This window comes from Mycobacterium intermedium (assembly GCF_002086275.1).
In the GTDB taxonomy this organism is placed as follows: domain Bacteria; phylum Actinomycetota; class Actinomycetes; order Mycobacteriales; family Mycobacteriaceae; genus Mycobacterium; species Mycobacterium intermedium.
In genome coordinates, this window is record NZ_MVHT01000036.1 from 1 (window position 1) to 56631 (window position 56631).

Consider the following 56631-nt stretch of genomic DNA (forward strand, 5'->3'; position numbering starts at 1 on the left):
GTTGGCCGGCCGCGCCGGAGCCGCCGGCACCGCCGTTGCCCCACAAGATCCCGCCCGCCCCGCCGTTTTGACCCGTTCCGGGTGCGCCGTTGGTGCCGTCGCCGATCAGCGGTCGCCCCAACAGCAGGTTGGTGGGCGCGTTGATCACGCCCAGCACCGCATCGACCAGGGCCTGCAGCGGGTTGGCCGCAGCCGCTTCGGCGGTGACGTATGCGGCCCCGCCGGCGCTGAGCGCTCGCGCAAACTCGGCTTGAAACGTCGCCGCCTGTGCACTCAACGCCTGAAACTGCTGACCGTGGCTGGAGAACAGTGCCGCAATCGCCGCCGACACCTCATCCCCGGCCGCGACTGCCACGGCGCTGGTGGAGCTTGCGGCCGCGGAGTTGGCCGCGCTCAACGACCTGCCGATGCTTGCCACATCCGCGGCTGCCGCCGACAACAGATCCGGTGCTGCGATGACGTAGGACATGGCTGTCCTCCCAGGTGGGCTCCCGATGGCCCTTCGGAGGGATGATGGAGCACCCAGCGTATGCACACTTCGCGCATAAAAGAGACGAATTAAAAACCTTTACGGCAACGGTAATTTGTGCCGCTGACGTGCGCAAACAGTAAATGAGCAAATCCATGGCGCGAATTACCGATGCGCAAATTTATTACCTGGCATTATCGTCGGTGAACCCGCCGACACCGCCCGGCAGTCGACCCCTAATCGCCAGACAGGTACCGCTCGACGGACGCGACCTTCTGGGTCATCGCGTCCGTGACCCCCGTTCGCCAGTCCGCCTTGATGACGGTGCTCACCCGCGGAGCCCGCGCGGCAACGGCTTCCACCGCGCGCTGCACCACGGCCATCACTTCCTCCCACGTCTCACCTTCGATCGTGGTGAACATCGAGTCCGTCTTGTTGGGTAGTCCGGATTCGCGAACCACCCGGACGGCCTCGGCGACGATTTCGCCGACACCCTCCCCCACCCCCAGCGGAGTCACCGAAAACGCAACCAGCACCGACATGCATCTACTGTGGCATGGCAGCATCGGGGGCCATGCGGGTTCTGGTGCAACGTGTCTCATCAGCGGCGGTGACCGTGGACGGTCAGGTGGTAGGCAGCATTCGGCCCGACGGGCAGGGTTTGCTCGCGTTCGTCGGCGTAACCCACAGTGACGGGACCGAAAAGGCGCAGCGGCTGGCCGAAAAGCTATGGAACTTGCGGATTCTCACCGACGAGAAATCCGCTGCCGACGTGGACGCGCCCATCCTGGTGGTCAGCCAGTTCACCCTGTACGCCGACACCGTCAAGGGCCGTCGTCCGTCCTGGAACGCCGCGGCACCGGCCGCGGTTGCCGAGCCGTTGGTGACGGCGTTCGCGGAGGCGCTCCGCGGACTGGGCGCACATGTGCACACCGGCGTCTTCGGCGCGCACATGCATGTCGAACTGGTCAACGACGGCCCGGTGACCATCATGCTGGAACTCTGAGCCGCGCCGACAAGCGAAACCGCGACGGGTATTTTCGCCGCTATGACGGCATCGGAATTCGGTTCACTGCGTTCGGACGACGACCAGTGGGACATTGTCAGCAGCGTGGGCTACACCGCACTGCTGGTGGCGGGTTGGCGCGCGGTGCATGCCTTGAGCCCGCAACCGCTGGTCGTCGATGACTACGCGGAGTCCTTCATCCGGGCATCCGGGGACCCCTATCTCACGGGGTTGCTGGACAAGCCCGAGCAGTCTGAGGACGAGACCACCTTCCCCAAGCTGTACGGGGTGCAAACCCGCTTCTTCGACGACTTCTTCATCTCGGCGGGTCAAGCCGGCATCCGGCAAGCCGTGATCGTCGCGGCCGGTCTGGACTCTCGGGCCTATCGACTTGATTGGCCTTCGGGCACAGTGGTTTTCGAAGTTGACCTACCGAAAGTCCTGGAATTCAAGACGCGGGTACTTGACGGGCGCGGCGCCCGTCCGAAGGCCCGCCGCGGCGAGGTGGCGGCGGATCTACGCACCGACTGGCCAACGCCGTTGCAACAGGCCGGGTTCGATCCGCATACACCGAGCGCCTGGTCGGTCGAGGGGATCCTGCCCTACCTGAATGACGAGGCCCAGACCGCCCTTTTCACCCGAATCGGTGATCTGTCGGCGCCGGGTAGCCGACTTGCCATTGGTGCGTTGGGGTCGCGCCTGGACCACGCGCAGTTATCGGCTCTCGAAGCCAGCCATCCCGGTGTGGACATGTCCGGCGACGTGGACTTCTCGGCTTTGACCTATGAGACCAAGACTGACCCGGCCCAGTGGCTGGCCGCGCACGATTGGACGGTCGATCCGGTCCGCACCAATCCGGAGCTGCAGATCGGCTATGGGTTGACCCCGACCGATGTCGACCGCAAGCTCGACGAATTCATGCGCTCGAAGTACATCAACGCATCTCGGTGAACGCCGGGTTCACGTGTCGGCGGTAGTAGCGGCGCCCGTGCAATCGCTGGTAGTGCCACACCGCAGCGGGCAGTGCACCGCGCGGATGTAACCAGAAACCCTTGGGCGCGGCGGCTGTTGGCGTTCGGCGCCCGGTCTCCACATCGGCGACGACGACACCTTCCCCTGCGGTGTGATCGCGGGAGGCCAGCACGGTACCGTCGGCGGCGACGATCATCGCCCCGCCCTCGAACCAGCCGTCGTAACCCAGAGGCAGCCACGGCATGCGACATCGCAACGGTCCCGAGTGCGCAGCGTGCAGGACCGGGGCCCCAACGTAGGTGGCGAAGGATGCGGCGGCCCGCCAGGCGGTTGCCGCATTGCGCTTTTCCAGCAGCTCAAAGACAGGGTTAGGCCACCACCGCGGAATAGACCACCAGCCTGAACCGGTCATTGCGAGGTCGATACGTCCACGCAGGCGGCGCACCGTTTGGGTGCGCATCAATTCCCAGCACACCGCGGCACCCACGGTCAGTCCGCCGGCGTCAATCACCCCGTCGTCGTGTCCGCCCACGTAGAACGCGTTTTCCCACATGGTGGGGAGGTCTTTGTCGTGACGACCGACGACGCCGTCCGCAGTGACGAGCAGGTAGGCGTTGCGGACGTCGCAATCGCTGTCCCGGATCAGCAACGAGCCGCCGATCATGACGCCGTGGCGCTGTGCCAGATTCTGCAACAGCTCGGTGGCCTTACCGTCCGGCGGCAATGCGGCATGGGCGAGCTCGGGCCAGAAGCCGACACCGGTGGTGAAGAACTCCGGCAGTGCGATCGTCTGCGCACCTTCGGCTACGGCTTGCTCAACCAACCGTTCGGCAATGGCCAGGTTGGCGTCCACGTCCGCGGGCACGGCTTCGAGTTGAATCGCGGCACAGCGCATGGAAACCATGCTGCCACGCTCAGGGTGTCAGCAGTACCTTAACGTCGTCACCGGACCGCGCGTCGGCGGTGGCGTAGCCGGTGGGCGCTTCATCCAAAGGCATTGTCGTGGTGAAGATTCCGTCGACATTGAGCCGGCCCGACTGCAGCAGCGGGATCAACTCCGGCCAGGTGCGCTGTACGGGCGCGGTTGTCATGCGCAGCGTGATGCTGCGCATCAGGCACGACAGGGCGGGCAGTGGAAACGGCTGCAAGTCGTGGACACCGACAACCGAGACCGTGCCGCCGGGACGTACCGCGTTGAGGGCGTCGTTCAGCGAGGCGTCCGTGGCAACGGCATCGATCACCGAGTCGGCGCCTCGGCCGCCGGTGGCTGCCAGGATGGCCTCGGCCGCCGGCGCCTTGATCGGGGTGGCACCCCAGTCGGCCGCACGCCGCAAGCGCCCCTCCACCCGGTCCACCGCGAAAACCGTTGCGGCGCCCTGCATGAAAGCACTCCGCAGCGAGCACAGGCCGACTGCTCCCAAGCCCACCACCGCCACCGTGCCGCCGTACGGGATATCGGCACGTTGAGCGGCGGCCCACCCGGTGGCGAGGTTGTCGGTCAAGAGCAGCGCCTGCTCGGTGTTGATGCCCTCGGGGATCTTACGGAGCAGGAAGTCGGCGGCCGGTACGGCAAGCAGATCGGCCTGAGCCCCGCCGAGCGCGCCGGAGCCGAAAATCTGCAGACCCGAATAGCACATGACCGGGTCGTTGGTGGCGCAGCCCGGACAGGATCCGCAGCCGGCCACCGACGAGACCAGGACAGAGTCGCCCACCGCGACGCTTTGCACCTGCGCCCCGACCTCGACCACCCTGCCGACGGCCTCGTGACCGAGGGCCACCGACTCGGCGAACGGATACTCGCCTTCGTAGAAGTGGAGGTCGGAGCCGCAGATACCGGCCGCGGTCACCTCGATGATCGCTGCATCGGGGCCCGGCAGCACCGGATCCGGGCGTGTTTCAACCGCTATGTTGCCGGGTCCGTTGATGACTACCGCTCGCATGTCGGCAAGCTCACTTTCGTTGTCGCAGAATGAAGTTGGGCCAATCGGGGGCACGCACCGCGGCCCAGTAGTCGGGCAGGCGCCAAGGGCTGACGGTATGAATCTCGCCGTCGGGGTTCTTGAAGTAGGAATGTTTGACGGCGGGATGCGACCACACCATCTGCTTGATCTCGGCCTGCGTCCGTCGATGCCACTCGATGGCGGCAGCAGAAGTCGGCTCTATTGAATGCATGCCCTCCCCCGCCAAGCGTTCCAAACACAGATTTATATAACGCATTTGCAGCTCGGACTGGAAGATCAGGCTGCCGCCGTGGGCAAGGTGAGTTCCGGGCCCGTAGAGCAGGAAGAGGTTGGGGAACTCGGGAACCGTGATCCCCAGGTAGGCATATGGACGACGTCCCCATTTGTCACGCAGATCAATTCCGTTGCGGCCGGTGATCTTCAGCGGCCACAAGACATCGGTGTGGCGAAAGCCGGTGGCGTAGACGATTACATCGATGTCGTGCGCCGAGCCGTCCTCGGTGACGACGCCGTGCGGGGTGATCCGCTGGATCGGGGTGCGCACCAACTCGACGTTGTCGCGTTGCAGCGTTTGCAACCAGCTGCCGTTGTCCTGCAGAGTGCGTTTGCCCGTAGCCGGGTAGTCCGGCAGGACCTTGGCCAGCAATTCATCGTCGTCGACCTGACTGGTGATCCACTGGCTGAACATCATGCGGGCGACGGCGTTGATATCGCTGACGGCGTATTCCTGGTCAGCGTAATTCGGGTCGGCCCGCGCGGCGTCCAACCCTTTGTCGGCGCCCGGCCACAGCAGCAGGAACCGGTACCACCGCCCGTAGAACGGCAGGTGCCGCATCGCCCAGCGCACGCCGTCTCCCACCCGGTCGTGGTACATCGGATTCGGGAACATCCACTGTGCGGTGCGCTGGAACACGGTGAGGTGCTCCACGCGCGACGCGATCGCGGGTGCGATCTGAAAGCCGCTGGCGCCTGCCCCGATCAGTGCTACGCGCTTGCCGGTCAGGTCGACGCTGTGATCCCAGGCCGCAGAGTGAAATGCGGGCCCGGAAAAGCTGTCCGCGCCGTCAAATTGGGGGATGTACGGCCGATTCAACTGACCGACCGCGGTGATGACGGCGCGCGCATTCACGGTGCTCAGCCGGCCGTCGGCCGAGCGCAGCGAAACCCGCCAGACGCCGTCGTCGTCATCCCAATCCGCTGCCAGGACCTCGGTGTTCCACCGCACCCGCTCGGCCAGGCCGTGCTTGTCCATAACCCGGGCGAAGTAGTCCTGCAGCTCTGGTTGCTCGGCGAAGAAGTGCGTCCAGTCGTCGTTGGGTTCGAAACTGTAGCAATAGAAATGATTGGCCACATCGACGCGAGCGCCGGGATAGCTGTTCTCCCACCAGGTTCCGCCAGGACCGGCGTTCTTTTCGACGATGGTGAAGGGAATGTTGGCTTGTTTCAACCGGATTCCGGCCAGAATACCGGACTCTCCACATCCGATCACGAGGACGGGGAGCTCGGACGTCTTGTCGGCGGGCAGTGCTGCGGGACGCCGCGGGTCGGCCCCCTCGAGATCCATCTCTTCCAAGAGCAACGGCAGGTATTCGTCGGGCACATGCTCGCAGGCGGCCCAATCCATCATTTGCCGGATGGTCTCGATGCTCAGCGGCGCAGGCTCGGGGCACCCCCGGTCCCGATACTCGGCGATAACGGTGAGCGCCGCGGCGCGGGCGCGCGCCTTGTCCTCCTCCGACATGAAGCCTTGGACTTCGTTGAGAAACAGCCCCATCGGTTTGAAGTCTTGGATGAATCGGCGGTCTCCGGTGATATGTACCAGTGACAACAGCAGCGTCGGGATGCTGACGTCCTCCAGAGCTGCGGCGATCTCGGAATCGGAAGTGGTGAACGGCAGGCCGGAGTAGGGGCTGCGCATCGGGTCGATCCTTTCCACCCACTCTGCAATTACGCTACGAATGGTTCGGTAATTGACCGCGGCGCTCACGCTACCCCTGGCGACGTCGCGGCGTCTAGTCCCAGCAGTAGAACCTGTTCTAACTTCAAGCAGATCGGCCCTTTTCGGGGGAGACATGGCCAAAAATGGGCTTCGTGGCCGCACTACTCACCGCCTGCAGTGGCTTCCTGCTCGCCGTCCTCTGGATGGACCTCATGTTCGACGTCCAGGCATTGCGCCGCCGCACCGGGGCGCAGCCATTGCCCGAGCCGGTGCTGGCCTCCATCGGCGGCTATTACCACCGCGCAACGACCGCCTCGCAACCGATGGGCCGGTTGATCGCGGTGGTGATGCTGATCTTGTTGAGCGCGCTCGGGTTTGAGGCCTTTCGCGGTCACGAACCCCCGTGGGTGCTGTGGACGTCGGTCGTGCTGGCGGGTGTTCCCATCGGCTTGGCGCTGACGCGCACCGTCCCTCGTGCGGTCCGTCTCGGCCACCGCGTGGACACCGCTGCCGAACAGAGTCGCCTGGCGCGCACTGTCGGCCGCGACCACCTCGTCTGCGCCGCCTGCATGCTTGCGTTTGTGGTCGTGTGGACGGCCCGCGGCCTGTCGGGGTGATGTCTGTGATAGGTGTTAGTCCCACGACGGTCGACCTTGCTGGCCAAGTTGTCGACGGCCGTACTAAACTAGAACAGGTTTCAGTTTTCCTCGCTCGTTAAGGTTCCCCAGGAGCAGACATGCACACCGCGCTATGCGACAAACTCGGCATCGAGTTTCCCATTTTCGCTTTCACCCACTGCCGTGACGTTGTGGTGGCGGTCAGCAAAGCCGGTGGTTTCGGCGTGCTCGGCGCCGTCGGGTTCACTCCCGAGCAGCTGGAGATCGAGCTGAAGTGGATCGACGAGAACATCGGCGACCACCCCTACGGCGTCGACATCGTCATTCCCAACAAGTACGAGGGGATGGACTCGCACCTGTCGGCCGAGGAATTGGCCAACACGTTGCGGGCTATGGTTCCGCAGGAACACCTCGACTTCGCCAAGAAGATCCTCGCCGACCACGGCGTTCCGGTCGAGGACAGTGACGCCGACAGCCTGCAATTGCTGGGCTGGACCGAGGCGACAGCCACCCCGCAGGTGGAGGTGGCGCTCAAGCACCCGAAGGTGACGATGATCGCCAACGCGCTGGGCACTCCCCCGGCGGACATGATCAAGCACATTCACGACGAGGGTCGCGTCGTGGCCGCGTTGTGCGGTTCTCCCCGCCAGGCACGCAAGCACGCCGATGCCGGCGTCGACATCATCATCGCCCAGGGCGGCGAGGCCGGCGGCCACTGCGGCGAGGTGGGCTCGATCGTGTTGTGGCCCCAGGTTGTCAAGGAGGTTGCCCCCATTCCCGTCCTCGGTGCCGGCGGGATTGGCAGCGGCCAGCAGATCGCCGCTGCGCTGGCGCTCGGCTGCCAAGGCGCATGGACCGGCTCGCAGTGGCTGATGGTCGAGGAGTCCTCCAACACCCCTGTTCAGCAGGCCGCGTACATCAAGGCCGACAGCCGCGACACCGTCCGCAGCCGCTCGTTCACCGGCAAGCCGGCCCGGATGCTGCGCAATGACTGGACCGAGGCGTGGGAGCAGCCAGACAACCCGAAGCCGCTCGGCATGCCGCTGCAGTACATGGTTTCCGGCATGGCGGTGCGGGCCACCAACCGGTACCCAAACGAGTCGGTCGATGTGGCGTTCAACCCGGTGGGTCAGGTTGTCGGCCAGTTCCGCAAGGTGGAAAAGTCCGCCGCCGTGATCGAGCGTTGGGTGCAGGAGTACCTCGAGGCGACCGGCAAGTTGAACGAACTGAACGAGGCCGCGGGCGTCTAGCGGCCGCGTTCAGCTAGTCTTCGCCGTCTAGGTCGTCGTCGGCGTCGTCGCGGCCGGTAACGACTTCTTTGACTCTCTCGACGGCGTACGTGCCGATCTCGATGGAGTTCTGGACGATTCCGCTGGCGCCTCCGGCGATGTCGCCGCGGATGATGTGGCTGGCGTTTTCGACGATGTCGGAAGCCTTTTCGACGGCGTTGGTGGCGATGTCGCGGAGCGCGTCGACGGCGTCTTTGGGCTCAAAAGCCATGAGGTTCTCCTGTTCCTTTGCGAATTCTGAATAAGACTCTAGACGCAACGAACGCGCTGGACAGGGGTCAAAATCAGTAGTTGACCAGGGTTCGCCAGTAGTCTTCCGGGATTTCGCTGCCAGACCGCAATACCCGCGCCAGACCGGCCGCCATTGCGATTCCGAGCAGGCCGAGCCAAAGGCCCGCCAGGCCGATGAGCCACCACAGCACTGCGGTGACGGCGGGCCACGGCGAAAGCACGGCAAGGACCGGGGCGAAGAAGAACCCGAGCCCGATATACCAGGCCGAGCCGGCCCGGTCAGACACCAGCACGAAGCGCAGCCACCGCGGGATCGGTGATTCGAGCGACTGGCTTTCGCGCTTCATCCGATACTGCTCCTAGGGTTCAGGCGGGAAGAACCCTGCACCGGTGAACCACCCTTCCTGCCAGCCCTGAGCTCCCAGGCAGAGCATGGGCAGGCCGGCCGGTGATTGCGCCGCAGTCTGCGGCCCCGGGCAGGGCGCGCCGATCTGCTGGACGCCGTACAGCGGGTAGGAAATCACCCAGTAGCCGGTTGTGGCGGGCGGGAACTGGTTCGGTGGCGGGAAGTGGCACGCTTCGGCTTGGCCGCTGGGGCCGCGGCCGAAAATGAACCGCTCGTAGTTGTCGCATGGGGCGCCCAGCGAGGCGTCGTAGTTCATCCCCGGCACGTCGCCGGGCCAGCGCCCGTTGTCGGCTCCGGCGACCGGCGCTACACCGAGCGCCGCGCCCGTGAGCGCAGCGGCTGCGAGCAATTCGCGGATCATGCACCACCCCTTCATCACCGGTCAGTTTCAGTAGAAGCATATCCATTGTGATCGGGCCCACAACACCGGTAGCAAAATGCCCGACCGGGCCTAAAAGTGCTGCTGACGACGCATGCTTCCCGACCGGATAGCCGCGATCCGCGCCTGGCCGATGCGGCGCGTCCGCCGGACGTCGCGGTTGAACACGGGGCAGTCCAGGTAGCGCGATCTTGGTGGGAACCTTCCCAACCGTGGTGTAGCAATGGTTTATTGGCTCTAGATCCCCACTAGCAGAATTCGCATCGAGGAGGGGCCGTGTCGATTGTGAACTCAGGTGCCGAGCAGGCGACCAAGCCAGGCCCGAACCTGCCTCCCGGCTTTGACTTCACCGACCCGGACATCCACGCCGAGCGCCTGCCGGTCGAGGAGCTTGCCGAGTTGCGCCGAACGGCTCCCATCTGGTGGAACGAGCAGCCAATCGGGGTCGGCGGTTTTGACGACGGCGGGTTCTGGGTGGTCACCAAGCACAAGGACGTCAAAGAGATCTCCCGGCGCAGCGACGTCTTCTCCAGCCTGGAGAAGACCGCCTTGCCGCGCTACAAGGACGGCACGGTCGGCGAGCAGATCGAGCGGGGCAAGTTCGTTCTGCTCAACCAGGACGCGCCACACCACACCCGACTGCGCAAGATCATTTCCCGCGGTTTCACACCGCGAGCCGTCGAGCGCCTGCGCGAAGACCTGGCTCAGCGGGCTCGCCGCATCGTCGAGGGCGCCGCGGCACAAGGGTCCGGCGACTTCGTCGAGCAGGTGTCCTGCGAACTTCCCCTGCAGGCCATCGCCGGGTTGCTGGGCGTCCCGCAGGAAGACCGGATGAAGCTGTTCCACTGGTCCAACCAGATGGTGGGCGACCAGGATCCGGAATTCGCCAGCAACGACGCCATCACCGCTTCGGTCGAACTCATCATGTACGCCATGCAGATGGCCGCCGATCGGGCGCAGAACCCGGGCGAAGACATCGTCACCAAACTGGTCCAAGCCGACGTCGACGGCCACAAACTCTCCGACGACGAGTTCGGCTTCTTCGTCATTTTGCTGGCGGTCGCCGGCAACGAGACCACCCGCAACTCCATCACGCAAGGCATGATGGCCTTCACCGACTTCCCCGACCAGTGGGAGCTGTACAAGAAGGAGCGGCCCGCCACCACCGCCGACGAGATCGTGCGATGGGCGACGCCGGTTACGTCGTTCCAACGCACCGCCCTCGAGGACTACGAACTGTCAGGGGTGCGAATCAAGAAGGGCCAGCGCGTCGTGATGGTCTACCGCTCGGCCAACTTCGACGAAGAGGTGTTCGAGGATCCCTTCCGCTTCAACATCCTGCGGGATCCCAACCCGCACGTCGGATTTGGCGGTACGGGTGCGCACTACTGCATTGGCGCCAATCTGGCCCGGATGACGATCGACCTGATGTTCAACGCCATCGCCGACGTCATGCCGGACCTGGAATCGATCGGTAAACCCGAGCGCCTGCGGTCGGGCTGGCTCAACGGGATCAAGCACTGGCAGGTCGATTACCGCACTGACCGGGCCAAATGCCCTGTCGCCCATTAGAGTTACCGGGGTGGCCACTCACCGAGCATTTCACGTACCGTCCGCAGGCGCGTCGTTAGAGCCCGCCGAGGTCGAGACACCGTCACCGGGTCGCGGCGAGGTACGTATCGCCGTGTCCGCCTGCGGCGTCTGCGGCACCGACAATCACCTTGCCAACGGCGGGTTTCCGAACATGTCGTGGCCGGTGACCCTGGGGCACGAGATCGCCGGAACCATCGCCGAACTCGGCGAGGGGGTGGAGGATTTCGCGGTCGGTGACCGCGTCGCCGTCGGGTGGTTCGGCGGGCACTGCAACAACTGCGACCAGTGCCGCAAGGGAATCTTCATCCACTGCGCCAACATGAAGGTGCCGAGCTGGCAGTACCCGGGCGGCTACGCCGAATCCGTTGTCGCACCGGCCAATGCGCTGGCGCGGATTCCCGCTGAGCTCTCTGACGTAGAAGCGGCTCCGATGGGGTGTGCGGGCGTCACCACGTACAACGCGTTGCGTCACACCCGGGCGCTGCCGGGCGACCGAGTCGCGATTCTGGGCGTCGGCGGTCTGGGTCACCTCGGGGTGCAGTTCTCCCGGGCGATGGGCTTCGAAACCATCGCGATCGCGCGCGGTGCCGCCAAGGCCGAAGATGCCCGCAAGCTGGGCGCCCACCATTACATCGACTCGACCAGTGGCGACGTCTCCGCGGCGCTGAGTGCCCTGGGCGGTGTCAGTGTCGTGCTGGCCACCGCCGGAAACTCGGTGGCCATGGGCGACACGGTGGGAGGCATACTGCCGCAAGGCGAACTCGTCGTCATCGGTGTCAGCCCAGACCCGCTTCCGATCAGTCCTGCCCAGCTGATCATGGGTGGCCTGACGGTCACCGGACATCCCTCCGGTACGGCGAAAGATGTTGAAGACACAATGCAATTCGCCGTCTTGTCTGGCGTGCGGGCGTGGATCGAAGAGCTGCCGCTGTCGCAGGCGCCCGACGGTTTTGCGGCGATGCAGGAGGGGCGGGCACACTACCGGACTGTCCTCACCGTCTGACGTAGCGTCGACGCGTGGCTGAACTGTGGACCTTGGACGCCTCCGATGGCGAGTTGATAGTTCGGACGGGAGTCACCGGACCGGCCGCACGAATGGGCCATCGGCTCACCATCGTGATGAGCCGCTGGCAGGCGACGGCGACATGGGTGGACGGCGATCCCACCGCTGCCGAGCTTGCGGTCGAAGTGGATTCGATGGAGGTTCAGAGCGGCGAGGGTGGCGTCAAGCCGCTGTCCGGACCCGAGAAGTCAATCGTGCGCACCAACGCGCTGCGGTCGCTGAGCGCCGGCCGGTTTCCCACGATCCGCTTTGTCGCGGACGCCGTCGACGAGACGGAGAGCGGGTACCGCTTGACCGGCGTCCTGAGCATCCGGGGAAAGTCGCGCGAACACGTAATCGACTTGCGCACAGAGGATTTGGGTGAAGCATGGCGCATGTCGGCGGATTCCACCGTCCGCCAGTCTGACTACGGCATCAAGCCGTATTCGATGCTGATGGGAGCCATGCAGGTGGCCGACGAGGTGACCGTGTCCTTTGCAGCGGTGCGGGCCAAGACGGCCGACTACTCGGGAGGGCTCTCGGTCAAATCGCCCTGAGTTCCCGGGATGTGGTCGAGCACCCTGGTCAACTGGAGCGGGTTGTTCGGGTCCGTTTGCGACAAGACGCCGCTCGGCGGCTCGTCCGCAGCGGCCTCCTCGGCCTGCTCGTCGGCGGCGAGGCGGATCGGCTCCTGCGTTACCGGGGGTGGGGACACAGCCACTGGAACCGACGGCGGCCCGGCATGTTGGGGCGCCGGAGGCGGCGTGGGCGCCACGGCCTCCGCGACGGGCGGCTTGGGCTCGTGCGCCCGGTGGTCGGCGGGTCCGCGATCTTTCTCGGGGAACACCTGCAAGCCGATCGCCAGCGACACCGACGCCACAAAGGTCACCGCGGCGGCGGCCAACGTCGTCGCGGCGCCGGCGTAGGACAACGACCGGGACCGAGTCGGCTCGACCGCGGGTTCGACGGCGGTGGCCACCAGTCCCTCGTCGGTGAACTCGGTGCTCTGAGCCGCAGCCAACGCCGCGCCCCGGGCAATCGTCACTTGGGCCATGGTTTGCGCAAAGACGGGGACCGGAAGCGCCTTTTCCAATTGCCAGGAGAATTCTGCGACGTCGTTATCGGAACCCACCACCACGACGCCCGCCGGACGCCATGCGCTTCGGTCGAACATCCCAGTGAGCCAGGAGCTCAAACCGTCGAATCCGCCGCGCACATGCTTCACGGCCGTTTGGACTTCGCCGTCATGGGTGTCGACCATCGCCACGGTCGCCCAATCCTGTTCAAGAATGCAAACTGCGGTGCGCTCGTAACCAATGACGGGAGCTATCGCCTTGGCCAGGGTCTCGACGGCATTGAGCATCCGAACCGGCACGACATTGTCGAAACCGGCGTCGGTCAGTGCCTCCAGCAACAGTGCGGCCTGGGCTGATGCCTCGTCGTTCCACGTCACGCCGATGACACGGAGGCGGTGGTCGGACTCGGCGGCCACCGAGCTGGCCCGCAAGACCTCCGCCGCGACTTGTTCTGCGGTACTGACGGCGCGCACGCCGCCGCCCGCGTCGAGTGCTATCTCTTGATGGTCAACGATGGTGCCGTCTGCGCCATGTCCTTCAGCGAGAACCCACCCGAGGGCCGTCGGCGTTACTGATAGCCCTAGTACCGTATCCAAATTTCGCACCTCTGTCGGTCCCAGACCCCCGACGCCCTCCTGCTAGCGCCAACGCACACCAGAGATCCTGGGTGCGGTGGTGCATGCGCGCGGGAACGGCTCAGATCGTCCTGGATGGTCCGGGATAAGTTTCGTGTCCACCGGCTTGCTTCGTGCAGAGCCTACGCGTCAGCGCGAGCTCAAACTAGACCGGTGTACAAAATCACAGGGTGCCGATTTCCCGTGACTGCCCCAGCGTCTTCCGGCTGTCTTCCCGTGGACGCCCCGGGTGAACTTCCGGACGGGGCGGGCGTAAAGACGCGACCGAATGGGCGGCGTTGGTTGAGAAATGTTGCTGTCAGAACGACAAATTTGATTAGTTGCACTTACAAATTGGCAGTCGTGCGCTTGGCCGCAATCTGCTTTCAGGTACATAACGCGTGCATAACACCGGCGTGTGTGTCGTTTCTCGGCTGACGCGGGGGGATATAACCGAATCCGGTATTACCGGCACGGGCCGCATAGCATAGTTGCGGTACCCCTGGCGGTGACCGATACAAAACCGAAATGGGTTTGCGTCCAGATCGACATTTGGCCTACTCACACGGTAAGTTCTGCCGAGAGCACGACCACTTAAGGATAAAAGGGGCACTTGTATGACAGACGTGAGCGGGAAGATACGGGCTTGGGGACGCCGGCTCCTAGTCGGCGCGGCTGCGGCTGCAACCCTTCCTGGCCTGGTCGGACTCGCCGGCGGAACGGCGACCTCGGGAGCATTTTCCCGGCCAGGATTGCCGGTTGAGTACCTGCAGGTGCCGTCGGCGTCAATGGGCCGCAGTATTAAGGTCCAATTCCAGAGCGGTGGAGACAATTCACCGGCCGTTTACCTTCTCGACGGATTGCGCGCCCAGGACGACTACAACGGCTGGGACATTAATACCCCCGCGTTCGAGTGGTACTACCAGTCCGGACTGTCGGTCGTCATGCCTGTCGGTGGGCAATCCAGCTTCTACAGCGACTGGTACGCCCCGGCTTGCGGTAAGGCGGGTTGCAGCACGTACAAGTGGGAGACCTTCCTGACCAGCGAGCTGCCCGCCTACCTTGCGAGCAATAGGAGCGTCAAGCCGACCGGCAGCGCTGCGGTGGGTATTTCGATGGCCGGTTCGTCCGCGCTGATCCTGGCCATCTACCACCCCGGTCAGTTCATCTACGCCGGGTCGCTGTCGGCCCTGCTGGACCCGTCGCAGGGCATGGGCCCGTCGTTGATCGGTCTGGCCATGGGTGACGCCGGTGGTTACAAGGCCTCCGACATGTGGGGACCGTCGAGTGACCCCGCGTGGCAGCGCAACGACCCGTCGCTGCACATTCCGGAGCTGGTCGCCAACAACACCCGCCTGTGGGTGTACTGCGGCAACGGCAAGCCCTCGGAGCTGGGTGGCGCCAACTTGCCCGCCGAGTTCCTGGAGAACTTCGTGCGTAGCAGCAACATCAAGTTCCAGGACGCTTACAACGCGGCCGGCGGCCACAACGCGGTGTTCAACTTCCAGAACGACGGCACGCACAGCTGGGAGTACTGGGGCGCACAGCTCAATGCAATGAAGGGTGACCTGCAGGGCGCGCTCGGAGCTCGCGCTTAACGACACCTCTACCACTACCGCTACTGCGCTTGACGGCCCCCGCCGTCAAGCGCAGTAGTTTTTTTGGGTCCCTTTCGCGTTGAGGCTGCGCTTTGGGCGGTGTCTGGGGCCGCTTCGTGTTGAGTCTGCGTTGTGGGCGGTGTCTGGGGGCGCTTCGTGTTGAGTCTGCGGTTTGGGCGGTGTCTTCTCGTACTTTGTCGCCCTGGGCGCAGAGTCAACGCGGTGGTGGGGCCGCCTCAACCCAGCTGGCCGGTGATGTTGATCCAGGTGGTGGCGTCCATGCGGTGATCGTTGACATTGCGGCACTGACCGTACAGTCGCAGCACGCCCATACTTGTGTCGTCACGATCGGGTTGGAGGATCGCCGTGACGGAGTCCCTGGTCAGCTTCGCCAGTCGGTCATCGTCGGCCGCCATGCCTTCGGTCCAGCCGTGGGCGACCAGCGCCGTCTTGACCTTCGGCAAGTACTCCTCGGCCCGTACACCGGTCGGCAGCGCGAAGGTCAGATAGATCGCCCCTTGGTACGGCGGTTCGTCACGGTTCTTGCATGACATCAGCTGATAGCCGGCGTTCGTCGTCCGCAGGCCCGCTGCTCCGACGATCTGTCTGCCGGCTTCGACGACTTCGGTCCGGCTCTGCTCATCGGAGACGGGGTTGGCGGGATGGTCAAGCCGGTCATCCTGCGTACGGAGTTCGCCTGCCCACAGAAAAGCCCCGCCGAACACCAGCGAGACGCCAAGGGCAGTGGCGATCAACGGCCGGGTAAACGGCGATCGCAGCCAGTCTCCCCATTGACGGTCGGTCGCCGATCCCTCGGGCAGCGCCGAACTCATTGGGGACCAACGGCTTTCGTTACGCCGTCCGGATGGCGATTGACTTTCATGCACAGTGCACGTAACTTTCGTACTGAGTGTTTGTAAGTTCTAGTCGAAGGATACTGACATGCCGCAGGTCGCCTTGCAGCAAGCAACCATCGCCTACCGGGAGGTCGGACCTGCGGATTCAGCGTACCCGCCGGTGGTGTTCGTCCACGGCATTCTCGTCGACGAACGCTTGTGGACTGAAGTTGCGGAACAGCTTGGCCGACAAGGATTTCGCTGCATCTTGCCGACCTGGCCACTCGGCTCCCACACCATCCCCGTCGACGAAGGCGCTGACCTGTCTCCGCGTGGCGTTGCCGACATGATCAATGACTTCATGGTCGCCCTCGACCTTCTTGATGTGACATTGGTGGGCAACGACACCGGCGGGGGTCTGTGCCAGTTGGTCATCGACGCCCACCCCGAACGCGTTGGCCGGTTGGTGCTGACGAACTGCGACGCCTTCGACAAGTTTCCCCCGTTCCCCTTCACGGTCGTCTTCGCGACACTTCGTGGGGCCAGATCCATCGGCGCGTTGTTCACGCTCATGCGGTCGCAGGCGTTGCGCCACTCCCCTGTTGGCTTCGGTCTGTTGCTCAGCCGTCCGGATCCCGAACTCACGGCGTCGTGGATCGAACCCTGCGCCAAAGACGTTCGCATCAGGCGCAATCTCGCCACGCTGCTAAAGCATGTGGCGGCCACCGACCTGACCGATGTGTCGACGCGCTTCCCGCAGTTCGACAAGCCGGTCACCCTGGTGTGGGGCATGCGCGACCGCTGCTTCAAGCCTGCTCTGGCCAAGCGGATGGCCGCGCTTTTCCCGAACGCTGCGCTGATCGAAGTTCCGTCCGCGAAGACGTTCGTTGCTCTGGACGAGCCGTCAGCGGTCGTCGACGCCATCGCGAGGGTCGGCGCGAGCCGCCGTTGACCCACTACCATTGCCGCCATCTGCAGCCCACGCTCTGTTTTCGTCGCCGGCGCAGTGCTGGCATCGCTGGTGGTCGCCGGCACGGTCGCGACGCCCGCGCGAGCTGACAGCCCGCTACTGGGGTTGGTCGACGCCGCCGCGGAACGGCTCGAGATTGCGGACCCGGTAGCCGCCTTCAAGTGGAGCACGCAGGGTGCCATCGAAGACCCGGCCCGCGTCGAGCAAGAACTCAGTGAACTGGCCGAGCGCGCGGCGGCCGAGCAGATCGACCCGGACTACGTCACCAGAGTGTTCCGCGACCAGATCAGCGCCACCGAGGCGATCGAGTACAGCCGGTTCGCCGACTGGAAGCTCGACGGGGGCACAACCGCGCCCACGGCGCCCCCGGATCTGACGGCTTCCCGGGCCGTGATCGACACCCTGAACACTAAGATTTTGTCTCAGATTGCGGCCAACTGGAGTTTGCTGGACTCGCCGTCCTGCGCCGCAGAGTTGCAGCGCGCCGGTGCTGAGACCATCCGGGCCCGTCACTTCGACAACCTCTATCAACGGGCTCTGACCACGGCGACAAGGTCGTACTGCACCAACCTGCCGGGTGCCTGATCCGCCCGACTTACCCCGGTTTGCGCCAATCTCGACACGGTAGATAATCAATTTCATAATTTTCTCTAGCGGGTAACGCTTTGGCTACAGCCGGCGAAATGTCCGGCATGACACACATCGCAAAGCCCCTCATCAAGATCGCTACGGCCGCCGGTTTCGTCGCCGCCGGATTGACCCTCTCCACCGGCGTCTCGCACGCCCACGGAGGCATGAACTGGGACGCCGTCGCGCAGTGCGAGTCAGGCGGTAACTGGCAAGCCAACACCGGCAACGGGCACTACGGCGGCTTGCAGTTCAAACAGTCGACGTGGGAAGCGCACGGCGGCGTCGGAAACCCCGCGCACGCCTCTAAGCAGCAACAAATCGCCATCGCCAACCGAGTGCTGGCCACTCAGGGGCCGGGCGCGTGGCCGAAATGCGGCAAGGCCGGCGGCCTGGCACCGACGGCCGGGCAACCGCAAAAACCGCTCGTTCAGCTCGAGCAGGCCGTCGTCGGCATCATCAACTTATTCACGCCCAAACAGTAAATATCGTTCCAGAGGCTGGTTTCGTTACAGTGGACATGTTTGGATCCTCTTATGGAGGGTTCAGCAACAGTTCACATGGCGGCACCAGCGGACAAGATCTGGGAATTAATCGCCGATATTCGGAATACCGGAAAGTTCTCACCGGAGACATTCGAGGCCGAGTGGCTCGGTGCAGCGACCGGTCCCGAACTGGGTGCCCGCTTCCGCGGACACGTGCGTCGCAACGAGATCGGGCCGGTCTACTGGACCACTTGCGAGGTGACGGCTTGCGAACCGGGACGTGAATTCGGGTTTGCTGTGCTGCTCGGCGACCGGACGGTCAACAACTGGCATTACCGATTGGAGCCGTCCGGTGACGGCACCGATGTGACCGAGTCATTTCGGCTCACACCGTCGCCGTTGAACAACGTCTACTACGTGCTGGGAGGTTTCCTCAGAAAGCGACGCAACATACGTGACATGACGAAGACGCTGCACCGCATCAAAGCCGTGGTCGAAGCAGGCTGAGGGGCGGCTCGGTCACGCAGATGAAAACGATATTCATCACAGGTGCGGGCAGCGGGATGGGCCGTGAGGGCGCCAGGCTCTTTCACGGCAAGGGTTGGCGAGTCGGCGCCGTCGACCGCAATGAGGCCAGTCTGGAGTCGCTGAGAACCGAACTCGGCGTCCGGCTGTGGACCCAGGCGGTCGACGTCACGGACAAGGTGGCGCTGGACGCCGCGCTCGCCGACTTCTGCGCCGACAACCTCGGCGGCGGGCTCGACATGATGTGGAACAACGCCGGCATTGGTCAAGGCGGCTGGTTCGAAGACGTTCCGTACGAGGACGCCATGCGTGTGGTCGACGTGAACTTCAAGGCGGTACTGAACGGTGCTTACGCCGCGCTGCCCTACCTCAAGAAGTCACCCGGCAGCTTGATGTTCTCGACGTCCTCGTCTTCGGGCACCTATGGCATGCCGCGGATTGCCGTCTACTCGGCGACCAAGCATGCCGTCAAGGGGCTGACCGAAGCGCTCAGCGTGGAATGGGACCGACACGGGGTGCGCGTTGCCGACGTGCTGCCCGGCCTGATCGACACCGCGATCCTGACGTCTACGCCGCAGCACTCCGCGGACGGTGTCGCGAAGCTGACCGCCGAGCAGTTGCGCGCTACCGCACCCAAAAAGGGGATGTTCCGGCTGATGCCCGCAAGCAGCGTCGCCGAGGCCGCCTGGCAGGCCTACCTGCATCCGAAGCGGTTGCACTGGTACGTGCCCAAGAGCATTCGGTGGATCGACAGGCTCAAGGGCATCAGTCCGGAGTTCGTCCGCAGCCGAATTCTCAAATCAATTCCCAACATCGATGCCAAACGGCAGTAATGTTTTCGTGCACGACACGCACGACACGCACGACACTCGGACACTCACGCCGGTAATGGAGGTGGCTGGTGCGGAACCGGTTGGTCACGGTTGCAGGGACCGCTCTGTTGGTGGTCGTGGGAGTTTCGGCCTGCGGGTCCGCGATGACGGTGCCTCGAAAGGCCGCACGGGTAACCGTCGACGGTGTCACTCACACCGCGCGTCCGCCCGCATGCAGTCAAATTACGTCCTATCGGACTATCGACATCCGCGACCACGACGGCGACATCCAAGCGGTGGTTCTGATCAGCGGCGACCGGGTCATCCCGCAATTCGTGAAGCTGCGCAACGTCGACGGGTTCGAGGGTAGCGCCTGGGAGGGTGGCGTAGGCAGCATGGAAGCCAACTACGACAACGGCGAGTACACCATCAGCGGACATGCCTACGGCATCAACAGCAAGAGCAACCCGAACAAAGTCGTAAATACTGACTTCAAGATCGTCGCTGAGTGCTGAACCGGCGTCCTCGCCGCACCGTGCCTACTCTGGTTGGCGGAGCCCTCTGGAGTATGTCTTCGGGCCGTTGGGAGGCTAGGTGAAAGAACGTTTGCATTGGTTCGCCAGTCACGGGGTGATCCGCGGCATGGCGGCGATCGGCCGGCGCCGCGGCGACCTGCAAGCGCGGCTGATCACCGATCCGCGGATCGCCGCCGACCCGGTCCCGTTCTACGACGAGGTACGTCGGCACGGCCCGCTGGCGCGAGGGCAGATCAACTGCCTGACCGCCGATCACCGAGTGGCCCACGAGGTGCTGCGATCGGACGACTTCCGGGTCGTCTGCCTGGGCGAAAATCTGCCGGCTCCGGTGCGTTGGTTGGAACGGGTCACCCGCGACGACCAACTGCACCCGCTTCGTGCGCCGTCGCTGCTGGCCGTCGAACCGCCCGACCACACGCGATATCGCAAGACGGTGTCGGCCGTCTTCACCACGCGGGCGGTGGCGGCGCTGCGCGAGCGCGTCGAGGAAACAGCCAACAGTCTGCTGGATCGGCTCACCGACCAGTCTGGGGTCGTCGACATCGTCGGACGCTACTGTTCCCAGCTGCCCGTCACCGTGATCAGCGACATCCTCGGCGTACCGGAACACGACCGACGGCGCGTCCTGGAATTCGGTGAACTGGGAGCACCCAGCTTGGACATCGGGGTGCCCTACCGCCAGTACCAGCGTGTGCAACTGGGGATCCGCGGGTTCAACACCTGGCTGGTGTCGCATCTGGAACAGTTGCGGCGAAACCCCGGCGACGACCTGATGAGCCAGTTGATCCAGACGGCCCAAAGTGGCGACCCCGAAACACATCTCGATGACCGAGAACTACAGGCGATTGCCGGGCTGGTGTTGGCCGCCGGCTTCGAAACCACCGTTAACCTGCTGGGCAACGGAATTCGGATGCTGTTAGATACTCCAGAGCACCTGGACACACTTCGGCGGCGTCCAGAGCTTTGGCCCAACGCGGTCGAGGAAATCCTGCGACTGGATTCGCCGGTTCAGATCAGCGCCCGGGTTGCCCGCAGAGATGTCGAGGTCGCCGGCAAGACAGTGCCGGCAGGCGAGCTTGTCGTGGTCTATCTGGCGGCGGCCAACCGCGATCCCGCAGTGTTCTCCGATCCGCACCGCTTCGATATCGAACGACCCAATGCCGGAAAGCATTTGGCGTTCTCGACCGGTCGCCACTTCTGCCTGGGGGCAGCCCTCGCCCGTGCCGAGGGCGAGGTTGGGCTACGGACCTTCTTCGAGCGGTTCCCCGACGTGCGGTCGGCCGGCGCCGGGATCAGGCGCGACACTCGGGTGCTGCGCGGCTGGTCGTCGCTGCCGGTGGTCCTGGGCCCGGCGCGGTCGCTCGCCACCCGATAAGCGTCGCCAAGTCTGGTTGCGCGCCGGCGCTAGACCGCGATCCGCGAGCCCATGACCACCGTGCGGTCTAGCGGTAGCCGAAAGTATTCGGCGGCATCGGCAGTGATGTATGAGGTCGCAATGAACAACCGCTTGCGCCAGGCCGCCATCGTCGGCTCCGACCCGGTGGTCAGTTCGAGCTTCGACAGGTAGTAGGAGGCGCCATCGATGGCGATCTTGCCTTCTGTCTCGTCCGGATCAAGCAGACGCAGCGTCGCGGGGACGTTCGGCGTCTCCATGTAGCCGAAATACGCGGTCAGATGGACGATTCCGTCCCGGGCATAACCGAGGGCATCGACTTCGGTTCGTTCGGCGTCGGGCACCCGCGGCACCGGCAGCGTATGGATCGCCATGATGACCACGTGGTCGTGCAAGACGTGGTTGTGCTCGACGTTGGCGCGCATCGCCAATGGGGCGGTTTCCTTTCCGCGATCCAGGAAGATGGCCGTGCCGGGAACCCGCGCGTAGGGCGGGTCGTGATCCGCCAGGCTGTCGACGAATTCGCGGAGCGGGCCTTCGGCCTCTTTCCGTGCGCGGGTGACGATTTCACGTCCACGCTGCCAGGTGGTCATGACCGTGAACGCGGCGAGCCCGATGAGCAGCGGAAGCCACGCGCCGTGCACCAATTTGGTCAGGTTCGCTGCGAGAAACATCAGATCGACCGACAACAGCAGGATTGCGCCAGGCACGATCAGCCACAGCGGTGCGTGCCAGCAGGTGCGCGCATAGAAGAGGAATAGCGTCGTGGTGATGGTGATCGTCCCCGTGACCGCCATGCCGAAAGCGAATGCCAGCGCCGCGGAGCTGCGGAAGGCAAACACCAAGGTGAGTACCGCTACCGCCAACATGCCGTTGATCCACGGCACATAGATCTGGCCCATCCTCGACGCGGAGGTGTGGGTGATCCGTAGTCGGGGCAGATAGCCGAGCTGAGCCGCTTGGGACGCCACCGAGAATGCTCCGGTGATGACGGCCTGCGACGCGATGACGGTGGCGGCGGTAGCCAGCAAGACCATGGGCAGGCGCGCCCACCCAGGAGTGAGGAGGAAGAACGGCGCATTGACCGCGCTGGCGTTGCTGAGCAGCAGCGCTCCCTGGCCGAAGTAACTGAGGACACAGCCGGGCAACACCAGTGCCAGCCAACCGATGGCGATCGCGCGGTGACCGAAGTGACCCATGTCGGCATACAGCGCCTCGGCGCCGGTGATCGCGAGCACGATGGCGGCGAGGGAAGAGAACGCGTAATGGAAGTGGCCGATCAGGAATTCCCCCGCATACAGCGGCGACAGTGCCTTGAGGATGGCCGGATGGTCCACGATCGCCTTCATCCCGAGGACGCCGAGCGCGGTGAACCACACCATCATGACCGGCCCGAAGAAGCGCCCCACGGTGGCTGTGCCCCGCCGTTGCACGGAAAAGAGAGTGACGATGATGACCGCGGTGATCGGCACGATCCAGGCCTCCATATGCGGCTGGATCACTTTGACGCCCTCAACCGCCGAAAGCACCGAGATCGCCGGGGTGATCATGCTGTCGCCGAAAAACAGCGCGGCGCCGAAGATCCCCAACGCGCTGAGCGCTTTGGCGGTACGCCGTTTGGCTGCGCCGCGCTCCTTCGCCCAGCGTCCGACGAGGGTGATCAACGCCATGATGCCGCCCTCGCCGTGGTTGTCGGCGCGCATCACCAGGCTTACGTAGGTCAGAGTCACCACGATCATCACCGACCAGAAGATCAACGACACCACGCCGTAGACGTTTTCCGTGCTGATCGGAACCGGATGGGGGTCCTTGGGGTTGAACACCGTCTGGATGGTGTAGATCGGGCTGGTGCCGATGTCGCCGAACACGACACCTAGCGCCCCGACCACGATCGCGGGGCGCAATTTCTGGGGACTTGTCTGCACGGCGGCTGCCCTCGATTCGTGACGCGGCGGTTCACCGTACTGTGCCACGGGGTCGGCGGCTGGTTGACACCCGTGCCGCAACGGGGTGTCATTGCGCGGTGACACAAGATTCGACGAGCTCGGCTCGAGATGCGGTACTTGGCCTGTGGCAGGCACTTTCGCGACGGGACTGGGAGGCAGTCAAGACGTTCTTGTCCGATGACTGCCTCTACGTCGACATGCCGGTGCCGGCGGTGGCGGCACGGGGACCGGAAGACATCGTCAAGCGACTCAAGATCGGGCTCGCACCGCTGGCCGGTTACGAGAACCACAGCGGCCTGCTGATCGCCGACGGCGAAGACGTGATGTACGAGCACTCCGAGACGTGGACGTTCGAAACCGGCGAGCAGGGCGTGTTGAGGTTTGTCACGGTGCACAAGGTCATCGCCGGCAAGGTGACCTTGTGGAAAGACTATTGGGACATGAACAGTCTGGTTGCCTTCGCGCCACCGGGCCATTTCGAGGCCTTGGCCAACGCGGACACCAGCTGGATCTACGACGCGACGGGCCTGGTCTGACACTCGTGCCTGACGCCCCGCCAAGACGTCTTGATCCATAACCGCTTGGGGCTCAATCGAAATCGGTGCGGTTCATCCCTCGATCATCGCCTTGAGGCCGTTGAGGGTTTCGGACAGCGTTCGGCCCACCTGCCGCACGGCGATCCGGTCGGCGATGTACCCAAAGATCCCGCCCGGCGCCTGATACGAAAGCCGAAACGTCACTTTCGTCTGGCCTTCGGCGCCGTCACGTAGCCGGATCCGGCCCCGCAGGTTGATGCCGGTGATGCCCACCCAGGCCAGGTCGCGACGGTCGTCGAACTCGACCACTTCGATCAGACCGCCAACGGGCACCGAGCCGATCTTCCAATGGACGGTGTAGCGGCCACCGAGGCCGCGCTCCTCGTTGGCACGCTCCCAGCGCGCAAGGTTGGCCATGAACGACGGGTAATTGTCCGGATCGCCGACGATCTTCCACACCGCGTCGCGGTCCGCGTCGATGATGCACCGGCGTTCGACGCGCATCAGCCCAGCACCGGAAAACGTCGTTCGGAGGCCAGGCGGTCGACACCGTCCTGCAGGCTGGCCAGCACCTTGTCGTGCACGGCCTGATCATCGCCGTCGGGGTCGATGGGCTCCTGCACCTCGATGACGATCTTGGTCGGGAGCGGTATGTGGCCCGCCAGGTCGCTGATGTTCAGGCCCCACGGTAGCGCCAGTGATATCGGAACACTCTTGAGCCGCAACAACTTATCCGCCATCAGCAGCTTGGCCAGCCATTGTCCGCGGTTGAGGAACAATGAGCTTTCCTGACCGCCGACGGCGGCGACGGGAACGATCGGCACGCCGGCTTCGCGGGCCAGTTTCACGTAACCCATGCGCCCCCCGAAATCGACCTTGTGGCGTTCCCATGACGGCCGGAAGACCTCGTAGTCACCGCCGGGATACACCAGCAGCGCGGCCCCGGACTCCAGCGCCAACTGGGCGTTTTCGTGATTGGCCGCGACGGTGCCGAACTTGCGTAGCCAGCCCAGCGGTGGAGCCGAGACGACCAGGTTGTGTGCCAGCTGGTAGAAGGGACGCTCGACACCGAAGTACGAACAGAACGCAAGGGTGAACACGAAGGTGTCGGGGGGCACGTTTCCGCCGCTGTGGTTGCCGACGAGCAGCACGGGTCCTTCGGGCGGAATCCGGTCCAGGCCGCGCACGTCGGCCCGGAAATACAGCGAGGCGATCAGCCAGGTGAACGGCAGCTGGTCGCGGATATAGTCAGGATCCCGCTGGTCGAGGTTTGCCTTGGGCACCCGCGACACCACTTGATTGCGGGTCCAGTCCAGTACGTTCCCCAAGGCCCCCATCGTGTGTCCTGTCTCGTCCTGTCTCCCGCGACTCCCGCGGCCGTTCGCCAAGGTCGTAGACGCGGGCGGAGTTGCCGTACGCGATAAGGTCGACTACCCGGATTGCGTCGCTTTCACACCAATCGCCGTTGTCCACGAATTCGCGCAGTACTCGGTGCATTCCGTGGCGCCACAGGGCTGCCCCCAGGAAGTGCAGCTCCGCCGGCCCGAACCCGTCGGACGAGTACAGGATCTTGCGGAAGGGCGCCAGTTCCAGCAGTCGGCCGATGAAGGCCGTGGACCGCGCGCCCAGATAGTTCACGCTCAAGCCACCGTCGACGTAGACGTTATTGAAAGCCTGTGCGAGATAACCGGCTTCGCGTTCATAGGGGTAGCAGTGCAGCAACACGACGGGCGTGTCGCCGGACTGCTGAAGAAAGTCGAGCAGATACAGCGGGTTGGCCTTGCGCAAGTCGCAGTCGCGGTCGCCGAAGCCGACGTGGAACTGCAGTGGTTTGCCCAGGCGCACCGCCCGATGCAGGCCGAACCGCAGCAGTACCCGGTCGTCCAACCGTTTACCGCCGCGGTCGCGCCACCGTGCGGCGGCCTCGGCCACTTGAGTCGGTGTGGGGTCGGACAGATCGCCGTCAAAGCCGCCCCGGTAGGCCAGAATCGACTTGGTGCCGACGGCGGTCGCGGCGCGCCGGTGCAGGATCTCCTCGAACGCCGAAGCGTAGTCGCCGGGGGCATGGGCGGCCTGTTCGGCGACCTGTTCGAGCCGCACCACCTCGTGGGTCCGGTCCCCGGACAGCGCGGAGAGCTCGTCAAGGTCGGTCATGATGGTGTCGTCACCGATTCCGGTGTCCACCAGCCAGTCGCTCACCCCCGCCGCCGTCAGGAACAGCTGGGCCAGCTTGGCCTCGCTGTACTGACTGCGCCGCTCCCAATAGGCCTGCGGCTCGGCGTGCCTGGGCAGCCCGAGGATTGGCGCACAATGGGCGCGCACGGCGAAGCCGAGCTGGGAGTCGAACCCGGAATCGAAGCCGGCCAGCGGTTCGGTGTTGGCCTCGTTGAGGGCGTTCTCGAAGCGGCGCCGATCCCCCGCGGCGAGCCAGCAGCCGTGGACGTGCTGATCGATCAACGGCACACCCTGGATGTGCTGGGCCAGTGCCGCAAACTCGCCCAACGCTCAAAGGCTCCAGGCCATGCGGAACTTGTCGGCCAACTGCTGGGGCGACAGGTCGGCATAGCGGTCGTGCTCCATGCGCCGGACCGACACGACCATGTCTACCACCGCATCGCCCAAAATTCCCCGCAACAGCTTGGAATCATCCAGTGCCGCAATCACTTCGGCTTGAGTCTCCGGAAGCAGCGTGGTGCCGGCATCGGCCCGGTCCGCGTCGGACAGCTTCGCCGGATCGATCGTCGTCTCCGGCGGCAGCACCGCCCGGCGCTGGATTCCGTCCAGCGCCAACCCGAGGATCGCCGCCGATGCCAGGTACGGGTTGGCCGATGGGTCGACCACCTTGACCTCGATATTGCCCCCATACTGGCTACCGGTGCCGCCTCTGACGAAACGCACTGCGGCTTCCCGGTTTTCGGTGCCCCAGCAGACATAGGCCCCGGCCCAATTGCCCGGGAGCATGCGCAAGCCGGACACGATCGATCCGCACAGGATTCCCTGGGCCTGGTGCAGTCCACCCAGCACGCCTGCCACCGCCGCCTCCCCGACCGGCGTCATGCCGCCGGCGTCGTCGGAAAACAACTGCCCCTCCGGGGTGGTCAGCGAGAAGTGCTGGTGGGCACCGGATCCCACGCTGTCGGCGAAGGGCACCGGCGACAGGCTCACGCGCATACCGTGGCGGCGGGCGGCGCGGCTGATGATGATCTTCGCAAGGACCAGCTGGTCGGCCGCAGCTACCGGGGGTAGCGGCGCCAGGGAGATCTCGAACTGGTTGACCCCGTACTCGGGGTGGAATTGCTCGATCGTGACCCCGGCCGTCGTGGCCGTCGAGATGACGTCACGCACGAATGCCTCATGCTCGAGGACGCCGGCGAGTCCATACTGTGCCCACATCGTCGACGGCAGACGGGATCCGTCCGGCGCGACGAGGAGAAATTCAAGCTCATGGCCGATGACCGCGTCGATCCCGGCCTCGGTGAGCGCGGATTCGACGCGGCGCAGCGTGCCGCGGCTGCATACGGGCACGGGTGTGCCGTCCTGGTAGAAGAACGACGCCGGGGCCCACGCCAGCCCCTCGCCGACGATGCGCAGCGCTGAGAGGTCGATGCGCAGGCGCTGGTCGCCGACCACCCCGACGTCGTCGGTGAAAGCGATACCGCTCTGGTCGATGGCGAAGGCATGCCAAGAAGGGCTGGCCCCCAGGCCGGGATTGGCGAAGGTGTTGGTGCGCCGGATTGGCACCGTCTTGGCCTGGGTGAGTCCAGCCGGATTTACGACGGTACCGATGACGGTGTCGACGCCCTCGGCTTCCAGTTGTGCTATCGCCGCGGCCGCGAGCGGTGTGGCTGGCATGACAGCGATTCTCTCCCGGGCCTCGATCGCTGTCCCGGACGCTATGCCCGGCTGGGCAGGGTCAGCTTGCAGGCCTGGCCGATGTCCAGGGTCCGCAGGACCCGGCCCATGCCCACCCACAGCGCGCAGGACAGCGCCAGGTCGGCCAGCAACTCCTCGGAGAAGTGTTCGTTGATCCGTGTCCAGAAGGCTTCGTCGTCGCGCAGCGCCTTGTGGTCGGTGGCGAACCGGTACGCGAACTCGGCCGCCAGTCGCTCCTGGTCGCTGTAGCCGGGCCAGGTGCGCCACTCGGTCGCGTGGTTGTACAGCTCCTCGTCCACGCCCGCGGCGGGCCCGTCGGCATCGCGCGTGTTGACGCAGACGATGCATTCGTTCTCGTTGGCGATCACCGCGCGGGCGAGTTCACGGGTGCGCAGCGGCAGCCGGTTTTCGCTGTACACCACCCTGCTGAAATTGGCGAGCGCGCCGCCGAGTTGAGGGGATTTCAAGACCCAGCTGGCGACATCGTCGTCGGCAAAAGCTCCGATTCGGCTCATGGGCGAGATGCTACGCCCGCCCCGATGGCACCGACGAGCTAACTCCGCAAAGTTTCCGTCGCGGCGGCCTTCGGCAGGGCCCGCGTCGGAGCGTCGTCACCCCAATCACGTTGCGTGAGAACGCGGTAGGCAACCCGCTGCAGTGCGGCCTCGACGTCGCGGCGGTCGGGACGGCCGGCGAACTCCGGTGAGCGGGCCAGCTTGTCGATGATCCAGTTCAGCAGCAGCGAGTAGACGTAATCGACCTGCGCCTTGCCGGCGGGGGTCAGCCACATTCGGTCACCGTCGCGGCGCACGTAGCCCGACGCGACCAGCCGGGCGAAGGTGGGTTCGAGCACCTCGAACGGCACCCGCAGGTGTTCGGCGATGTCGGTGAGCCGGGCGGTCCCGAAGAACTGGCCGTAGCGATTGACGCGAAGCACTCCCCAGAGGCCGGCGACGTCGAGCCGGCAGTCGGGCCGCATGGCGATACTGCGCAAACGAACACCAGGATTACCGCGCAACATGCGGGCTATCGCGTTCTCCAACAACCGTTCCGGAGTCTCGGAGGACGGCATGCCGAATCCGTCGCCCAGATCTACTGCGCTGTTGTGGATTTCCCGCAGCGGCACCTCGCGCAGCGACAACGCCAGGACGAAACCCAGCACGGCGACCGGGGCTGCCCAGAGAAACACCTGCGAGAGGGATTGGGCGTAGGCGGTAACGATCGGGCCGGAGACCGAATCGGGTTGGCGGTGCAACGCCCCCGGAGAACTGACCGCGTCGGCCGATACACCGGAGGCCGCGAGCGCTCGGCCCAACCTACTGTCGAGGAAGTTCACGAACAGCGAGCCGAAGATGGCCGCGCCGAACGAACTGCCGATCGTGCGGAAGAAGGTCACCCCCGAGGTGGCCACCCCCAGATCTTCGAAGTTCGACGTGTTCTGCACGATCAGCACCAGCACCTGCATGGACATGCCGATCCCGGCACCCAGGATCAACAGGTAGAGCGACTGCAGCACCGCCGACGTCGACGCGTCCATCCGCGACATCAGCAGAAATGCGAACGCCATCAACGCGGTTCCGGTGACCGGAAAGATCTTGTACCGGCCGGTCCGGCCCACCAAAGTGCCGCAGCCGGTCGAGGTGATCAACATGCCGACCACCATCGGCAGGGTGCGCAACCCCGACGTCGTCGCCGAGACACCGTTCACGTACTGCATGTACGTCGGCAGGAAGGTCATGGCGCCCAGCATCGCGAAGCCCACGACGAAGGAGAGCACGCAGCACACGGTGAAAACCGGGCTGCCGAACAGCCGGGTCGGCAGGATCGGTTCGCTGACGCGCGTTTCCACCCACGCGAACAGGCCAAGCGTGACGGCCGAGCCGATGAACAGTCCGACGATCGTTGGCGAACCCCATGCGTAACGAGTGCCGCCCCAGCTGGTCGCCAAGGTCAGCGCGGAAGCGCCAAGGCCGACGAGCACGATCCCCACGTAGTCGATGGCCGGCTTCTTGGTCGCGGTCAGCGCCGGAATGGCCGTCGCGGCAACGCTAATGACGATCACCGAAACCGGGATGTTGATCCAGAAGGCCCACCGCCAGGTCAGGTAATCGGTGAAGTAGCCGCCGAGCAACGGGCCGACGACGGTGGTCACGCCGAACACGCCGCCAAGAATTCCCTGGTAGCGGCCCCGTTCGCGGAGCGGAACGACTTCACCGATGAGCGCGCTGGCTGTGACGGTGATCCCGCCCCCACCGATGCCCTGCAGAGCCCGCGACGCCACCAGCATGGTCATCGAATGCGCCAGCCCGCACAGCACCGATCCGGCAATGAAAAACAGGACCGCGGCCTGAAACACGCGCTTGCGGCCAAACGTGTCGCCGAGCTTGCCCGCAAGCGCGGTGGTGACCGTGGACGCCAGCAGGTAGCTGGTGACCACCCACGACTGGTGCCCGGCGTCGCCGAGATCGGCGACGATGGTCGGCAGTGCCGTCGCAACGATCGTCTGGTCCAACGCCGCAAGCAGCATTCCCAGCACGATCGCCAGGAAGATGAAATTCCGCCGCTGCGGGCTGATCAGCGCGCTGGGAGCGAGGTCTGCGGCTGAGGTAGCAAGGGTCACGTCGGGTTAGGGGTTCGCGCTGAGGCTGCGCTTTGGGCGGTGTCTACTCGCACTTTGTCACCCTAGGCGCAGTCTCAATGCGGCGCCGGTCGGCGGCTTGTGTTGACTCTGCGCCCAGGGCGGGGGTTACTCGCGCTTTGTCCACCAGGACGCCGAGTCAAAGTCTCGACGCGGCGCCCTAGGCGCAGTCTCAACGCGGTGGGGGCCGGCGATCAGGACGGGGGCCGCGAGACGCATTGGGCGGAGTAGAGCTCCTCGCCCAGCTTGTCCATCAGCTCCAGCTGAGTCTCCAGGTAGTCGATGTGCGACTCCTCGTCGGCCACGATCCCCTCCAGCAGGGTGGCGCTCGTGGTGTCCTGCTTTTCGCGGCACAGGATGATGCCGGGTTTCAGGCGGTCGAGTACCTCGTATTCGATCGCCAGATCCGCTTCGAACTGCTCCCGCAGCGTCTGTCCGATGCGTACCGAGAAGAGCCGCTGGTAGTTGGGCAAACCGTCGAGCAACAGAATCCGATCGGTGATTGCCTCGGCATGCCGCATCTCGTCGAAAGACTCTTCGCGGGTCTTCTTGGCCAGCTCGGTGAAGCCCCAGTTGTCCTGCATTTTCGAGTGCAGAAAATACTGGTTGATAGCGGTGAGCTCGCTGGTCAGCTGTTCGTTGAGTAGCCGCAAAACATCCGGATCACCTTGCATGATCCCTCCTACGGTGTGAAGTTGTCTGACCGCAGCAGGTGAGCCGGGCTGAAGCGCACCATGCTGGGTTACTGCGGCACTTGTTGCGTGCCGGATCTAAATTTAGTGCAGTAATGGCGAGACAGCCCAGCCTTACTTGCTGGTCGGCGCGCCATGCGGGCGCAATTCGCCGCCGCGCTGTGACGAACTTAGGTTAGCGTCCACTAACCTACTTAGGTTAGACTCCGCTAATATGCGACCTATGAGCGTGCGTCCGGTGGGGAGTCCCTGATGTACGTCTGCCTGTGCGTCGGTGCCACAAGCCAGACGGTTTGTGACGCTGTCGCTCGGGGCGCGTCGACCTCCAAAGAAATTGCCGCCGTGTGCGGCGCGGGTTCGGACTGCGGGCGTTGCCGACGGACGTTGCGGGCGATCATCGCTGCCGCCGCGAACCAACTTGATGCCGCTTCGGCGCACTAGTCCTCGGCGGCCGGCCTCGGTCTGAGAAGTTCAGCGCTGCCGGTTGCTGAACTCCGACAACGCCGCGGCGTTGGCCTGCGCGCCCATCAACTCGGCGAAGTGGGCGTTTTCCCGCTCGGTGGCGGCGGCGATGCCGGGGCGAATGGGTTCCATCATCGTGTGTTTGACGGCCATCAGGCTCGAGATGGGCTGCGCAGCAATGATTTCGGCATGGCGACGGGCCTCGGGAAGCAGCTCCTCGGGAGTGCAGACCCGCCACACCAGGCCCATGCGCAACGCCTCCTGCGCGTCGATCCACTCCGAGGACAGCAACATCCATGCGGCGTTCTGCCGGCCGATCAGCCGCGGCAGCAGATACGACGAGGCCGCTTCGGGTGCCACCCCGAGGCTGGTGAACGGGCATTTCAGCCGCGCCGTCGACGACATGAAAGCCAAGTCGGCATAGCCCAGGATGGTGGCGCCGATCCCCAGGCCGACGCCGTTGACGGCGCAGATGAACGGCTTGGGAAACCTGGCGAGCGCCTCGACGAGGCCGCGGAACCCGTATTTGCCTTCGGTGAAGTTCGGGTCCGTGATGCGGGCCTGCATCTCGGTCAGGTCGGTACCGGCGCTAAACCCGCGACCGCTACCGGTCAACAGCACCACCGCGACGTTCGGGTCGTCGGCCGCGTCCAACAGGGCCTGTGCGGTGGCGTCGTACAGGGCTTCGTTGAAGGCGTTGAGCGCTTCCGGCCGGTTCAGCGTCAGGGTGCGTACGCGGTTTTCGTCATCGATGAGCAGCGTCACAGCATGCAACCTACCGTCCGTCGCGCCTCACCCGGTCAGCCGTTGCTGTAGACGCGGGTGGGTGCGATCAACACCACGGCGCGACGCTCGGCGGCCATGACCCGGTCGTACTCGTCCCAGTCGTCATGGGTGCCGCCGGCCGCGGTGAAGACGTCGCGCAGCAGCAGGCGCAACTGGTCGGGGTCGGAAAGCCAGGGCTGGGCGTCGTCCGGACCGACCAACTCGGCGCGGCCTTCGACGGTCGCCCACTGCCAGCCCTTGCGAAACGTGACGGCAAGTTGTGGTCGCGCCCGCAGATTGGCGAGCTTGACCTTGCCGTAGGTGGTGAAGCCCAGCACCGGTTGGCCGCCGTTGGGATGCGGCAGCCGCCCGACGTTGACCAGCGACGCCTGCACGGTGCCGTCGGCGCGGACGGTGGAGACGACGGCCAGGCCGTTTTCCGCCGAGGCCAGCGCCACGGCTTCGTCGAGAGTGGTCATGAGAAGTCCTCGCTCAGCTGAATGGGTGCCTGAACACGTAGCGGCTGGTCGGCACGGTGTCGATGTTCTCGTTCGCGCCGAATGCAGTTGTGCTGGCGACCATCCGGCCTATCCGGTCCTGCAGATCGCCGTCGTCGGCGGCCCCGAAGAAGGCCTTGATGTCGGAGACCGCCTCGATGGGAAACAACTCCTCCACGATGCCGGCGATTCCCGGCGCATCCGGGGTGAGGGCCCGTACCACCCAATTCTGCGTATAGCCGAACGTCGACTGTGTATCGATGGCCACCTGGGTGTGATTGAGTTGCCACCGGTCCAGCCACGTCGCCTGATCCAGTTCGGCGGGCCGGCGCAGCAACGCGATGTTGGCTAAACCCGTTGTGCGCGAGCCTTGTTCAAGCGGTGCCGGCAGTGGTACCGATTCGGTCACCAGATACGCGGCGAACCGCTCGCATTCGTCGGCGAGCAGGCGCAGCGCGGCGGCCGTCTGCTCGGCGTAGCACTGCTGCGTCCAAAGGCTCACCACGGCCGCCACCGGCGGATCGAGCGTTGTCAGTGTCATCAGCGACTCGCGCACCGCGCTGTCGCGGACGTTCACCGTCAGCCCGGGCACCCCGGTCGCCAGCAGCGCCTCGGCGACCGGCCCTCGCTGCCGGGCACACCACTGGTCGTCGGGCTCCGCCCGCCGCAACACGGCGATCACCTTTTCCATAGCGCTGAACCTACCGCCGCTGGAAATGGCGCCGCGGCGCCGCAGCACCGCGGCGGTGCTATGTGACGAGCCGTACCTGTTGTTCGCCGCTGACCAGTTCCCCAATGATCTCGGCGAGCCGCCGGTAAGCTTCGTCGCGGCCGCTGGAAGAACGAAACACCAGGCCGATTCGCCGGCCCGGGCGAGGTGCCGCGAAATAAGCCAGCCCAACCCCGCTGCGGGCGGTTTCGACCGCCACCGCGCTCTCGGGTATCAGGGTGACGCCCAACCCGCCGCTCACGCACTGGACGGCCGTCGCCAGCGAGGCCGCACGAGTGTCGGCGAGTTCGGCCCGCACGCCGGCCTTCTGGCACACCTCCAAGGCCTGATCGCGCAGGCAGTGCCCGTCGTCGAGCAGCAGCAGTGGCAGTTCGGAAAGCGCCGTCGACGGCACGCGACGCTTCCCCGCCAACGGATGCCCGGGCGGCAGGGCCAGCACGAAATCCTCTTCGTAGATCGGAACTTCCCTGATCCCGGGGGTCTCGGCCGGCAACGCGATCAACGCCGCGTCCAGCGCCCCGTCGCGCAGGAACGCAAGCAGACGTTCGGTCTGGTCTTCGATCACGCGCACCGTCAGCTCGGGCAGTCGGCGGGGCAGGCCGGCCAACACCGTCGGCAGCACGTAGGGCGCCACGGTGGGGATGAGCCCCAGCCGGACGGTTCCCTGCAGCGGGTCGGACACCCCCGCTGCGGCGGCGGTGAACGACTCGGCGGCCTCCAGCACCGCCCGGGCGAGAGGCAGCAGTTGCGTCCCCTCGGCGGTCGGCTGGACACGGCGGGTAGATCGCTCCACGAGCTGGGTCCCGAGGCCCGACTCCAGCGTCGCCAATGCCTGCGACAGGGTCGACTGGCTCACCCCGAGACTTGTTGCCGCCCCGCCGAAATGCTGCTTCTCCGCGACTGCGACGAAGGCGCGCAGTCCGGCCAGGGTGGGATGAAAAGTCTTATCGGTCATGCCTATCAGTATAGTGCGATAAATCACCTTTACTTCTCAGCAAATAAACGGCACTATGAGTGGTACAAACCTAATCTTGATTGAATCCAGTAAAGGAGAGCCATGTCACTGTTGACCATCGGCGACCAGTTCCCCGCCTACAACCTGACCGCGCTGATCGGTGGCGATCTGTCCAAGGTCGACGCCAAGGAGCCGGGCGACTACTTCAAGACCATCTCCAGCGACGACTACGAGGGCAAGTGGCGGGTCATCTTCTTCTGGCCGAAGGACTTCACCTTCGTCTGCCCGACGGAGATTGCGGCGTTCGGCAAGCTCAATGACGAGTTCGAAGACCGCGACGCCCAGGTTCTCGGTGTCTCGATCGACAGCGAGTTCGTTCACTTCCAGTGGCGTGTGCAGCACGAGGACCTGAAAAAGCTGCCGTTCCCGATGCTCTCGGACATCAAGCGCGAGCTTGTGACCGCGACCGGCGTGCTCAACAAGGACGGCGTGGCGGACCGAGTGACGTTCATCGTCGACCCCAACAACGAGATCCAATTCGTTTCGGCCACCGCGGGTTCCGTCGGCCGCAACGTCGACGAGGTGCTGCGCGTTCTGGACGCACTGCAGTCCGACGAGCTGTGCGCGTGCAACTGGCGCAAGGGCGACCCGACGCTGAACGCCGGCGAACTGCTCAAGGCTTCGGCGTAGTAGTCCATCAGGACTGGAGCCTTCGTAAAGGACTGGAGAAGGGCATGAGTGTAGAAAACCTCAAGACAGCACTGCCGGAGTACGCCAAGGACCTCAAGCTCAACTTGGGGTCCATCACCCGCACCACTGCCCTCGACGAGGAGCAACTGTGGGGCACCCTGCTCGCCAGTGCCGCGGCGACTCGAAACGCGCAGGTGCTCAGCGAAATCGGTGCCGAAGCGGCGGACACACTGTCCGCCGAGGCGTATCAGGCGGCGCTGGCCGCCGCCTCCATCATGGCGATGAACAACGTGTTCTACCGCGGTCGCGGCTTCCTCGAGGGAAAATACGACGACCTTCGGGCCGGTTTGCGGATGAACGTCATCGCCAATCCCGGTGTGAACAAGGCCAATTTCGAGCTCTGGTCCTTCGCCGTGTCCTCGATCAACGGGTGTTCGCACTGCGTGGTGGCCCACGAGCACGCGTTGCGTGAGGCGGGCGTCGCCCGCGAGGCCGTGCTGGAAGCGTTGAAGGTCGCGGCCATCATTTCCGGCGTGGCGCAGGCGATCACTGCTGCAGAGATCCTGACGCCCGTAGGCTAACGTTCGCTTGGTGAACCGCGTCGTTGCCGGCCCATCCTGGGTGGAGCACGCGATCTGGTGGCAGGTGTATCCGCTGGGTTTCGTCGGTGCTTTCCCCTCGGATGAACCACCCGATCCCGGCCAACACCGGCTCCGTCGGCTCGTCGACTGGTTTGACCACGCGATCGAGCTGGGGGCTTCGGGTATCGCGCTCGGGCCGATCTTCGCCTCGCGCACACACGGTTACGACACCACCGATCACTACCGCATCGACCCACGCCTCGGTGATGCCGCCGACTTCGACCATCTGGTCGAGGAGGCGCATCACCGAGGCTTACGGGTATTGCTGGACGGCGTGTTCAACCACGTCGGCGTCGACTTTGAACGGCGGGCAGGCTGGCTGAGCGGGGGCACATTCGAGGGCCACGGCGAGCTCCTCACCCTCAATCACGACAATCCCGAGGTGGTCGACTACGTGGTCGGCGTGATGTCTCATTGGCTGGAGCGCGGCGCCGACGGCTGGCGTCTGGACGCGGCCTACGCTGTCCCGCAACACTTCTGGGCCGCCGTCCTACCCCAGGTTCGGCAACGCCATCCGGACGCCTGGTTTGTCGGCGAGCTGATCCACGGCGACTACGCGGCCATTGTCGAGGCCGCCCGGTTCGACTCGGCAACCCAATACGAGCTGTGGAAAGCGATCTGGAGCAGCCTCAACGACGGGAACTTCTTCGAGCTGGACTGGGCGCTACAGCGGCACAACGACTTTCTCGCCTCCTTCGCGCCGCTGACGTTCGTCGGCAACCACGACGTCACCCGGATCGCGAGCCGCCTCGACCACCCGGCGCACCTGGCCCACGCTGTGGTGTTGTTGCTGACCGTGGGCGGCGTTCCCAGCGTGTACGCGGGCGACGAGTTCGGTTTTCGCGGCGTCAAGGAAGAGCGGTACGGTGGCGACGACGCGGTGCGTCCGGAATTCAGCTCTCCCCCAACATCTTTGGATGAGCACGGCGCGGATGTCTTGGCGCTGCACCAGTACCTCATCGGCCTCCGCCGCCGGCACCCGTGGCTGCACGCCGCGTCGACCCGCGCACTCAAGTTGGAAAACCGCAGCTACGTCTACCAGGCACAGAACGGAGACGACTCGCTGATCGTGGCCCTCAACATCGACGACGGCCCTCTGCGCCTCGGGTCAAAGGATCTGGGCACGGGCCAGGTCGAAGTCGTGGCGGGCTCGACCGCGCCGCCAAACGAGGTGGTGGACGAGGTGGTCGTCGAGCCTGCGGGCTGGCGAATCCTGCGGCCCGTTTGAACGGCCTATGTGAACGCCTATTTGAACTTGAGCCGGGCCACGGTGCGCCGGTCTTCTCCCCCGCCGTAGTACTTCTTAAGCACCGCGCGAAAGTCCTCGTTGTCGTCGGTGGCCCGGGCGAACAGGGTCATCGACGACGCGAGTTTGAGGTCGTCAGGCGCACCCAAGATTTCCACGATCGAGCGGCCCTGCACCTGGTTGACCAACCGCGCGCATTCGTGCAGCCGCGGCCCGAGCACTTCGTGCTCAAGATAGGCGCGAGCCTCCTCGATCGAGGAGATGCCGTAGTGCTGCGCCATCGTGCTGCTACCCAGCCCGCGCAGTTGTGGGAAGACGAACCACATCCAGTGGGTGCGCTTCCGTCCGGCGCGCAGCTCGTCCAGAACGTGGTGGTAAACCCGCGATTGCGCGTCCACGAATCGCTTCAGGTTGAAGGGGTCTTCCGTCGATTCCATGTCGACTCCATCTCACCACAGTTGCGCACTGGTTAGATCAGGTGATGGCGGTCGAACGACGGATACCCCGGGTCCGCGACCTGGCGCCACTGCTGCGGTTCAAACGACCCGAATTCAATCGCACCCAGCGTCGGCTGGATAGTGCGCTGACCATCGAGGATCTGCGGCGGATCGCCCAACGACGCACACCCAAGGCGGCCTTCGACTACACCGACGGCGCCGCCGAGGACGAGCTGTCACTGCAACGCGCCCGACAAGCCTTCCGCGACATCGAATTTCACCCCACCATCCTGCGCGACGTCAGCAACATCACCGCGGGATGGAATGTCCTGGGCCAGCCCGCGGTGCTACCGTTCGGGATCGCGCCGACGGGATTCACCCGCTTGATGCACACCGAGGGTGAGATCGCCGGAGCGCGCGCGGCCGCGGCGGCCGGGATCCCGTTCTCGTTGTCCACCCTGGCCACCAGTTCGATCGAAGACGTCGTCGCGGCAGCTCCGCAGGGCCGCAAATGGTTCCAGCTCTACATGTGGCGCGATCGGGAACGCTCGATGGAGCTGGTGCAGCGGGCAGCTGACGCCGGTTTCGACACGATGCTGGTGACCGTCGACGTCCCCGTGGCGGGTGCGCGGTTGCGCGATGTCCGCAATGGGATGACGATTCCGCCGGCGCTCACCCTGCGAACCGTGCTCGACGCGGTGCCGCACCCGCACTGGTGGTTCGACCTGCTGACCACCGAGCCGCTGTCATTCGCCTCGCTCGACCGCTGGTCGGGCACCGTTGGCGAGTACCTGAACACGATGTTCGATCCCAGCGTCACCTTCGACGACTTGGCGTGGATCAAGTCGCGCTGGCCGGGCAAGCTCGTCGTCAAGGGAATCCAGACGCTAGAGGACGCACGCGCGGTGGTGGATCGCGGCGTCGACGGGATCGTTTTGTCCAATCACGGTGGGCGACAACTTGATCGAGCTCCGGTGCCCTTTCACCTGCTGCCCTCGGTGGCGCGCGAACTCGGCAAAGACACCGAAATCCTCATCGACACGGGCATCATGTCCGGCGCCGACATCGTCGCGGCCATCGCCTTGGGCGCCCGATGCACGCTGGTCGGGCGGGCCTACCTGTACGGGTTGATGGCCGGCGGAGAAGCCGGCGTCAGGCGCGCGATCGCGATCCTCGAAAGCGGCATCACCCGCACGATGGCGTTGCTCGGCGTCACCTGTCTGCAGGAGCTGTCACCCCAGCACGTGACGCAGTTGCGACGGCTGGGGCCGATCGAGTCCTAGCACCGGGAACAAATGGGGGCGATCCAGGGTTGAGCCGAACAGACTTAACTTTTGGAGGAACAAATGGCTGATGCCGTATCAGTGCCCGTGTTGTTCGTCAGCGACACCATCGTGCTGCCCGGAATGGTTGTGCCGATCGAGCTCGATGACGCAGCGCAGGCGGCGATCGACGCCGCTCGAGCCAGCGACTCGGGACAATTGCTGATCGCCCCCCGGCTCGAGGACCGCTACCCCACCTACGGTGTGCTGGCGAAGATTGTGCAGGTCGGCCGGATCGCCGGTGGTGGCATGGCCGCCGTCGTGCGCGGCGAGCGGCGCGCACACATCGGTGCCGGGGCCACCGGGCCGGGCGCCGCGTTGTGGGTCGAGGTGACCGAGGTCCCACAGGCCGAAACCACCGAGGACGTCAAGGCGCTGGCCGCCGAATACAAGAAGCTGCTGCTGGCCATGCTGCAGCGCCGGGAGGCGTGGCAGATCATCGACTACGTCAACAGCCTGACCGACCCGTCGGCGCTGGCCGACACGTCGGGATACGCCTCCTACCTGAGCAGCGTGCAGAAGCGGGAGCTGCTGGAAACCGCCGATGTCGCCGAACGGCTGCGCATCCTGATCAAGTGGACCGGCGATCACCTGGCCGAAGTCGAGGTCAACGACAAGATCGCCGAAGAGGTGCGCGAGGGCATGGAAAAGACGCAGAAGGAGTTCCTACTGCGCCAACAGCTGGCCGCCATCCGCAAAGAGCTGGGCGAGGGCGAGCCCGACGGGTCTGACGACTACCGGGCCCGCGTCGAGGCCGCCGACCTACCCGAAAAGGTGCGCGAGGCGGCCCTGCGTGAAGTCGGCAGGCTGGAACGGGCCAGCGAGCAAAGCCCGGAGAGCGGCTACATCCGCACCTGGCTGGACACCGTGCTCGACCTGCCGTGGAACACCAAGACCGAGGATTCGACGGACCTGGCGGCGGCGCGGGCAATCCTGGACGCCGACCACCACGGGCTGGAGGACGTCAAGGACCGCATCGTCGAGTACCTTGCCGTGCGCGCCCGTCGGGCACAACGCGGGCTGCAGATCGTCGGCGGTCGCGGGTCGGGTGCGGTGATGGTGCTGGCTGGTCCCCCAGGCGTCGGTAAGACATCGCTGGGCGAGAGTGTCGCCCGGGCACTGGGCCGCAAGTTCGTGCGCGTCGCGTTGGGCGGGGTGCGTGACGAGGCCGAGATCCGTGGGCACCGGCGCACCTACGTCGGCGCACTGCCGGGCCGCATCGTGCGCGCCATCGGCGAAGCGGAATCGATGAATCCCGTTGTGCTGCTTGATGAAATCGACAAGGTCGGTGCGGACTACCGGGGTGACCCGAGCGCCGCGCTGCTCGAGGTGCTCGACCCGGCGCAGAACCACACCTTCCGCGACCACTACCTGGACCTGGATCTGGACCTGTCCGACGTGGTGTTCCTGGCTACCGCCAACGTGGTCGAGAACATCCCGTCTGCCCTGCTGGACCGGATGGAATTGGTGGAGATCGACGGGTACACCGAAGACGACAAGGTCGCCATCGCGCGTGACTACCTGCTGCCGCGGCAGCGGGAGCGGGCGGCGTTGACCGAAGGGGACGTCACCGTCACCGAGGCGGCGCTGCGCAAGATCGCCGCCGACTACACCCGCGAGCCGGGGGTGCGCCAGTTCGAACGGTTGCTGGCCAAGGCGCTGCGCAAAGTCACCACCAAGCTCGCCGAGAACAGCGAGCCGGTGACCATCGACGAGCCCGATCTGGTCAGCTACCTGGGCCGGCCACGCTTCACGCCCGAGTCGGCCGAGCGCACCGCGGTGCCCGGCGTGGCAACGGGCCTGGCCGTCACCGGAATGGGCGGGGACGTGCTCTACATCGAGGCCAACGCCACCGACGGTGAGTCAGGGCTGCAACTAACCGGCCAGCTCGGTGACGTGATGAAGGAGTCGGCGCAGATCGCGCTGTCCTACGTGCGCTCGCACGCCGCGCAGTTGGGCGTGGATCCCGCGGCGTTGGACCGGCGGATCCACCTGCACGTGCCTGCCGGTGCGGTGCCCAAGGACGGCCCGTCCGCCGGTGTCACGATGGTGACGGCGCTGGTGTCCATGGCGACCGGACGGCGGGTGCGCGCGGACGTCGGCATGACCGGTGAGGTCACGCTGAACGGGCGGGTGCTGCCTATCGGCGGCGTCAAGCAGAAGCTGCTGGCGGCCCAACGGGCCGGATTGTCGACGGTGTTCATACCGGCGCGCAACGAACCGGACTTGGATGATGTGCCCGCCGAGGTGCTGGAAGCGTTGGACGTCAAGCCGATGACCGACGTGGCCGACATCGTCACCCAGGCATTGGAACCGGTGTCGCAGGGCGCGACGGTCGCCGCATAGCCCCTGCTCAGGACGTCGCCGTCGACGGCTCGGCGGCGCGGCGCTGGGGAACGACTCGCGGTCGTCTGTTTTTGGCTCGCGCTGACCGGGTAATCAGGGCGTGTCAGGGGGTCATCGCGCTCGACGAGAGCGTATTCGGGCAACAAGTCAAAGCGACTGGTCAACCGGTCTGTGCGACAAGGAGTTCAAGGATGACACTGAAGAAATTTGCTGCGGGAGCGGTCATGGCCGGCGGTTTCGCGCTGGGAGCGTTTGGGCTGGGTACCGGGGTGGCGCAAGCCGACCCGGATATCCCCGGCATCCCGGGCATCCCGGGGCCGGTCTGTACCGGTGGACCGGGCGTGAACTGCAACGGGCCAGGCACCCCACTTCCGCCTGGACACCACGGGTTCCCGCCTGCTGGGCACTACAACGACCCGGTCAGCTACGGGCTTCCGGCGACCTGGATTGCGCCCAACACCAACGTGGCGCTACCAGTCGTGTTCAATCCCGAGGTGGGGGCGTGGGGCGTCTTCACGGCCGACGGATTCGTCGCCATCAACACATAGTTACTAGGAAAGAACAGCCGTCTCCACACCGGAGGCGGCTGTTCTTTGATCTTCAGCTGCGGCCGTGATTCTTCGCAGGATGCTGCGGATCGGCAAGCTTCCCGCAGACCTGCGTGCCGAACTCGGGCCGGAGAGCATCATCTACCTCGCCGAGTTCGTTTGGCTCTTCTCCGTACCGCGGGAATGGGTGTTTGCGCGCCGTGGGCGTCCGGTTTCCCGCCCGCGCGTGAATTGAATCGGGATAAGGGCAAGCGGATACGGCACAATCGGGTGATGGCCGAATTCAAGGATTTGAAAAGGCGTTTCGTCCATCGCGTCCAACGCCACGTGGTCAACCCGCTCGGCCGGCGCGGACCGGGCGTCATGCTCGAAACCATCGGACGCAAGTCGGGCCTGCCTCGCCGCACCGCCGTCGGCGGCAAGGTGGCGGACGGCCAGTTCTGGATGGTCTCCGAGCACGGCGGGCACTCGGACTACGTCTACAACATCAAGGCCAACCCGAGGGTTCGGGTACGTATCGGCGGCCAATGGCGCACCGGAACCGCGCATCTGTTGCCCGACGACGACCCGTGGCAGCGCATGCGGAGCCTGCCTCGCTTCAACAACCTGGGAGTGCGGACCATGGGCACCGATCTGCTGACCATCCGAGTCGATCTGGACTGACATCGCGTCATGGCCTACGACACCGATCTCGCCAACCGCATTCGTGAACTGCTCGCTGCGGAACCGGGTGTCGACGAGAAGCAGATGTTCGGCGGCCTGGCATTTCTCGTCGGCGGACACATGGCCGTCGTCGTCAGCGGTCAGGGCGGACTGATGGTGCGCGTGCCACCGGACGACACTGACAAGCTGCTCGCCCGAGCGCATGTCAGCCCGATGGTGATGAGAGGTCGGGAGATGCGAGGCTGGCTGCGCGTCACTGCCGACGGGGTGAAGACCAAACGACAGCTGCAGAGTTGGGTTTCCCGGGGCGTCACATTCGTGCACGGCTTGCCGCCCAAGTAAGGCACCTGGTTTGCCCCGGCCGGGTGCGGGTACGCGGCGCAGTATGGACGAGCGGTGACCATCCGAATCGGCACGTCAGGTTGGTCGTACAACCACTGGACCGACGTGCTCTACCCGTCGGGCACACCGTCGTCGCGCCGACTGCTCCGCTACGCCGAGGTCTTCGACACCGTCGAACTGAACGCGAGCTTCTACCGCTGGCCCAAGGATGAAACGTTCGCTGGTTGGCGCGACAAGGTGCCGGACGGGTTCAAGTTTTCGGTCAAAGCCCACCGCGGACTGACGCACTATCGGCGATTGGCATCGCCGGAACCCTGGATCGAGCGTTTCCAACGGTGCTGGCAGGTGCTGGGCGATCGGGCCGGGGTGCTGTTGGTCCAACTCCATCCCGAACATGCCCGCGACGATGACCGGCTCGACTCCTTCCTCGCCAGCGTGCCGCCGTCGATCCGGGTGGCGGTCGAACTGCGCCACCCGTCCTGGGATGACCCTGCGGTGTACGAGGTGCTCGAAAAGCACCGGGCCGCGTACGTCGTGATGAGTGGTGCCAACCTTGCCTGCGTGCCCCGGGCCACAACGGATCTGGTGTACGTGCGCATGCACGGCCCCGAACCGGCCTCGATGTATACGGGCTCATACACCCTCGACGACTTGCGGTGCTGGGCCGAGCGCATCACCGAGTGGGACCACCAGGGCCGGGGTGTGTGGATGTATTTCAACAACGACCTGGGTGGGCATGCGGTCCGTAACGCTTTGACATTGTTGGAAATCCTGGGCATGGGTAGGCAAGCGTAGGCTCGCGAATATGACCAGTTCGACAACGTTTGTCGTAGTCGGCGGTGGTCTCGCGGGGGCGAAAGCGGTAGAAGCGCTGCGGGACAACGACTTCGACGGTCAGATCATCCTGTTCGCCGACGAGAAGCACGCGCCTTACGAACGTCCTCCGCTGTCCAAAGAGTACCTGGCCGGCAAGAAGGCGCTCAGCGATTTCACCGTGCACGAGTCGGCCTGGTACGTCGAGCACGGCGTGGATTTGCGGCTCAACGCACGAGTGACAGCGCTGGACCCGCCCGCCCACCTGGTGCGGCTTGCGGATGACACCGCCGTGCACTACGACAAGTTGCTGCTGGCGACGGGCTCGACCTCGCGCCGTCCGCCGATCCCAGGTGCCGACGCGGCCGGCGTCTACTATCTGCGCACCTATGACGACGCCGAAGCGCTCGATTCCGTTCTGCAGCCAGGATCTTCGTTAGTGGTGGTGGGTGCCGGCTGGATCGGCCTGGAGGTCACCGCCGAGGCTCGTGAAAGAGGTCTCGACGTCACCGTCGTAGAAACCGCCAGACAGCCACTGCTGGCCGCGCTGGGTGAAACCGTCGGGGCTGTGTTCGCCGACCTGCATCGTTCGCACGGTGTCGACCTACGATTGCAGGCGCAGGTCGAAGAGATCACCACCGTCGATGGCAAGGCGAGTGGGCTGCGACTGGCCGACGGGTCAACCGTGGACGCCGATGCCGTTTTGGTGGCGGTGGGCGCCAAACCTAACATCGAACTGGCCGAGCGGGCGGGGCTGTCCACCGCAGACGGTGGCGTGCTGGTCGATCCCTCGCTACGAACCAGCGACCCCGACATCTTCGCCGTCGGCGACATCGCCGCAGCCGAGCATCCGTTGTATGAAACCAGGATTCGCACCGAGCACTGGGCCAATGCGCTCAAGCAACCCGCGGTCGCGGTAGCCGGAATGCTGGGCAACCCAGGCGAATACGCAGAGCTGCCCTACTTCTTCACCGACCAGTACGACCTCGGGATGGAATACGTCGGGCACGCTCCCAGCTTCGAACGGGTCGTGTTCCGCGGCGATGTGGCGGCCCGCGAGTTCGTCGCATTCTGGCTAGACGGCGCCAACCGCGTGCTGGCCGGAATGAACGTCAATGTGTGGGATGTGCTGGACAAGATCAAGGATCTGATCCGGTCGAAGCGCCCACTCATCTAATCTGGCGAGCAGTCACAAACTCGTACAAACGAGGCAACTTTCATACGAGTTTATGTCTGCTCGCGGTGCAATTTAGTCGGGGCTCCAGCTCGCGTGAATGATGTCCGGCGGACCCTGCGCCTGGAGGCGTTCCCGCTCAGCCCGACGGCGCTTGATTCGCAGCCGGGCATCGGCCGGCATGGTCACCAACTCGTCGCAGGTCAGGTAGTACACGTCGTCGACAACATCGATCAGATCCGCCGCGACGCGGCGAGAAGCGAGCTCCCGCAAGGTGATTCGAAATTCATGGGTGAACCGCAGCGTGGTGTCGTGGGCGAGTTCGCGGGAGTTGCGAGCGCTGGCGGCCAGCCGTTGGCTCAGCGTCGCCGGGTGTGGCGGCTCGGCGGGCGTCTCGGCGGCCTCGGCGGCGGCAATCAGCATCGCCGACGGATCGTCGCCGAACGTCGGGTTGGCCAGCTCTGCTTCCCCCCGGCCCCGATGAGTCAGCGCGCCGAGAGCCGTGTCGAGAGCGGCTGCCGCGGACGTCGACAGCGCGCGGACGCTTGCCACGTTTCCCGTGGCGGCCAGCGCGCGCAGGGGCGGGTCGACCCGCAACGCCGCGGCCAGCGCAGCGATTTCGGACTCGACGCGGTGGCTGTCCACGATCATGTCGATGCCTGATACGCCGGCGGCGGCGCGGGTGTGCTCCAGCGTTGCCGCAGTGACGCCGGTGTCGATCACCCACAATCCGGTGAGCATCCAGCCTTGCTGAATTCGGTCCCGCAGCAGGCGAATTCGAACCTCTAGGCTGCTGTCCGGCAGTGCGGCCACCTGCTGGGCATCGAGGTGTTCAGCCGCCGCAGCGGCAACGTAGGTGTCGGTGTCGGCACGCAGATGGCGCAGCAAAGCCAGCGACCGTGCCGTCACCACCGCCTTGGCGACCGACCCGAGCGGTTTCCCCCCGCGTTGCGGTGGGCCGAATGGCAGCAGCTCGCCGACCGGCGGCTGACCGGCGAAGGCGCGTTCGGTGACGGCGTGTTCGTCCCAGCCGGGCAGCTGACTGGCCGCGACGACGTTGGCCGACACCCCGACGTAGGGTCGGTGACCGAATACCGCGATGGCCCTGTTCGCCCACTCGTCGGCGACTACGTCCCCGAGGGCGAGCACGCGCCCCATTTCAGCGCCTGCCGCGCGCAACCCGTTGAGCTGAACGTCCAACGTGATCGGCGTCAGCGGCCCAGGAAACGCCGCCGACAGGCTGATGGCACTGAAGACCGGGAACCGTGGGTCAATTCGGTCGTCGAATTCGCCCTCCAGACCTTCCGGCGCCGCGCTGTTCAACGGCGCGCCGTCAGCGGGTTCCCGCCGTGCGACGGGTTCAACGGGAATCGCCAGTTCGCGTGAGGCGCTGACCGCGCCCGCGGGATCGAGCTTCCGCCCGATCAGTCCGCGACCGGTGTCGACAATCGCGTCGACCGCCTGCCACCCATACTCGAATCCCCAATCCTCTTGGGCGGCAGTGATATTCATCGTCGGAATCAGCTGTTCCCAGCTGCGAACATGATGGGTGCGCAGCCGCGTATCGGCCGAGCGGAGGATCCGCCATGCGGTGACGATGTTGGTCGTGTCCGGGGTCGCCAGGTCAACGACGCCGGTGCGGTCGCTGCTGAGCGCAAACACCAGGAAGCGCACCAGGTCGTCAAGGTGCAGCACCCGCATCGGCGCCGCCGAAACTTTGCTGCTCATCAGCGTTGCCACCGTCCGGCACACCATCCAGTCGAGGTGGCGACCGACGGGCGGTGCCACCCGAACGACCAGGCTGGGTGCCCAACTGGTGGCCACCAACCCCTCGGCTTGCCGGTACAGGTCGGCCTGGCCGGCGGCCTGAGACACGAACAGCAGGCGGGCGCCCGCCCGTGCGGCCGCGCTGGCCACGTGCGCAACCCCGTTGATGCCGGCGCCGCCCGGCGCGGTCGTGTCGACGGGGGCGAGGTGGATTACCGCGTCGGCGTCGGCGGCGATTTCGTACAGCACGGGGTCGTGCAACGGAGCGCAAACAAAATTAACGTCGGAAGGCAGGCTGTCGTGCGGGTACTCCCCTATCCCGCTGACGCTATGTCCGGAAGCGAGCAACTGGCGCGAAACCATTCGCCCCACTGTCCCTGCAGCGTCGGTAACCAGGATGTGCACCCGGCGCCACCTCTCCCAACGTCCTACTTCCGACAATAGGCACGCCAGCATGGCGGCGCGACAGTTGGGTGTGGAACGTGTCCCGAACTGTGACCGTTATGCGGCCAGTTCGCCTGCGTAGAAGCGTACGCCAGCTACTGCAGGACCGCGCTCCCGTCGGCGGCGACCGCGACCTTGGCCCCGGCAACGTCTTCGCGGACCGTCGCCGCGGCGGCCTCGGGATCGGTGATCACCGCCAAGGCGCGAGAGTCGTCGGCCGTGCGGACCGCCAAGAAGGCCTTTTCCGGGTTACCGTCCCGATCGAAGGGGGTGGTCCACGATTCGACGGTGCCCACGCCCTCCCAATCGACCAGACCGTGCCGGGTGGGCTCCCGGTCCACCTCGGGCTGGACGTCTTCCCAACGGAACTCCGACGGGGGCTCGGTGCTGTAGACGCCGAAGCTGTGCTTGGTCAGGAAGCCACCATTGGCGGTGATCAGGCCGCGTCGGCCAGGATTGGCCACCAACAGCTCGGCCATGGTGGCGATCGAATGCGTGACGTAGTTGCTCCACGGGCCGCCGGCGAAGGTCAGGCCGCCGGTGACGGTCAGCGGGCGAGCGGGATCGTCGACGGCAAGACCTAGCTCGGCCGCGGCAACCTGAACCGCGGAGGGGAAGCACGAGTACAAGTCGACGTAGTCGACGTCGTCGACGCGCAGGCCGGCCAGTTCCAAGGCGCGGGCGCCCCCGATCCGAATGGCAGTCGAGCGGTGCAGTTCGTCGCGCTCCGCGATGGCCGAGGTGTCGTGGGCGTCGGTGCCTGTGTGCGGGAAAACCCAACGTTCTTCGGGAACCTGCAGGCGCCTCGCCTGTTCCACGGAGGTCAGGATCAGTGCGGCGCCCTGGTCAACCATGTTGTTCGAGTTCATCAACTTGGTGTAGGGCCAGCTGATCATCCGGTTCTGCGGACTGGGCTGCCGGATCTCCTCAGCGGTGACCGGCTGGCGAATCCACGCGTTCGGATTGTTGGCCGCCACGGCACTGAAGCGCGCCCACAACTCGGCGACCCGGTTGGCGTGGTCCTCGACGGACTCGCCGTTCGCGATGCGCAACGCCTGCTCGAACAACGGGTAGACGAAGGCCGGCCGATCAAGCTTGATCTTGATCTCGGCGTCGCCGGCCATCGGGACGTCGGTGTCGGCGATCTCGGGCATCGGGACGGAGTTGTCCTGCTGGGTCCACTCCAGTCTGGCGCCGAGTTTCTTCAGTCCGGTCCGGGTGCGCCAAGTCTCTGCCCCGGCGATCAGCACCACACCGGTTCGTCCCTGTTGAATGTCCAGGCATGCCTTGTTGACCAGCGTTTGCGGGGTGTTGCCGCCGACGCTGCTGTAGCTCGCCGTGAATTCGCTGAGGTTGAGCCGCTCGCCGAGCAGCAGTCCGGGGTTGCGGTAGTGCGCCGACAGGATGTTCACCACGCGGATGTCGGTGACGGCCTCGAGCACCTGGGCACCGGCAGTTCCGACGGCCTGCTGTGTCGCGGTGACCATGAGGTCGAGCGGCTCGACCGATCGGGTTTCGGCGTTTATCTCGTCGCGGTGATTGACCTGGCCGTAGGCGATCAATACGGGTGTTCTGGGGTCTACGGTCATGGATCAAACTTAGCGTTTCTATGAATACTGTTGCGCGGGCGGGTCGCCCAAGGCCGGGCCGACGCGGTAGATCGATTTCAGTGTCCGGTAGGCCTCCAGGCCCTCTGGGCCCAGCTCGCGGCCCATCCCGCTGCCCTTGACCCCACCGAACGGTGCCCGCATGTCGAGTTGGTAGTCGTTGACGCCGATGGTGCCCGTCCGCACGGCCCGCGCGACGTTCGTGGCGCGCTCGGTGTCGGAGGACCAGACCGTGCCGGCCAAACCGAAATCGCTGTCGTTGGCCAGGGCGACCGCCTCGTCGTCGGTGTCGTAGGGGCTGACGGTGAGCACCGGACCGAAGATCTCCTCCCGCGCCAGGCGGTCGGAGTTGGCGACATCGGCGAACACCGTCGGCGCGACGAACCAGCCCCTGGGCCGATCCTTGGGCACCGACCCACCGGCGACCAGTCGTGCGCCACTGTTCTTGCCGATGTCGATGTAGCCCAGCACCCGCTCGCGCTGTCGCGAACTGACCAACGGGCCGATCTCGGTCGACGGGTCCAGCGGGTCACCGACCGCCATGCCGTCGGCCAATGCCGCCACCGCATCGACGACCTCGTCGTAGCGGGATCTCGGCGCCAGGACCCGGGAGCTCAGGTGGCACGTCTGCCCGTTGTTCACGAATGACGCGGCCCGTAACCCACGCAGCGTCGCGTCGAGGTCCGCGTCGTCGAGAATGATCGCCGCCGACTTGCCGCCGAGCTCCAACGTGACCGGGCGCATCAGCCGGCCGCAGATCTCGGCGACGATGCGACCCGTCGCCGTCGAGCCGGTGAAGGCGACCTTGTCGACGCCGGGATGGGCCACCAGGTAGGCGCCGACCGCCGGGCCGCCCGACACCACGTTCAGCACCCCGGGCGGCAGCCCCGCCTCGACCGCCGCCTCGGCGAAAATCAAGGCGTCCAAAGCGGTTTCGGGTGAGGACTTGAGAACCACGGTGCAACCGGCGGCCAGCGCCGGGGCGACTTTCATGGCGGCCAGCGCCTGCGGGTAGTTCCACGGGATTATCGCGGCCACCACCCCGATGGCCTCGCGGCGCACGATCGTGTGCCCGGTGATGCTGGGTCGGATCTCCTCGGCCGGCAGCTCGGTGACCAGCTGGGCGTAGTAGCGGAACAGCGCGGGCGGGAAAGAGCCGTTTGCGCCGCGGGACAGTGAGATCGGCATGCCGTTCTCCCGGCTCACCAGCTCACTGGTCGGCCGGGCGCGCGACTTGAGCGCATCGGCCATCGCCGTCAGCAGTCCGGCGCGGTGCTCCGGCGAACTGGCCTGCCAGTCGGGCAGTGCGGACCGGGCCGCGGCGACCGCTTGATCGATATCGGTCTCGCTGACGACGGCGCCCGCTCCCAGCGGCTCGCCGGTCGCGGCCTCCACCACCGGTTCGACGCTGTCCGTGGTGTGGAACCGACCATCGACGAAGAACCGTGCGGGCGAAGACGTCATTCGAAAATGCTAGGCGCTGTCCGGCGGCGCGAATAGTGCGCCGACGCGGCCGCACTACGCTCGGGAGCCGAGCCGACTGAACCTGGGGGATCCAACGTGACCACGGTGCAAAAGATCACGACATTTCTGATGTTCGAGGGCAAGGCCGAAGAGGCCATGCGCTTCTACACCTCGTTGTTCGCGGACTCCGAGATCCGGTCGATCACACGTCACGGCCCGGGCGAAGCGGGCGCCGAGGCAACGGTTCAGCTCGCCACGTTCGTGTTGGCCGGCCAGGAGTTCATGTGCATCGACAGCCCGGCTCCGCACGCTTTCACCTTCACCCCGTCGATGTCGCTTTACGTGCAGTGCGATTCGGACGCGGAGATCGAGCGACTGTTCGACGCGCTGGGCGCCGGCGGGCAAGTCTTGATGCCGCTCGATGCCTACCCGTTCAGTCCCAAATTCGGCTGGGTCAACGACAAGTTCGGGGTGTCCTGGCAGTTGAACTTCGGCGACCTGAGCATCGCCGACGGACAAGGCGGGCAATAGCACTCGCGAAGCGGCGGGGATCCGCCGCAACCGTTGGGCGAACCGTGCCACCACTCCAGAATTGGCACCGCCTAATGTCTGGTGGGGCTTGTAGAACTTGGAAGGCGGATCAATGGCGGAAACGGAATCTATCGGCGTCAAGGTGCGGGGCAAGGTCGTCGTCATCACCGGCGGCGCCAGGGGAATCGGATTGGCGACAGCGACCGCGCTGCACAAGTTGGGCGCCAAGGTGGCCATCGGCGACATCGACGAGGCGACGGTCAAGGAGGCCGGCGCCGACCTCGGCCTAGACGTCTACGGCAAGCTCGACGTCACCGACCGCGACTCGTTCTCGGATTTCCTCGACCAGGTCGAGCGCCAACTCGGGCCGATCGACGTGCTGGTCAACAACGCGGGCATCATGCCCGTCGGTCGCATCGTCGACGAGCCGGACGCGGTCACCCGGCGCATCCTCGACATCAACGTCTACGGGGTGATCCTCGGTAGCAAGCTGGCGGCTCAGCGGATGGTCCCGCGGGGACGAGGCCACGTCATCAACGTCGCCTCGCTCGCTGGTGAGATGCACATCGTCGGGCTGGCCACCTATTGCGCCAGCAAGCACGCCGTGCTCGGGTTCACCGATTCGGCGCGGTTGGAGTACCGCTCGGCCGGCGTGCACTTCTCGTCGGTGCTGCCCACGTTCGTCAACACCGAGCTCACCGCGGGCACCGCCGGCATCAAGGGATTCAAGAACGCCGAACCTGAGGACATCGCCAACGCGGTCATCGGCCTCATCGCCCAGCCCAAACCGCGCGTGCGGGTGACCAGAGCGGCAGGCGCGGCGGTGGTCATGCAAAAGTTCATGCCGCGCATCGTCAGAGAAGCCCTCAACCGCTCGGCCGGCGGCGATCACGTCTTCACCGACGACGTCGACGTGGAGAAGCGCAGGGCGTACGAAGCCCGGGCCCGCGGCGAAGAGTAGGTGCTGAGTCAACCCGGCTGAACACGGCGTTAACCGGCGGCAAGCACAATCGGCTAGATGCGCCCAACATCTGAGCCACCCACCATCCTCTCCGCCGACGAACTGGCCCTGATCGACGCGTATTGGCGCGCCGCCAACTATCTGTCGGTCGGGCAGATCTACCTGTTGGACAACCCGCTGCTGACCGAACCGCTAGCGGCCGAGCACGTCAAACCCAGATTGCTGGGGCACTGGGGCACCACGCCGGGACTCAACCTCATCTACGCGCACCTCAACCGGATCATCCGCAACCGCGACGCCAACGTCATCTACATCACCGGACCCGGCCACGGTGGCCCCGGCCTGGTCGCCAACGCCTACCTCGAGGGCACCTACAGCGAGATCTACACGGGCATCGGAGAAAACACCGACGGCCTGCGCAAACTGTTTCGCCAGTTCTCCTTCCCGGGCGGCGTCCCCAGCCACGTCGCCGCGCAGACCCCGGGTTCCATCCACGAGGGCGGTGAGTTGGGGTACGCGCTGGTGCATGCCTTCGGCGCGGCATTCGACAACCCCGACCTGGTGGTGGCCTGCGTGATCGGCGACGGCGAGGCCGAGACCGGACCGCTGGCGGCGGGCTGGCACTCCAACAAATTCCTCAACCCCGCCATCGACGGCGCGGTGTTGCCGATCCTGCACCTCAACGGCTACAAGATCGCCAACCCGACCGTGCTGGCGCGGATTCCGGAAACCGAGCTCGAGTCGTTGCTGCGCGGCTACGGGTATCGGCCGATCACCGTGGCCGGAGATGACCCGCCCGACGTGCACCAGCAGTTGGCTGCTGCGCTCGACGACGCGTTCGACGACATTGCCGCGATTCAGCAGGCCGCCCGCTCCGGTGAACAGATCGAGCGGCCGGTGTGGCCGATGATCGTGTTGCGCACCCCCAAGGGCTGGACCGGTCCCAAGGTGGTCGACGGCGAGCGGGTCGAAGGCAACTGGCGCTCACACCAGGTTCCCCTGGCCGGGACACGCGACAACGAAGAGCATCGTGCCCAGCTCGAGCAGTGGTTGCGCAGCTACCGCCCCGAGGAGTTGTTCGACGACAGCGGCGCACTGCGCGCTGGGTTGAAAGCCGCTGCGCCCCAAGGTGATCGGCGGATGAGCGCCAATCCGCACGCGAATGGCGGCCTATTGCTGCGCGACTTGGACCTGCCCGACTTCCGCGATTACGCGGTCCCGGTGGAGAGGCCGGCCGCGGAACCCCACGAAGCCACCCGGGTCCTGGGTACCTATCTGCGCGACGTGATCATCCGCAACCCCGACCGGTTCCGGTTGATGGGTCCCGACGAGACCGCCTCAAACCGGCTGAGCGCGGTCTTCGAAAAGACCGACAAAGTCTGGCTTTCGGCGACCGGACCTGACGACGACCATCTGGCACCCGACGGGCGCGTGATGGAGGTGCTGTCCGAGCACCTGTGCCAGGGCTGGCTGGAGGGCTATCTACTGACCGGGCGGCACGGCCTGTTCAACTGCTACGAGGCATTCGTGCACATCGTGGACTCGATGTTCAACCAGCATGCGAAATGGTTGTCCACCAGCCGCGAATTGCCCTGGCGAATGCCCATCGCCTCGCTCAACTATCTGTTGAGCTCCCACGTGTGGCGCCAGGACCACAACGGCGCCTCGCATCAGGATCCGGGATTCATCGACCTGGTTGCCAACAAGCGTGCCGAGGTGGTGCGCGTCTACCTCCCGCCGGACGGCAACACGTTGCTGTCGGTGACGGACCACTGCCTGCGCAGCCGCGACTACGTCAATGTCATCGTCGCCGGCAAGCAGCCCGCGCTGTCCTACCTTTCGATGGACGATGCGATCCTGCATTGCACGCGTGGCCTGGGCATCTGGCCGTGGGCCAGCACGGCCGGGGCGGTCGGTGATCCCGACGTGGTGTTGGCCTGCGCCGGCGACATTCCCACCCTGGAGACACTGGCCGCCGCGGGCATCCTGCGACGCGAACTGCCGGACCTCAAGGTACGGGTGATCAACATCGTCGACCTGATGCGCCTGCAGCCGCCCTCCGAACACCCACATGGCTTGCCGGACAACGAATTCGACGCGTTGTTCACCCGCGACAAGCCGGTCATCTTCGCCTACCACGGCTATCCGTGGCTGATCCACCGGCTCACCTATCGACGCACCAACCACGCCCAATTGCACGTGCGCGGCTTCAAGGAGCGCGGGACGACGACAACCCCCTTCGACATGGTGATGCTCAACGACCTGGATCGCTTCCATCTCGTCATGGACGTCATCGACCGGGTCGACGGCCTGGCCGGCCGCGCCGCGGGATTGCGCCAGCGGATGGTCGACGCACGCCTGTCGGCTCGTCAGTACACCCGAGAGCACGGCGAGGACGACCCGGAGATTTCCGGTTGGGCCTGGGAGGGAAACGGCTAGCTCCCGTCGTCGGCGCTAGCCTGTGCCAGTGACGAAAGTGTTGTCGGTCAACGTGGCTCGTGGCCGGTCGAATCCCGATCCGCGCGCCCAGTCGAAGCTGACCGGCATCGACAAGGTTCCGGTGACCGAGCCGGTCCTGGTGCGAGCCCCCGGGCCCATGCGCGGAGGGCTCGGTAGCGGACTCGTCGGCGACACCATTGGCAACCGGAAACTGCACGGCGGCGACGACCAGGCCGTCTACGCATACGCGCGGGAAGATCTCGATGCGTGGGAAGCTCGGCTGCAGCGCACCCTCACCAACGGAATGTTCGGCGAAAACCTGACCACCGTCGGCGTCGATGTGACGAACGCACGCATCGGCGAGCGGTGGCGGGTCGGCACCGACGGCTTACTGCTGGAAGTCTCCGCGCCGAGGACCCCGTGCCGGACGTTTGCGGCGTTCCTGGACCTGAGTCACTGGATCAAGACCTTCACCCAGGCGGAAGAACCCGGCGCCTACCTGCGCGTCATCTCGCCGGGTACGGTCCGCGCCGGCGACACGATCACCATCGATTACCGCCCTGATCATGACGTGACCAGTCGGCTGGCTTTTCGCGCCCGGATGACGCAACCCGACCTGCTCCCCGACTTGCTCGTCGCCGACGCGCTCTCCGCCGAACTCCAGGCCTACGCGGGCCGTCGGCTGACAGCGAAGTAAGACTGCCGGCCGCCGAGCGCCGGTAGAATCGCGACGATGTCTGTCGAAGCCTTGGAAACTGCCGCCCCGCCGTTGGGCCTGGACCGGTATCGGCTTTATGTCGACATCGCCGTCGTCGTGACCGTGCTGGTGTTGACGAACCTGGTGGCGCACTTCACCACGCCCTGGGCGAGCATCGCCACCGTTCCTGCGGCCGCCGTGGGGCTGGTGATTCTGCTGCGGTACCGCGGTCTCGACTGGGCCGAACTGGGTTTGGGGCGCGAACACTGGAAATCCGGAATGGGCTATGCCCTGGCGGCCGTGGGCGTCGTGATGTCGGTGATCGCGATCGGGGTCATACTGCCGATAACCCGCCCGATGTTCCTGAACAACCACTACGCCACGGTGTCGGGCGCGCTGATCGCCTCGATGGTGATCATCCCGCTGCAGACCGTCATCCCCGAAGAGTTGGCGTTTCGCGGAGTGCTGCACGGCGCGCTGGAGCGGGCCTGGGGATTTCGCGGTGTCGCGATGGCGGGATCGCTGCTGTTCGGGCTCTGGCACATCGCGACCTCGTTGGGCCTGACAAGCAACAACCTCGGCTTCACCCGGCTATTCGGTGGCGGCGTGGTGGGAATGATCTCGGGAGTGGCGCTGGCCGTGGTGGCTACCGGCGCCGCCGGCTTCATCTTCAGCTGGCTGCGCCGCCGCAGTGGCAGCCTCATTGCCCCGATAGCGCTGCACTGGTCGCTGAACGGGATGGGCGCGCTGGCCGCCGCGCTGGTGTGGCAGCTGTCTACCTGAGCATCACACCAGCAGCACCGCGGCGCCGGCGATCTGGCCGGAACTGAGATCGGTCAGCGCGTTATCGGCTTCCGCCAGCGGATATTCCGGGGTGGTGACCTCGACGCGGTGTTCGGCGACGAACTCGAGAAAGGCGCGCGCGTCTTCCCGGGTGTTCGACGTGACCGAGCGAACTTGGCGCTCCTGGAAGAGGTGTCGCTGATAGTTCAGCGTCGGTATGTCCGTGAGGTGGATACCCGCGATCGACAGGGTGCCGCCGCGGTCGAGGGCTTCGAGCGCTGGTAACACGAGATCGCCGACCGGGGCGAACAGGATGGCGGCGTCGAGCGGCACTGGTGGCGGGTCGGCGGCGCCCTGAGCCGAGGCCGCGCCGAGCTCGAGCGCCAACTCGCGCGCCCGTGCTCCGCGCGTCATGACGTGCACCTCCGCTCCTTGCGCCAAGGCGACCTGCGCGGTGAGATGGGCGCTGCCGCCGAATCCGTAGATGCCCAACCGGCCGCCTGGGGGTAGCTCGGCGCGCAGCAGGGCGCGGTAGCCGATGATCCCCGCGCACAGCAGCGGGGCCAGCTCGCTGTCGGTGTAGCCGGTGGGCAGACGATGCGCGAATGCCGCAGGAACCGTGGCGAACTCGGCGTACCCGCCGTCTGCGTCCCAGCCGGTATAGCGGGATTCCGGGCACAGGTTCTCGTTGCCGCGCCGACAGTATTTGCATACCCCGCAGGTGTGGCGCAGCCAGGCGATGCCGACCCGGTCGCCGACGTTGAACTCGCCGTTCGCCGCTGAGCCAACCTCAGAGCCCACCTCGAGGACTTCGCCGACCACCTCATGCCCGGGAACCACTCGTGGCCGGTGCACGGCCAGGTCACCCTCGGTGACGTGCAAGTCGGTGCGGCAGACGCCGCAGGCCCGCACGGCAACCAACAGTTCGGACGGTTCGGGTCGCGGCACCTCGACGGTGACGCGCTCCAGCGGGTGGGTGTGCATGGGTCCCGGCTGACGCACCTGCCACGCCGTCATCGTCGTGGGAATCGGCTGTGGAGCCATCACCACATAATGCCGCGATGACCGGTGAGTGATCTACAGGCAGGACTTAGGTGTGTCAGGCCGGTTGCGTGCTATGCGGCACCTGCGCCGGAGCGGGCGCCACTCCCCCGGCCGGAGCCTGTCCAGGGACGGGCGCGGGCGCCGGTGCGGCCGGAGCACCCGGCTCGGCCGGTGCAACCTGACCCGGCGCTGGAGCCGGTGC

Annotated in this window: 60 protein-coding genes and 1 pseudogene (1 of these 61 only partly in view); 33 read left to right on the forward strand and 28 right to left on the reverse strand. The window is 65.5% G+C overall.

What is annotated here, in order from left to right:
* Window positions 1-469: PE family protein (locus tag BST27_RS14350; protein WP_083148517.1), on the reverse strand; the 469-nt coding region annotated here is incomplete at its 3' end.
* A gap of 236 nt (window positions 470-705) precedes the next feature.
* Window positions 706-1011, reverse strand: a complete 306-nt coding sequence (locus BST27_RS14355) for an MTH1187 family thiamine-binding protein (protein ID WP_069418329.1) — start codon at window positions 1009-1011, stop codon at window positions 706-708.
* A 32-nt stretch (window positions 1012-1043) separates the two neighbouring features.
* Between BST27_RS14355 and dtd the strand changes: the two genes are divergently transcribed.
* Both dtd and BST27_RS14365 read left to right on the forward strand, forming a co-directional pair.
* Entirely contained in the window at window positions 1044-1475 is a 432-nt protein-coding gene (dtd, locus tag BST27_RS14360) for a D-aminoacyl-tRNA deacylase (protein WP_069418330.1), read from the forward strand.
* Window positions 1476-1517: 42 nt separating this feature from the next.
* Complete coding sequence (locus tag BST27_RS14365) at window positions 1518-2426, forward strand: class I SAM-dependent methyltransferase (RefSeq protein WP_069418331.1); 909 nt, start codon at window positions 1518-1520, stop codon at window positions 2424-2426.
* Here BST27_RS14365 and BST27_RS14370 read toward each other — a convergent pair.
* Genes BST27_RS14370 through BST27_RS14380 form a run of 3 tightly spaced genes read right to left on the reverse strand, consistent with a single transcriptional unit; the run spans window position 2410 to window position 6326 of the window.
* Window positions 2410-3351, reverse strand: a complete 942-nt coding sequence (locus BST27_RS14370; protein ID WP_069418332.1) for a carbon-nitrogen hydrolase family protein — start codon at window positions 3349-3351, stop codon at window positions 2410-2412. The genes BST27_RS14365 and BST27_RS14370 overlap by 17 nt on opposite strands.
* A gap of 10 nt (window positions 3352-3361) precedes the next feature.
* Window positions 3362-4387 carry an alcohol dehydrogenase catalytic domain-containing protein gene (locus BST27_RS14375; protein WP_069418333.1) on the reverse strand — a complete coding sequence of 342 codons (1026 nt, stop codon included), beginning with the start codon at window positions 4385-4387 and terminating at the stop codon, window positions 3362-3364.
* Window positions 4388-4397: 10 nt separating this feature from the next.
* Window positions 4398-6326 carry a flavin-containing monooxygenase gene (locus BST27_RS14380; RefSeq protein ID WP_069418334.1) on the reverse strand — a complete coding sequence of 643 codons (1929 nt, stop codon included), beginning with the start codon at window positions 6324-6326 and terminating at the stop codon, window positions 4398-4400.
* A 173-nt stretch (window positions 6327-6499) separates the two neighbouring features.
* Here BST27_RS14380 and BST27_RS14385 point away from each other — a divergent pair, with 173 nt between their 5' ends.
* Together BST27_RS14385 and BST27_RS14390 are read left to right on the forward strand one after the other, a co-directional pair.
* Window positions 6500-6964, forward strand: coding sequence for a hypothetical protein (locus BST27_RS14385; RefSeq protein WP_069418456.1), 465 nt, complete (start codon window positions 6500-6502; stop codon window positions 6962-6964).
* A 119-nt stretch (window positions 6965-7083) separates the two neighbouring features.
* A complete protein-coding gene (locus BST27_RS14390; protein WP_069418335.1) occupies window positions 7084-8214 on the forward strand; it encodes a nitronate monooxygenase in 1131 nt (376 codons plus the stop codon).
* Window positions 8215-8227: 13 nt separating this feature from the next.
* Here BST27_RS14390 and BST27_RS14395 read toward each other — a convergent pair whose 3' ends face one another.
* From BST27_RS14395 to BST27_RS14405, 3 genes are all read right to left on the reverse strand, one after another.
* Entirely contained in the window at window positions 8228-8464 is a 237-nt protein-coding gene (locus tag BST27_RS14395) for an Rv1893 family protein (protein ID WP_069418336.1), read from the reverse strand.
* Window positions 8465-8537: 73 nt separating this feature from the next.
* Window positions 8538-8831 (reverse strand): hypothetical protein, encoded by a 294-nt coding sequence (locus BST27_RS14400; RefSeq protein ID WP_069418337.1) that lies wholly within the window; start codon window positions 8829-8831, stop codon window positions 8538-8540.
* Between the two features lie 12 nt (window positions 8832-8843).
* Window positions 8844-9251 carry a hypothetical protein gene (locus tag BST27_RS14405; RefSeq protein ID WP_069418338.1) on the reverse strand — a complete coding sequence of 136 codons (408 nt, stop codon included), beginning with the start codon at window positions 9249-9251 and terminating at the stop codon, window positions 8844-8846.
* Window positions 9252-9554: 303 nt separating this feature from the next.
* On the opposite strand from BST27_RS14405, the gene BST27_RS14410 reads away from it, so the two are divergent.
* Genes BST27_RS14410 through BST27_RS14420 form a run of 3 tightly spaced genes read left to right on the forward strand, consistent with a single transcriptional unit; the run spans window position 9555 to window position 12461 of the window.
* Entirely contained in the window at window positions 9555-10841 is a 1287-nt protein-coding gene (locus BST27_RS14410) for a cytochrome P450 (protein ID WP_069418457.1), read from the forward strand.
* A gap of 10 nt (window positions 10842-10851) precedes the next feature.
* Window positions 10852-11865, forward strand: coding sequence for an alcohol dehydrogenase catalytic domain-containing protein (locus tag BST27_RS14415; protein WP_069418339.1), 1014 nt, complete (start codon window positions 10852-10854; stop codon window positions 11863-11865).
* 23 nt (window positions 11866-11888) lie between these two features.
* Window positions 11889-12461 (forward strand): YceI family protein, encoded by a 573-nt coding sequence (locus BST27_RS14420; protein WP_276014916.1) that lies wholly within the window; start codon window positions 11889-11891, stop codon window positions 12459-12461.
* Here the strand turns inward: BST27_RS14420 and BST27_RS14425 are convergent.
* Window positions 12428-13576, reverse strand: coding sequence for a DUF7159 family protein (locus BST27_RS14425; protein ID WP_069418458.1), 1149 nt, complete (start codon window positions 13574-13576; stop codon window positions 12428-12430). The two genes, BST27_RS14420 and BST27_RS14425, sit on opposite strands and share 34 nt — an antisense overlap.
* 635 nt (window positions 13577-14211) lie before the next feature.
* On the opposite strand from BST27_RS14425, the gene ag85B reads away from it, so the two are divergent.
* On the forward strand, window positions 14212-15192 hold the full coding sequence (gene ag85B / locus BST27_RS14430) for a diacylglycerol acyltransferase/mycolyltransferase Ag85B (protein ID WP_069418341.1): 981 nt from the start codon (window positions 14212-14214) through the stop codon (window positions 15190-15192).
* A gap of 236 nt (window positions 15193-15428) precedes the next feature.
* Here the strand turns inward: ag85B and BST27_RS14435 are convergent, their stop codons facing one another.
* On the reverse strand, window positions 15429-16025 hold the full coding sequence (locus tag BST27_RS14435; protein WP_197518081.1) for a hypothetical protein: 597 nt from the start codon (window positions 16023-16025) through the stop codon (window positions 15429-15431).
* 109 nt (window positions 16026-16134) lie between these two features.
* Between BST27_RS14435 and BST27_RS14440 the strand changes: the two genes are divergently transcribed.
* The 7 genes from BST27_RS14440 to BST27_RS14470 all read left to right on the forward strand — a co-directional run bounded on the left by BST27_RS14440 (window position 16135) and on the right by BST27_RS14470 (window position 21358).
* Window positions 16135-16980 carry an alpha/beta fold hydrolase gene (locus tag BST27_RS14440; protein ID WP_069418342.1) on the forward strand — a complete coding sequence of 282 codons (846 nt, stop codon included), beginning with the start codon at window positions 16135-16137 and terminating at the stop codon, window positions 16978-16980.
* Between the two features lie 18 nt (window positions 16981-16998).
* Complete coding sequence (locus BST27_RS14445; protein WP_079219700.1) at window positions 16999-17583, forward strand: chorismate mutase; 585 nt, start codon at window positions 16999-17001, stop codon at window positions 17581-17583.
* Between the two features lie 98 nt (window positions 17584-17681).
* A complete protein-coding gene (locus BST27_RS14450; RefSeq protein ID WP_232007225.1) occupies window positions 17682-18110 on the forward strand; it encodes a transglycosylase family protein in 429 nt (142 codons plus the stop codon).
* Window positions 18111-18161: 51 nt separating this feature from the next.
* On the forward strand, window positions 18162-18617 hold the full coding sequence (locus BST27_RS14455) for an SRPBCC family protein (protein ID WP_069418344.1): 456 nt from the start codon (window positions 18162-18164) through the stop codon (window positions 18615-18617).
* Window positions 18618-18637: 20 nt separating this feature from the next.
* Window positions 18638-19468: an SDR family oxidoreductase gene (locus BST27_RS14460; RefSeq protein ID WP_069418345.1), complete on the forward strand. Its 831-nt coding sequence runs from the start codon at window positions 18638-18640 to the stop codon at window positions 19466-19468.
* Window positions 19469-19536: 68 nt separating this feature from the next.
* The gene (locus BST27_RS14465; protein WP_069418346.1) at window positions 19537-19962 is read left to right on the forward strand and encodes a lipoprotein LpqH; all 426 of its coding nucleotides are present in this window, start codon (window positions 19537-19539) and stop codon (window positions 19960-19962) included.
* Between the two features lie 79 nt (window positions 19963-20041).
* Window positions 20042-21358, forward strand: coding sequence for a cytochrome P450 (locus BST27_RS14470; protein WP_069418347.1), 1317 nt, complete (start codon window positions 20042-20044; stop codon window positions 21356-21358).
* Between the two features lie 29 nt (window positions 21359-21387).
* Here BST27_RS14470 and BST27_RS14475 read toward each other — a convergent pair whose 3' ends face one another.
* Window positions 21388-23301, reverse strand: a complete 1914-nt coding sequence (locus BST27_RS14475; RefSeq protein ID WP_232007226.1) for a potassium transporter Kup — start codon at window positions 23299-23301, stop codon at window positions 21388-21390.
* 98 nt (window positions 23302-23399) lie between these two features.
* Here BST27_RS14475 and BST27_RS14480 point away from each other — a divergent pair, with 98 nt between their 5' ends.
* A complete protein-coding gene (locus BST27_RS14480; RefSeq protein ID WP_069418349.1) occupies window positions 23400-23858 on the forward strand; it encodes a limonene-1,2-epoxide hydrolase family protein in 459 nt (152 codons plus the stop codon).
* Between the two features lie 72 nt (window positions 23859-23930).
* Here BST27_RS14480 and BST27_RS14485 read toward each other — a convergent pair whose 3' ends face one another.
* From BST27_RS14485 to bfr, 7 genes and pseudogenes are all read right to left on the reverse strand, one after another.
* Entirely contained in the window at window positions 23931-24362 is a 432-nt protein-coding gene (locus BST27_RS14485; protein WP_069418350.1) for an SRPBCC family protein, read from the reverse strand.
* Window positions 24362-25195 (reverse strand): lysophospholipid acyltransferase family protein, encoded by an 834-nt coding sequence (locus tag BST27_RS14490; protein WP_069418351.1) that lies wholly within the window; start codon window positions 25193-25195, stop codon window positions 24362-24364. Before BST27_RS14490 ends, BST27_RS14485 begins: the two co-directional genes overlap by 1 nt.
* Window positions 25196-25235: 40 nt before the next feature.
* Window positions 25236-26360 (reverse strand): annotated as a pseudogene (locus tag BST27_RS14495) (amidohydrolase family protein); the annotation flags it as partial.
* A gap of 3 nt (window positions 26361-26363) precedes the next feature.
* Window positions 26364-27710 (reverse strand): type I glutamate--ammonia ligase, encoded by a 1347-nt coding sequence (locus tag BST27_RS14500; protein WP_069418352.1) that lies wholly within the window; start codon window positions 27708-27710, stop codon window positions 26364-26366.
* A 41-nt stretch (window positions 27711-27751) separates the two neighbouring features.
* A complete protein-coding gene (locus BST27_RS14505; RefSeq protein ID WP_069418353.1) occupies window positions 27752-28246 on the reverse strand; it encodes a carboxymuconolactone decarboxylase family protein in 495 nt (164 codons plus the stop codon).
* Between the two features lie 38 nt (window positions 28247-28284).
* Window positions 28285-30351: an MDR family MFS transporter gene (locus BST27_RS14510; protein ID WP_069418354.1), complete on the reverse strand. Its 2067-nt coding sequence runs from the start codon at window positions 30349-30351 to the stop codon at window positions 28285-28287.
* 212 nt (window positions 30352-30563) lie between these two features.
* The gene (gene bfr, locus BST27_RS14515; protein WP_069418355.1) at window positions 30564-31043 is read right to left on the reverse strand and encodes a bacterioferritin; all 480 of its coding nucleotides are present in this window, start codon (window positions 31041-31043) and stop codon (window positions 30564-30566) included.
* A gap of 270 nt (window positions 31044-31313) precedes the next feature.
* Here bfr and BST27_RS14520 point away from each other — a divergent pair, with 270 nt between their 5' ends.
* Window positions 31314-31502, forward strand: coding sequence for a (2Fe-2S)-binding protein (locus BST27_RS14520; protein WP_079219701.1), 189 nt, complete (start codon window positions 31314-31316; stop codon window positions 31500-31502).
* 30 nt (window positions 31503-31532) lie between these two features.
* On the opposite strand, the gene BST27_RS14525 is transcribed toward BST27_RS14520, so the two are convergent.
* From BST27_RS14525 to BST27_RS14540, 4 genes are read right to left on the reverse strand one after another with little or no spacing between them, the layout of a single operon-like run.
* Entirely contained in the window at window positions 31533-32288 is a 756-nt protein-coding gene (locus BST27_RS14525; RefSeq protein WP_069418356.1) for an enoyl-CoA hydratase/isomerase family protein, read from the reverse strand.
* Window positions 32289-32323: 35 nt separating this feature from the next.
* Window positions 32324-32767, reverse strand: coding sequence for a TIGR03618 family F420-dependent PPOX class oxidoreductase (locus BST27_RS14530; RefSeq protein ID WP_069418357.1), 444 nt, complete (start codon window positions 32765-32767; stop codon window positions 32324-32326).
* 13 nt (window positions 32768-32780) lie between these two features.
* Complete coding sequence (locus BST27_RS14535; RefSeq protein ID WP_069418358.1) at window positions 32781-33476, reverse strand: EthD domain-containing protein; 696 nt, start codon at window positions 33474-33476, stop codon at window positions 32781-32783.
* Window positions 33477-33534: 58 nt separating this feature from the next.
* Window positions 33535-34470, reverse strand: coding sequence for a hydrogen peroxide-inducible genes activator (locus BST27_RS14540; protein WP_069418359.1), 936 nt, complete (start codon window positions 34468-34470; stop codon window positions 33535-33537).
* A gap of 102 nt (window positions 34471-34572) precedes the next feature.
* On the opposite strand from BST27_RS14540, the gene BST27_RS14545 reads away from it, so the two are divergent.
* From BST27_RS14545 to BST27_RS14555, 3 genes are read left to right on the forward strand one after another with little or no spacing between them, the layout of a single operon-like run.
* Window positions 34573-35160, forward strand: coding sequence for a peroxiredoxin (locus tag BST27_RS14545; protein ID WP_069418360.1), 588 nt, complete (start codon window positions 34573-34575; stop codon window positions 35158-35160).
* A 44-nt stretch (window positions 35161-35204) separates the two neighbouring features.
* Window positions 35205-35741 carry an alkyl hydroperoxide reductase gene (locus BST27_RS14550; RefSeq protein WP_069418361.1) on the forward strand — a complete coding sequence of 179 codons (537 nt, stop codon included), beginning with the start codon at window positions 35205-35207 and terminating at the stop codon, window positions 35739-35741.
* Between the two features lie 10 nt (window positions 35742-35751).
* Window positions 35752-37029 carry an alpha-amylase family protein gene (locus BST27_RS14555; protein WP_069418362.1) on the forward strand — a complete coding sequence of 426 codons (1278 nt, stop codon included), beginning with the start codon at window positions 35752-35754 and terminating at the stop codon, window positions 37027-37029.
* 17 nt (window positions 37030-37046) lie between these two features.
* Here the strand turns inward: BST27_RS14555 and BST27_RS14560 are convergent, their stop codons facing one another.
* Window positions 37047-37484 carry a DUF1810 domain-containing protein gene (locus BST27_RS14560; protein ID WP_069418363.1) on the reverse strand — a complete coding sequence of 146 codons (438 nt, stop codon included), beginning with the start codon at window positions 37482-37484 and terminating at the stop codon, window positions 37047-37049.
* A 44-nt stretch (window positions 37485-37528) separates the two neighbouring features.
* On the opposite strand from BST27_RS14560, the gene BST27_RS14565 reads away from it, so the two are divergent.
* The 8 genes from BST27_RS14565 (at window position 37529) to BST27_RS14595 (ending at window position 44695) form a co-directional block, all read left to right on the forward strand.
* Window positions 37529-38767 (forward strand): alpha-hydroxy acid oxidase, encoded by a 1239-nt coding sequence (locus BST27_RS14565; protein WP_069418364.1) that lies wholly within the window; start codon window positions 37529-37531, stop codon window positions 38765-38767.
* 63 nt (window positions 38768-38830) lie between these two features.
* Complete coding sequence (gene lon, locus BST27_RS14570) at window positions 38831-41152, forward strand: endopeptidase La (RefSeq protein ID WP_069418365.1); 2322 nt, start codon at window positions 38831-38833, stop codon at window positions 41150-41152.
* Window positions 41153-41343: 191 nt separating this feature from the next.
* Window positions 41344-41700 (forward strand): hypothetical protein, encoded by a 357-nt coding sequence (locus tag BST27_RS14575; RefSeq protein ID WP_069418366.1) that lies wholly within the window; start codon window positions 41344-41346, stop codon window positions 41698-41700.
* A gap of 64 nt (window positions 41701-41764) precedes the next feature.
* A complete protein-coding gene (locus BST27_RS32420; RefSeq protein WP_156789255.1) occupies window positions 41765-41935 on the forward strand; it encodes a hypothetical protein in 171 nt (56 codons plus the stop codon).
* A gap of 38 nt (window positions 41936-41973) precedes the next feature.
* Window positions 41974-42363, forward strand: a complete 390-nt coding sequence (locus BST27_RS14580) for a nitroreductase family deazaflavin-dependent oxidoreductase (protein WP_069418461.1) — start codon at window positions 41974-41976, stop codon at window positions 42361-42363.
* Window positions 42364-42372: 9 nt separating this feature from the next.
* The gene (locus BST27_RS14585) at window positions 42373-42705 is read left to right on the forward strand and encodes a TfoX/Sxy family protein (protein WP_069418367.1); all 333 of its coding nucleotides are present in this window, start codon (window positions 42373-42375) and stop codon (window positions 42703-42705) included.
* 54 nt (window positions 42706-42759) lie between these two features.
* Window positions 42760-43500, forward strand: coding sequence for a DUF72 domain-containing protein (locus BST27_RS14590; protein ID WP_069418368.1), 741 nt, complete (start codon window positions 42760-42762; stop codon window positions 43498-43500).
* A 10-nt stretch (window positions 43501-43510) separates the two neighbouring features.
* Complete coding sequence (locus tag BST27_RS14595) at window positions 43511-44695, forward strand: NAD(P)/FAD-dependent oxidoreductase (protein WP_069418369.1); 1185 nt, start codon at window positions 43511-43513, stop codon at window positions 44693-44695.
* A gap of 72 nt (window positions 44696-44767) precedes the next feature.
* Here the strand turns inward: BST27_RS14595 and BST27_RS14600 are convergent, their stop codons facing one another.
* The 3 genes from BST27_RS14600 to BST27_RS14610 form a co-directional block, all read right to left on the reverse strand.
* The gene (locus BST27_RS14600; protein ID WP_069418370.1) at window positions 44768-46864 is read right to left on the reverse strand and encodes a Rossmann-fold NAD(P)-binding domain-containing protein; all 2097 of its coding nucleotides are present in this window, start codon (window positions 46862-46864) and stop codon (window positions 44768-44770) included.
* 134 nt (window positions 46865-46998) lie between these two features.
* Complete coding sequence (locus tag BST27_RS14605) at window positions 46999-48492, reverse strand: acetyl-CoA acetyltransferase (RefSeq protein ID WP_069418371.1); 1494 nt, start codon at window positions 48490-48492, stop codon at window positions 46999-47001.
* A gap of 18 nt (window positions 48493-48510) precedes the next feature.
* Complete coding sequence (locus BST27_RS14610; protein ID WP_069418372.1) at window positions 48511-49974, reverse strand: aldehyde dehydrogenase; 1464 nt, start codon at window positions 49972-49974, stop codon at window positions 48511-48513.
* Between the two features lie 96 nt (window positions 49975-50070).
* On the opposite strand from BST27_RS14610, the gene BST27_RS14615 reads away from it, so the two are divergent.
* The 5 genes from BST27_RS14615 to BST27_RS14635 all read left to right on the forward strand — a co-directional run bounded on the left by BST27_RS14615 (window position 50071) and on the right by BST27_RS14635 (window position 55385).
* Complete coding sequence (locus tag BST27_RS14615; RefSeq protein ID WP_232007227.1) at window positions 50071-50505, forward strand: VOC family protein; 435 nt, start codon at window positions 50071-50073, stop codon at window positions 50503-50505.
* A 112-nt stretch (window positions 50506-50617) separates the two neighbouring features.
* Window positions 50618-51466, forward strand: a complete 849-nt coding sequence (locus BST27_RS14620) for an SDR family oxidoreductase (RefSeq protein WP_069418463.1) — start codon at window positions 50618-50620, stop codon at window positions 51464-51466.
* Window positions 51467-51523: 57 nt separating this feature from the next.
* Window positions 51524-53905 carry a phosphoketolase family protein gene (locus BST27_RS14625; protein WP_069418373.1) on the forward strand — a complete coding sequence of 794 codons (2382 nt, stop codon included), beginning with the start codon at window positions 51524-51526 and terminating at the stop codon, window positions 53903-53905.
* Between the two features lie 37 nt (window positions 53906-53942).
* Window positions 53943-54602, forward strand: a complete 660-nt coding sequence (locus tag BST27_RS14630; RefSeq protein ID WP_079219706.1) for an MOSC domain-containing protein — start codon at window positions 53943-53945, stop codon at window positions 54600-54602.
* Window positions 54603-54638: 36 nt separating this feature from the next.
* On the forward strand, window positions 54639-55385 hold the full coding sequence (locus BST27_RS14635) for a CPBP family intramembrane glutamic endopeptidase (protein WP_069418375.1): 747 nt from the start codon (window positions 54639-54641) through the stop codon (window positions 55383-55385).
* A 3-nt stretch (window positions 55386-55388) separates the two neighbouring features.
* On the opposite strand, the gene BST27_RS14640 is transcribed toward BST27_RS14635, so the two are convergent.
* Together BST27_RS14640 and BST27_RS14645 are read right to left on the reverse strand one after the other, a co-directional pair.
* Window positions 55389-56429, reverse strand: a complete 1041-nt coding sequence (locus BST27_RS14640) for a zinc-binding alcohol dehydrogenase family protein (RefSeq protein ID WP_069418376.1) — start codon at window positions 56427-56429, stop codon at window positions 55389-55391.
* A 55-nt stretch (window positions 56430-56484) separates the two neighbouring features.
* Window positions 56485-56631, reverse strand: part of the annotated coding region (locus BST27_RS14645; RefSeq protein WP_083148519.1) for an alanine and proline-rich secreted protein Apa (this coding region is incomplete at its 5' end). Its footprint extends 738 nt past the window's final position; 147 of its 885 annotated nt are in view.

Bases quoted from the DNA above. Each gene is read 5' to 3' on its own strand.
- BST27_RS14355 (WP_069418329.1), bottom strand. From the start codon at position 1,011: ATGTCGGTGCTGGTTGCGTTTTCGGTGACTCCGCTGGGGGTGGGGGAG.
- dtd (WP_069418330.1), top strand. From the start codon at position 1,044: ATGCGGGTTCTGGTGCAACGTGTCTCATCAGCGGCGGTGACCGTGGAC.
- BST27_RS14365 (WP_069418331.1), top strand. From the start codon at position 1,518: ATGACGGCATCGGAATTCGGTTCACTGCGTTCGGACGACGACCAGTGG.
- BST27_RS14370 (WP_069418332.1), bottom strand. From the start codon at position 3,351: ATGGTTTCCATGCGCTGTGCCGCGATTCAACTCGAAGCCGTGCCCGCG.
- BST27_RS14375 (WP_069418333.1), bottom strand. From the start codon at position 4,387: ATGCGAGCGGTAGTCATCAACGGACCCGGCAACATAGCGGTTGAAACA.
- BST27_RS14380 (WP_069418334.1), bottom strand. From the start codon at position 6,326: ATGCGCAGCCCCTACTCCGGCCTGCCGTTCACCACTTCCGATTCCGAG.
- BST27_RS14390 (WP_069418335.1), top strand. From the start codon at position 7,084: ATGCACACCGCGCTATGCGACAAACTCGGCATCGAGTTTCCCATTTTC.
- BST27_RS14395 (WP_069418336.1), bottom strand. From the start codon at position 8,464: ATGGCTTTTGAGCCCAAAGACGCCGTCGACGCGCTCCGCGACATCGCC.
- BST27_RS14400 (WP_069418337.1), bottom strand. From the start codon at position 8,831: ATGAAGCGCGAAAGCCAGTCGCTCGAATCACCGATCCCGCGGTGGCTG.
- BST27_RS14405 (WP_069418338.1), bottom strand. From the start codon at position 9,251: ATGATCCGCGAATTGCTCGCAGCCGCTGCGCTCACGGGCGCGGCGCTC.
- ag85B (WP_069418341.1), top strand. From the start codon at position 14,212: ATGACAGACGTGAGCGGGAAGATACGGGCTTGGGGACGCCGGCTCCTA.
- BST27_RS14435 (WP_197518081.1), bottom strand. From the start codon at position 16,025: ATGAGTTCGGCGCTGCCCGAGGGATCGGCGACCGACCGTCAATGGGGA.
- BST27_RS14440 (WP_069418342.1), top strand. From the start codon at position 16,135: ATGCCGCAGGTCGCCTTGCAGCAAGCAACCATCGCCTACCGGGAGGTC.
- BST27_RS14450 (WP_232007225.1), top strand. From the start codon at position 17,682: ATGTCCGGCATGACACACATCGCAAAGCCCCTCATCAAGATCGCTACG.
- BST27_RS14455 (WP_069418344.1), top strand. From the start codon at position 18,162: ATGGAGGGTTCAGCAACAGTTCACATGGCGGCACCAGCGGACAAGATC.
- BST27_RS14460 (WP_069418345.1), top strand. From the start codon at position 18,638: ATGAAAACGATATTCATCACAGGTGCGGGCAGCGGGATGGGCCGTGAG.
- BST27_RS14485 (WP_069418350.1), bottom strand. From the start codon at position 24,362: ATGCGCGTCGAACGCCGGTGCATCATCGACGCGGACCGCGACGCGGTG.
- BST27_RS14490 (WP_069418351.1), bottom strand. From the start codon at position 25,195: ATGGGGGCCTTGGGGAACGTACTGGACTGGACCCGCAATCAAGTGGTG.
- BST27_RS14500 (WP_069418352.1), bottom strand. From the start codon at position 27,710: ATGCCAGCCACACCGCTCGCGGCCGCGGCGATAGCACAACTGGAAGCC.
- BST27_RS14505 (WP_069418353.1), bottom strand. From the start codon at position 28,246: ATGAGCCGAATCGGAGCTTTTGCCGACGACGATGTCGCCAGCTGGGTC.
- bfr (WP_069418355.1), bottom strand. From the start codon at position 31,043: ATGCAAGGTGATCCGGATGTTTTGCGGCTACTCAACGAACAGCTGACC.
- BST27_RS14520 (WP_079219701.1), top strand. From the start codon at position 31,314: ATGTACGTCTGCCTGTGCGTCGGTGCCACAAGCCAGACGGTTTGTGAC.
- BST27_RS14530 (WP_069418357.1), bottom strand. From the start codon at position 32,767: ATGACCACTCTCGACGAAGCCGTGGCGCTGGCCTCGGCGGAAAACGGC.
- BST27_RS14535 (WP_069418358.1), bottom strand. From the start codon at position 33,476: ATGGAAAAGGTGATCGCCGTGTTGCGGCGGGCGGAGCCCGACGACCAG.
- BST27_RS14540 (WP_069418359.1), bottom strand. From the start codon at position 34,470: ATGACCGATAAGACTTTTCATCCCACCCTGGCCGGACTGCGCGCCTTC.
- BST27_RS14545 (WP_069418360.1), top strand. From the start codon at position 34,573: ATGTCACTGTTGACCATCGGCGACCAGTTCCCCGCCTACAACCTGACC.
- BST27_RS14550 (WP_069418361.1), top strand. From the start codon at position 35,205: ATGAGTGTAGAAAACCTCAAGACAGCACTGCCGGAGTACGCCAAGGAC.
- BST27_RS14560 (WP_069418363.1), bottom strand. From the start codon at position 37,484: ATGGAATCGACGGAAGACCCCTTCAACCTGAAGCGATTCGTGGACGCG.
- BST27_RS14565 (WP_069418364.1), top strand. From the start codon at position 37,529: ATGGCGGTCGAACGACGGATACCCCGGGTCCGCGACCTGGCGCCACTG.
- lon (WP_069418365.1), top strand. From the start codon at position 38,831: ATGGCTGATGCCGTATCAGTGCCCGTGTTGTTCGTCAGCGACACCATC.
- BST27_RS14575 (WP_069418366.1), top strand. From the start codon at position 41,344: ATGACACTGAAGAAATTTGCTGCGGGAGCGGTCATGGCCGGCGGTTTC.
- BST27_RS14580 (WP_069418461.1), top strand. From the start codon at position 41,974: ATGGCCGAATTCAAGGATTTGAAAAGGCGTTTCGTCCATCGCGTCCAA.
- BST27_RS14585 (WP_069418367.1), top strand. From the start codon at position 42,373: ATGGCCTACGACACCGATCTCGCCAACCGCATTCGTGAACTGCTCGCT.
- BST27_RS14595 (WP_069418369.1), top strand. From the start codon at position 43,511: ATGACCAGTTCGACAACGTTTGTCGTAGTCGGCGGTGGTCTCGCGGGG.
- BST27_RS14605 (WP_069418371.1), bottom strand. From the start codon at position 48,492: ATGACCGTAGACCCCAGAACACCCGTATTGATCGCCTACGGCCAGGTC.
- BST27_RS14610 (WP_069418372.1), bottom strand. From the start codon at position 49,974: ATGACGTCTTCGCCCGCACGGTTCTTCGTCGATGGTCGGTTCCACACC.
- BST27_RS14620 (WP_069418463.1), top strand. From the start codon at position 50,618: ATGGCGGAAACGGAATCTATCGGCGTCAAGGTGCGGGGCAAGGTCGTC.
- BST27_RS14625 (WP_069418373.1), top strand. From the start codon at position 51,524: ATGCGCCCAACATCTGAGCCACCCACCATCCTCTCCGCCGACGAACTG.
- BST27_RS14635 (WP_069418375.1), top strand. From the start codon at position 54,639: ATGTCTGTCGAAGCCTTGGAAACTGCCGCCCCGCCGTTGGGCCTGGAC.
- BST27_RS14640 (WP_069418376.1), bottom strand. From the start codon at position 56,429: ATGGCTCCACAGCCGATTCCCACGACGATGACGGCGTGGCAGGTGCGT.